The following is a 55,481-nucleotide window of genomic DNA, read 5'->3' on the forward strand; positions in this document are numbered from 1 at the left end:
TCCGGCGATGTCTCGAATCTCTTCGCTGGGGGGCGCTCGGTGTTTGGCGTGGGGGGGGGCGGCGTGTCCCCCCCCACCGCCCCCACCACTGTGGGGGGGGGGGCCCCCCCCCCCCCCCCCCCCCCCCCCACCCCCATTTTGCTGCTACCCGAACCGGTTAGCCGAACTTCTTCCGGTGTGCCAGGATGCTGGCGACATAGTTCTTGGTGTCCGCGTACATGCCGTTGCGCTTCACTCCGGTGGCGCCCTGGTAGTAGTAGGCGATGCCCAGCTCGACCGACGGCGCCGAGCGCTGGTGCGCGCGGATGATCGCGATCCCGGCGGTGACGTTGTCCTGCGGCTTGAGCAGGTCGAGCTTGCGCCCCACCAGCCCCGAGGCCCATTCCCCGGCCGAGGGGATGACCTGCATGACGCCCACGGCGTTCGCTGGGGAGACCGCGTTCATCCGGAAGCCGGACTCCTGGAAGGCATGGGCCTGGGCCAGGGAGGGATCGACGCCCATCTGGCGGGCGGTGCTGGCCACCATGGCCTGCATGGCCGCGGGGGAGGGCAGGTTGCGGGAGAGCAGCTCGCGCTTGTTGTCGTTTGCCGAACCCACCACGTCGCTCTTGTAGGTGCGGCCCAGGAACGTGTTGCCCACCAGCGGCTTCGAGCTGGTCGGGTTCACGTCCGAGGAGGACTTCGGCGCGGAGGTGCCGTTGCCGTTGACCTTCAGCGTCCGCCCGATCTGCAGCACGGTGGAGTAGGTCACCGACGGGTTCAGGCGCAGGATGGTGTTCAGCGGCGTCCCGGTCTTCATCGCAATGTGTCCCAGGGTGTCGCCGGAAACCACGGTGTAGCTGGAGCCGCCGGATGGGGCCTTGGGTGCTGCCGATGCCATGGGGGACGACGGCGCGGACGGTGCGCTCGGGGCGCCGCTGATCTTCAGCTTGTCGCCCGGGCGGATGATGTCGCCGTTGGACAGGTTGTTCAGCTTCATGAAGGCGGAGACCGACATGTTGTGCCGGATGGCGATCATCGAGGGGGAGTCGCCGGACTTCACGGTGTAGGTTCCGGACGCGGAGGCGCTGTTGCCCTTGGGCGCGGACTTGGACGGGGACGATGAGCCCTTGGATCCGAAGTGCAGCACCTGGCCGACGTAGATGGTGTCCCTGACGGGGTTGCCAGCGGCGCTGCGCACCTCGTCCAGGGAAACGCCAAGCTTCTTGGCGATCGCGCCCATGACATCGCCGTTGACGACCTTGTAGGTCTGTGCCGGTTTGGCGGAGGTGCCTGCGTTGTTCGTGGAGGCCTTGGGCGATGCGGCGCGTGCGTCGCTGCCGCCCAGGCGCAGCACGTCTCCGGGCTTGATCAGGTCGGAGGAAAGCTTGTTGATCTTCTTGAGCTCGGAAACCGAGACCCCGGTGCGCACGGAGATGTGCGAGAGCGTGTCGTTCTTCTTGACGGTGACGGTTCCGCTCTTCTTGGCCAGGGGGATCACCGAGCCGGGAACGTGGGAGGCCACCAGGTGGGCGCTGATTCGTGCCTCGGCTGCCTTGACCATGGCGGGGGTGGCGGCCTTGGGCGTCAGGGCATCACGGGTGGGCAGCGGTGCTGCCTCGGCCGGGAGTGCGAGGGAACCAAGGACAACTGCAGGGATTGCGACCGTGGCCACGGCGCTGCCAATGGCTCTGACGCGATTGTTATGTGCAAGGGACATGGAGCGATCCTTTGGGTTGGGGCAAGGACGAATCGTTCGGTCGCAAAAGAACGCACATGGGTTGTGGCCCATGTGCGTGTTGTGACTCATGGTGCAGGTGTGACTAATGTGAATTTACACCACGGATTGGAATTTGTGAAAGATCCCACCAAGAAATCGTTCATATGGCTCCTGAACCATCCAAGGATGTGGCACGCTGGAATGGTGAGCAATCTTGAGAACCTAGTGGCCGACTGGCTGCCCCTGCCCGACCTTGCCGAAGCGCTGGACGTTTCCATCAAAAGGGTCCATAGCCTGATCGACGAACGCGCCATCATTGCCGTGCGCGTGGGCAAGCGAAACATCCGCAGCGTACCCGCCGCCTTCGTGATGGACGGGGGCATTGTGGATAGCCTCAAGGGCACGATCTCGGTGCTCGTTGACTCCGGCTACGAGGACGAGGAGCTGCTGGTGTGGCTCTTCACCCCCGAAGAGTCCCTGAACGGCACGCCCATGGATGCGTTGCGAGCCGGACGCAAGACCGAGATCCGCCGCCGCGCCCAGGCGTTGAGCTGGTAGCAGGCACCGTGTTGCACCTGCCCGGTGCATAGCCCCGAACCCAAGCAAGAAGCGACGGCCCCCATCCGGATGATCCGGGATGGGGGCCGTCGCTTTTCTCGTTCCTGCCTGCTCCTACGAGGTCCGGCGGATTGCCGCCAGGCCCAGGGTGCGCAGCCCGTGCCGTGCCAGCGGGGTGACGGTGAGCCGGTCCAGGGCGGCCAGGCCCTGCTCGGAGAGCTCGGCGATGGAAGCCTCGGTGGCCGCCAGCGCCCCGCACGACTCCAGCAACGCACTCATGCGGGTGACCTCGTCCTCGCGCAGGTCATCGGCACCCAAGCGCGACTGGATGAATTCCTGGTCGGTCGGCGGGGCAAGGGTCAGGGCATGCGCGATGATCTCGGTGCGCTTGCCCTCGCGCAGGTCGTCGCCGGCCGGCTTGCCGGTGATCGCCGGATCGCCAAAGACGCCCAGGACGTCGTCGCGCAGCTGGAAGGCCTCGCCCAGCGGCAGGGCAAACCGGGAATACTGTTCCAGCAGGTCTGAGGAGGCCCCCGCCAGCGCGCCGCCGAGCAGCGTGGGATTTTCCACGGAGTACTTGGCCGACTTGTAGCGCACGATGGTGCGGGCGCGCTTGACCGCCTCGGCCGGCCCGTAGGCCGGCCCTGCGGACTCCTCCAGGACGTCGAGGTACTGTCCGGCCATCACCTGCGCGCGCATGCGGTCAAAGATGGTGCGGGCCTCGGGCACCAGTGGCTGGATGGTGGCGAAGAGCTGCTCGCTCAGCGAAAGGCAAAGGTCCCCGGCGAGGATCGAGGCGGCCTCGCCAAAGCGCGGGGCGTCCCTGTGCCAGCCCGAGGCGCGGTGCAGCGACTCGAAGCGTCGGTGCATGCTGGGCTGGCCTCGTCGGGTGTCGGAGCGGTCGATGAGGTCGTCATGGATCAGGGCGGCGGCCTGGAAGAGCTCCAGTGCGGCTCCGGCCTGCACGATGTCGGTGGTCCGGGCATCGCCGCCGGCCCCCAGGTACCCCCAGAAGGCGAACAGCGGACGCAGGCGTTTGCCGCCGCGTGTCAGCTCGTCGATCGCGGTGACGATTTCCGCCGCCGCCGGGGCGATGTCGGAGATGGCTTCATGTTGTTCTGCAAGGAATTCCGACAGCAAGGTCTCGAGCCGTTCCGAGAAGTCTGCGGAAAGGTCCCGTGCCTTTTCGGGGTCGGAGGTGTCCGCAGCATAAAGTGTCATGAGTCCCATCCATAGGTTGCGCAACGTGGTGTTTCCTTAACTCTAGCCGTGCAGTTGCCGCCAGCTGGATTGTCGGAGTCGTTGGCTAGACTTCAGTGCATGGCCCAAGGCAAGGTGCGCGCGATATTGCATGTCGACATGGATGCCTTTTTCGTGTCCGTCGAGTTGCTCACGCGCCCCGAGCTGGCGGGGAAACAAGTGATCGTGGGTCATCCGGGGGAACGCTCCGTGGTGCTCTCGGCGTCCTATGAATGCAGGGCACTGGGAGTGAAATCGGCCATGCCGATGGCCGTGGCCATGAGGATGGCCCCGCACGCGGTGGTGATTCCGCCGACGCAGGGGCTGTATTCCGCATATTCCGCCAGGATCATGGAAATCTTCCACCAGATCACGCCGCTGGTGGAACAGCTCAGCGTGGACGAGGCATTCCTGGACGTGACCGGAAGCATCCGGCGACTGGGACCTCCAGAGGCGATCGGCGAGATGATTCGCGCACGGCTGCGCACCGAGCTGGGGTTGCCCGCAAGCGTGGGCATTGCCGCCTCGAAGTTCGTGGCCAAGGTTGCCTCCACCCGCGCCAAGCCCGATGGCATGTTGGTGATCCGCCCCGAGCAGACGCTGGCCTACCTGCACACACTGCCGGTGGGTGCGCTGTGGGGAGTGGGGGCCAAAACCGCATTGGTGCTGCGGGAAATGGGGATCACCACGGTGGCCCAGCTGGCCCAAACACCGCAGAACACACTTAGCCGCCGGCTGGGAGCGACCGGAATCCACCTGTACAACCTGGCCTGGGGGCGCGACGACCGGTCCGTGGAGACCGAGCGCGAGGAAAAGAGCATCGGCGCCGAGGAGACATTCGCCATCGACATCTGGGATGACGAAGCATTGCGCCGCGAAATACTCCACCTCGGCCATCGCGTGGCCACGCGGCTGCGCGAGGCCGAAAAGGTGGCGGGCGTCGTGGCCCTGAAGCTGCGCTACAGCGATTTTTCCACGCTCTCGCGCAGCCGGACCCTGCCGTATCCCAGCAACGCGGCCGGCGACCTGGTCGCTGCCGCGGAGGGACTTTTTGAAAAGCTTGGCCAGCGGCCCCAAGCCGTGCGACTTGTGGGTATCCGGGCGGAGAAGCTGGCTGACGCCGGCGGCGGGATGCAATTGAGCATCGATCCGCGAGACGACAACTGGCGGCAAACCGAGGCAACGATGGATTTGATCCGTTCCCGGTTCCCGGCCGGGGCGCTTCGCCCGGCTTCCCTGCTCGAACGTGGGCAAAAAGAGAAAAAACCGGACCAGCCTTCTTGACGCATTCGCCCTGAGTCTGCTGCGAGTTGAATCCTGACTACCTTATTAGCAAGATTCGGGACTATTCTGGAAGTAGAAGTTAGCTAGCCGTATCGGCCGGGAACATTGCCAAGGCGTATTACGTTCAAGTAGGTAAAGGCGAGAGCCGGGACCGTGAAGTGAAGGGGAAGAGACGATGCCACTTTCCGAGCATGAGCAACGTCTTCTGGAGCAGCTGGAAAAGCAGCTACATGAAGACCATCGCTTCGCATCGACGATGAAATCCGCGTCGACGGCGGGGAACTACTCAACGCGCAATCTTGCCTTGGGTGCTTTGATCGGCATCGTTGGGCTTGGGGTGCTGATCTATGGAGTTTCAAGCCAGTTGATCATCGTGGGCGTGCTGGGATTCATCATCATGTTTGGCGGCGTGTACCTGGCCCTTTCGCGCAAGGGCGGCTCCAAGAAGGGCGGCGTGCCCGGTGCGGGCAAGAATCCCCAGAAATCGGGATTCATGAGCGACCTCGAAAACAGGTGGGAACAGCGCAAGCGTGACGAGCACGGTTCCTCGTAAGCCACCTTTGACCGGCGGCCCGGAGACCTGACACTCCGCCTCCGCTTACTCCAGCCAAGGCTCCGCAGCATGTGCGGGGCCTTTGCCTTTTTAAGGACCGCCGCCCTCCGCCTGGAGGCATGCGGCCCCATGCCGTCTGGACGGGCCGCTGGCGCTCGCCACGGTCGGCCGCCGGCAGACAAGGCCAACACCGCAGCTGGCGCGCGACACGGCGACGCGCCGAGTATGCCCAATCGCCGTAAATTTTATTCCGGCGGTGGATCCCGCACGCCCGCGCGCGCTGCCCGAATCCCTCCACTTGCCCCCACCGCAGCGGGCGGCTTCCCTGCCATTTCCTCATCCAGGTTCTAAAGATCCTTGTGAATCAGGGAATTTCCAGAATCCCCAATGTGCGCCCCGCCACATCCCGCTTTCTGGGAGTTTGGTCTGAATCCAAATCCCTCCACTTCGCCCCCACGCCGGAATGCCGCGGAAAATCAACACTTTTCGTTCTCTTTTCATCTCAAAATGCCGAAATGGTCGTTGACAGTGGAGGCTTGTGGAGTAAAGTGGAGCGAAATAGAGGGGAATGGGGCAAGTTGCTTCTTTCAACCGGGAGGCGGTCTGTGTGTTCCTAGGAACTTATACACCGCGCCTGGATGAGAAGGGGCGATTAATCCTCCCGGCGAAATATCGTGACGAATTAGCCAATGGTTTAGTTCTGACTCGTGGCCAGGAGCGCTGCATCTACGTCTTTAGCCAACGTGAATTCGAGAAGCAGCATGAGCAAATGAGGCAAGCTCCGATCTCCTCACGCCAGGCCAGGGACTATGCGCGTGTTTTCCTCTCCGGCGCTTCGGATGAATTACCGGACAAGCAGGGGCGGGTCACCATTCCGTCCATGCTTCGTTCATATGCGGGGCTGGACCGTGAGGTCACAGTGATCGGCGCGGGCAACCGGGTCGAGATTTGGGATTCCACAGCGTGGAATGCCTACCTCGAAGAACAGGAGAATTCGTTCTCCGAAACGGATGACGAAGTACTTCCGGGATTCTAGGCACCACATGGTGACTGGAAACCGGCCAGTGGCTTGGACGAGATCTCCAGCCGCCCGTGCCACGCACATCCTGGCTCCACTTCCCCGGAGCCAGGCTGGGCAGCAGCGGGTCGGAGGGGGATCTGGTCTCAGCCAACAGATGAGGCACAATGCCCACGCGAAAGGGGGAGCGGTGAATATCGACGGCAACGCAGAGCGACCCGCCTCGGAACGCCACGTTCCAGTACTGCTCGATCGATGCGTAGGGCTTTTGGCACCTGGCATCGAAGCCGGAATCGCCGCACGGGGCCGTGCCGTGGTCGTTGACTGCACCCTGGGGATGGGCGGCCACTCGGAAGCCTTGCTCCGGCGCTTCCCGGATGTCCACCTCATCGGTCTTGACCGCGACGAGCAAGCCCTGGCCCTCGCCGGTGCCCGGTTGGAACCCTACGCAAACCGCACGGACCTTGTTCATGCGATCTACGACGAAATCGCCGATGTCGTCGAGGACCTTGGATTCGACGGAATCGACGGGGTGCTCTTCGACCTCGGGGTTTCCTCCCTGCAGCTCGATGAACGCGATCGCGGTTTCGCCTACTCCTATGACGCCCCGCTTGACATGCGCATGGACACCTCGCGCGGACCCACCGCGGCCGACATCGTCAACGAGTACAGCGAAACCGAACTTGTGCGCATCATCCGTGCCTGGGGCGAAGAGAAATTCGCCGGACGCATCGCCTCGGCAATCGTCGAGGCGCGCAAGGCCAAGCCCTTCAGCACCACCGAGGAACTGGTGACGGCCATCCGGTCGGTCGTCCCCGCCGCAGCCGCACGCACCGGCGGCCACCCGGCCAAGCGGACCTTCCAGGCGCTTCGCATCGAAGTGAACGAGGAACTGGACGTGCTTGATCGGGCCATTCCCGCGGCCATGGGCGCCCTGCATGTCGGGGGACGGGTGGTGGTGATGAGCTACCACTCGCTGGAAGACAAGATCACCAAGCGGCACTTCGCCGCCGGATCCAAATCATCGGCCCCGGCGGGTTTTCCCGTGGAGCTTGAAGAACACAAGGCGCAATTCAAGGTCCTCACCCGAGGAACCGAGAAGCCAACCGACCAAGAAATCGCCGAAAACTCACGAGCAGCCTCAGCGAAGCTGCGAGCCGTGGAACGCATCCTGAAGAGGAACTGAGTATGAGCAACCGGACACCGCACCGCGTACGTTCTCGCGTCATCGAGCTACCCGCAACACAGGGTGCCAACGCGCTCAGCCAGGCCCCACAGCCCATACCGGCCTCCCGCCCGGAGGAATCAACCGCCAAGCGCCGCACCACCCTCTCGGTGGTGCCGGCGCTGGGGGCCAAGCGACGGGTTCCATTCATCGTCTCCATCTTCGTCCTGGTCATAGCCTCGGTCGTGGCGGTGCTGCTGATCAACGTGTACATCGCCAACGGCCAGTACACCGCGGTGGACCTGCGCGGACAGGAACGCGCGCTGTCCCAGGAAAACGAGGCCCTGCGCCAGGAAGCGCTGTACCTGGGATCCCCCCAGGTGGTTGCCAAGAAGGCTGCCGACCTGGGCATGGTCAAGCCCGGCGCACCCGCGGCCATCAACCTGGACACCGGCAAGGTGGCCGGGACCGCCACGGCCGCCGAAAAGCCCAGCGCCGAGAACCGGGCCAAGAGCGGGATCCTGAAGGCCCCGGCCAAGCCCGGAACCACGACGGAGGCCAAGGGCAAGACCGCGGCCAAGGACACGGAGACCGACGCCCCGGTGGCCGCCGTGGTGCCGCCGAAGTCCACAGCGGCCCGGACGCCGGTTCCGGCCGACGGCTCGCGCCCCGACTTCTCCCCGGCACAACTCAATGGCGGGACGATCCCCGCACCAAGCCTGAAGACCCCGGGGCAGTAGCACCCCCGGAACCGGGGCCGCACCAGGCCCCCGATACGCACCACCACGCCCACCCGGTATGAGCTGAGGACCGAATGCCACCAAAATCCCCAACCACCGGAACGACCCACCTGCGCCTGCGCATGGTGGTGGCGATCTCCCTGGTGCTGTTGCTGATCACCGGCGGACGGCTGTTCTTCGTCCAGTCGCTCAATGCCAAGGCCGTGGCCGCCGAAGCGGTGGACAATCGAACCCGCTTCCAGGAAACACAACCCAGGCGTGGCCAGATCCTGGATTCCAAGGGCACAATCCTGGCCACCAGCGTCGATCGCTACGACCTGGTCATCGACCAGCGGAAGGTTGATGCCGACAAGCCCATCGTGCGCAAGAAGCTCTCCGGTGGAACCACCCGGGAATCGGTGAGCATCGAGCAGGCCGTGGGCGAGCTTGCACAGCTCATCGACCAGGACATCGACACGGTGCGCACCGCGATCGTGGGCGATCCCGGGGCGAAGAAGAACGCCTACTCCGTTGTGGCCAAGGGAGTGACCCCCGAGGTCCGCAACTCGGTCATGGAACTGCGCATCCCCACGCTGACCGGACAGCTGCGCAGCGAACGCCAGTACCCCAACGGGGTGGTGGCCGGGCCCCTGCTCGGCTTCGTGATGAACACCGACGACCAGCAATCGCTCAAGGGCGCCGAGGGCCTGGAAATGAGCCAGGACAAGCGCCTGACCGGCACCCCCGGAACGCGGACCTACGAGGTCGGAGCCGACGGCGTGCGGATCCCCGTCGCCGAGACCACAGAGGTCCCCGCGGTCGACGGGCAGGACGTGAAACTGACCCTGGACGCGGACATCAACTTCATCGCCCAGGAAGAGGCGTTGAAGAAGCAGAAGCAGTTCAACGCCGAATGGGTCTCGGTGATCGTCGAGGAAGTCAAGACCGGACGGCTGATCGCCATCGGCGACTCCAACCAGCTTGACCCCAACGACCCCAGCGCCACCGAGGCAACGTTCCGCCGCTCGGCCTCCATCACCCAGGCCTTCGAACCGGGATCCACCGGCAAGGTCCCGACCTTCGCCGCGGCCCTCGAGGAGGGCGTGGTCAAGCCCACCGACGCCTTCAAGGTCCCCAACGCGTACACCATCAACAAGGAAACCATCAACGACTCGTTGAAGCACTCCACCTACGACATGACCGTCGCGGGCATCTTCGCCCGCTCCTACAACACCGGCACGGTCATGATCGGCAACAAGATGAGCAACGAGACCCGCTACAAGTACATGAAGAAGTTCGGCCTCGGCAAGGCCATCGACATCGGCCTGTCCGGGGCCAGCCAGGGCATCCTGGCCAAGCCGCAGGACTGGGAGCGGCGCCAGCAGTACGCGACCATGTTCGGCCAGGCCTACACCCAGACCGCGCTGCACACCGCGCAGATCACCCAGGCCATCGCCAACGGCGGGGTGCGCATCGATCCCACGCTGATCGATTCCTACGTCAACCCCGACGGCACCATCGAGAAGCCCGCGGCACCCAAGTCCGAGCGCGTGGTTTCCGCGAAGACCTCCAAGGAGATGCTGCGCTTGATGGAGACTGTGGTCCTGGAGGGAACGGGTACTAAGATGGCTGTGTCCGGTTACCGCGTCGGCGGCAAGTCGGGCACCGGCCAGGCCGCCGGGCCAAACGGCGGCTACGACGGCTACACCAACTCGTTCGCCGGGGTCGCCCCGCTGGACGACCCGCAGATCGCCGTCGTGGTCACCATGTACCGCCCCAAGGGAGACTGGAAGTCCTGGTCCGTGGGCGACACCTTCAGCGAAGTCATGGGCAAGACCCTGAACGCCTACAACGTTCCGCCGAGCAATTCGAAGCCCAACGGGTACGACGTGTTCATCGGATCCGAACAAAAGAAATCCTGGTAATGCCTGAAGCCCTCACACCCCGCGCGGCGGAAGCGCTGCTGCGCCCGCTGAAACAACGGACCACCACCCTGCGAGCCATGCTCGAATACCTGCACGAAACCGGGCGGGGTGCGAACATCATCGGCAACGGCGAGGCGCAGGTCACCGGCATCTGCCTGGACTCCCGCGCCGTGCTGCCCGGGGACCTCTATGTCGCCGCGCCGGGGGCCCGCTTCCACGGCGCGCAATTTGCCGCCGCCGCCGCACAGGCCGGTGCCGCCGCGATCCTCACCGACATCGAGGGCGAGGCCGCCGCCTCGGCGCTGGGCCTGCCGGTGCTGCTGGCCGGCGATGTGCGCGAGGTCGTCGGGGAACTGGCCGCCCTCATCTACGGGACCGACGAGGACTGCCCCGAGCTGTTCGGGCTGACCGGAACCAACGGGAAGACCACCACCAGCTACATGATCCGCTCGGTGCTCGGCGCCCTGGGCCGGGAAACCGGCCTGGTGGGCACCATCGAGATCTCCGCCGGGCAGACCCCGATCCCCAGCATCCTCACCACCCCCGAGGCCCCGCAGCTGCACGGCCTGATGGCCCGCATGCGGGAACTGGGCGTCACCTCCGCCACCATGGAGGTGTCCTCCCACTCCCTGTCCTACCGGCGGGTCGACGGCCTGCGCTTCGCGGTCTCCGGCTTCACCAACCTCACCCAGGACCACCTGGACCTGCACGGCAGCATGCAGGAATACTTTGCGACCAAGGCCGAGCTCTTCGACCTGGAACGCAGCGACCGCGCCGTGATCACCGTCGACGACGACTGGGGACGTGCCATGGCAGCCCAGGCCACGGCCGAGGTCTGGACCCTGGCCACTACCGGCACCGGAACGGACGCTGACTGGGCCGTGGCCAACGTGCTCCCGGCCGGCCTTGGGCACCGCTTCGAGCTGCATGGCCCCGGGGAGCAGGTGCTCACCGCGGTCACCGGCCTGCCGGGGGACTTCAACGTCTCCAACGCCGCCCTGGCCGTGGTGATGGTCCTGGCCTCCGGGGTTGAACCGGGGCGGCTGCAGGCAGCCCTGGATGCCGCCAACCCGCTGACCGTCCAGGTGCCCGGCCGGATGCAGGTCATCGCAGAATCCCCGGCCGCCATCGTCGACTTCGCCCACAACCCCGACGCCCTGGCCCGGGCCCTGGGTTCGGTGCGCTCCGCCGAACCGGGTTCCAGGGTCATCGTGGTCTTCGGGGCCACCGGCGAACGCGACGCGACCAAGCGCCCGGTCATGGGCGCCGTGGCCGCCAGACACGCAGACGTGGTCATTGTCACTGACGACGACCCGCACTCCGAGGACCCCTCCGGGATCCGGGAAGCGGTCGCCGCCGGCGCGCGGGCCGAAATCCTCGCCAAAGGGCTCGGAACCGAGGTCCACGAGATCCACCCGCGGGCGGCCGCAATTGCCGCCGCGGCGGCGATGGCGGGGGAACACGACACCATCCTGGTCGCCGGGCGCGGCCACGAGGTCTTCCAGGAAGTCATGGGCGTGAACCTGGAACTCGACGACCGGCAGGAGCTGCGCCGGGCATTGCTCGCCAACGGCTTCCAGCCCCTGGAACCGGCTTCCGGTTCCATCGATCCCGCGGATGAAGGGTAAAGTCCTAGTTGCCATGATTGATCTTCTTTCCGCCGAAATCGCCGAAATCACCGGCGGGCGACTCACCTCCTCGGCCAGCGCCGACACATCCGTCCTCGGGGTCGACACCGACTCGCGTGCCTGTGAAGCCGGTTGGCTCTTCGTGGCCAAGCCCGGGGAGTCCTCCGACGGACACCACTTCATCGACGCCGCCCTCAGGCAGGGTGCCGTGCTGGCCCTGGCCGAGCGCGAAACTCTGGCGCAGGACGGCACCGTCCATCCGGCGATCATCGTCCCCGACGCCGTCATCGCCATGGGCCAGATCGCCGCGGCCATCGTCGAGCGCCTCAAGGCCTCCAACGGGCTGCGCGTGGTGGGCATCACCGGGTCGGCCGGCAAGACCACCACCAAGGACCTGCTCGCCGCGCTGCTGGGCGAACTCGGCCAGACCGTCGCACCGGTCGGCTCGTACAACGGCGAGGTCGGCGTCCCGCTGACCGTCTTCCGGGCCACCGCGGAGACCAAGTACCTGGTCGTGGAGATGGGTGCCACCGGCATCGGCCACATCACCTACCTCACCGACATGGTCCACCCCGAGGTCGGGGTCGTGCTGGGCGTCGGCTCGGCCCACGCCGGGGAATTCGGCGGCATTGAAAACATCGCCAAGGCCAAGGGTGAAATGGTCGAGGCGCTGCCCGCCACCGGGCTCGCGGCGCTGAACAACGACGACAACCTCGTCGCGGCCATGCACCCCCGCACCGTTGCGCCGGTGCTGCGCTTCGGCGTCCAGCGCACCGCGGGGGACGCCGCCGGCGTCTGGGCCCGCGACCTGGACGTCGACGCCAATGGCCACCCCGTCTTCACGCTCGTGGCGGCCGACGCCACCGAGCACACGGTGACCTCCGGGCTCATCGGGCGCCACCATGTGGCCAACATCCTGGCCGCCGCCGCCGTGGCCGAATACCTGGGCCTGGCACCGGCGAAGATCGCCGCGACCCTGCAGGGCCTGGGCCCGGCCAGCCGCTGGCGCATGGAACGCCTCGAACGGGCCGACGGGGTGAGCATCATCAACGATGCCTACAACGCCAACCCGGATTCGATGCGCGCCGCGCTGCGCACGCTGGCCGAACTCGGCCTGCCCGACGCGCAGGGCAACGCCCGGCGCACCTGGGCGGTGCTGGGCGAAATGCTCGAGCTCGGCGAGGATTCCCGCCACGAACACGACATGCTGGGCCGCATCGCGGTGCGCATGAACATCAAAAAACTGCTCGTCGTGGGGCGCGGGGCCAAGCTGGCCTACAACTCCGCGGTGCTCGAGGGCAGCTGGGGCGACGAGGCGTACTACGCCGAGGACGCCAAGGCCGCCGCCCGCATCCTGAACGAAAACCTGCTCCCGGGGGACATCGTGTTGTTCAAGTCCTCCAACGGTGCCGGCCTGCGGCACCTGGGCGACCAGATTGCCGGAACCAACAACGGCGCACCCGCCGCAAAGGAGGGCACCGCACTGTGATTGCTCTAATCATGGGATCAGGCATCGCCTTGATCTTCACGATGGTCACCATGCCATTGTTCATCCGCATGCTCCGGCGCCGCCAGTACGGGCAGGTGGTCCGCGACGACGGACCCACCTCGCACGCCACCAAGTCCGGCACCCCCACCATGGGCGGGGTCGTGATCATCGCCGCGGTGATCCTGAGCTACTTCGCCACCCACGGCCTGCTGACCCTGATGGGCCGGCCCTCCGCCGGGGTGACCTCCAGCGGGTTGCTGTTGCTGCTGCTCTTCGGCGGGATGGGCGTGGTCGGGTTCCTCGACGACTTCATCAAGATCGCCAAGAAACGTTCGCTGGGCCTGCGCGCCTGGGAAAAGATCGTGCTGCAGGCGGCGGTGGGCATCGGCTTTGCCGTGCTGGCGCTGAACTTCCCCAACGAGAAGGGCCTGACCCCGGCCTCGACCGCGATCTCCTTCCTGCGCGACACCAACATCGATTTGGCCTTCGCCGGCCCGGTCCTGGGCCTGGTGCTCTTCGTGGTCTGGTCCAACCTGATCGTCACCGCCGCCACCAACGGCGTGAACCTCACCGACGGGCTGGACGGGTTGGCCACCGGCGCCTCCATCATGGTCTTCGGCGCGTACACCATCATCGGGATCTGGCAGCAGAACCAGGCCTGTGCCCTGCACGAGGCGGCCAACGTCTGCTACACCGTGCGCGACCCCATGGACCTGGCCCTGCTCGGCGCGATCCTCTGCGGCGCGTTGATCGGGTTCCTCTGGTGGAACGCGAAGCCGGCAAAGATCTTCATGGGCGACACCGGGTCGCTGGCCATCGGCGGCGCCGTGGCCGCCTTCGCCATCCTCTCCCGCACCCAGGTGCTGCTTCTCGTGCTGGCCGGGCTGTTCGTGATGATCACCCTCTCGGTGATCATCCAGGTCGGGTTCTTCAAGCTCTCGGGCGGCAAGCGCGTGTTCAAGATGGCGCCGCTGCAGCACCACTTCGAGCTCTCCGGCTGGGCCGAGGAGAACGTGGTGGTCCGGTTCTGGATCCTCGGCGGGCTGTTCGTGGCCGCCGGGCTGGGCATCTTCTACTCCGAATGGGTCGTTGGACTGTGACACCTGTCAATCTTGGGCACCTGGTCCGCTGGGAATCGGACTGGGCGGGGCTGCGCGTCGTCGTGGCGGGCCTGGGCCTGTCCGGCTTCTCCGCCGCCGACACGCTGATCGAACTCGGCGCCAAGGTCGTGGTCGTCGACGGCGCCGACACCGAGGTGAACCGCTCGCGGGCCGACACGCTGAAGATTGTCGGGGCCACCGACGTGCTGCTGGGCCCCGCGCACGTCGACGCGCTGCCGCCCGTCGACGGCCAGGCGCCGCAATTGCTCATCGCCTCCCCGGGCTGGAACCCGCGCCAACCCATGCTCGCCGCGGCCGCCGAGGCCGGGATCGAGATCTGGGGGGACGTGGAACTGGCCTGGCGCGTGCGCGAGAAGGAGGGCCGCAAGACCGCAGAATGGGTCGTGATCACCGGGACCAACGGCAAGACCACCACGGTGGGGATGGCCGAGTCGATCTTCAGGGCCGCGGGACTGCGCGCGGTTGCCGCCGGCAACGTCGGCACCCCGATCCTGGATGCGATCCGGGATCCGGAGGGCTTCGACGTGATCGCCGTGGAGCTCTCCAGCTTCCAGCTGCACTTCACCCACACCATCTCCCCGCTGGCCTCCGTGGTGCTGAACATCGCCGAGGACCACGTGGACTGGCACGGCGGGTTTGAGAACTACAAGGCCGACAAGGCCAAGATCTACGAGCGGACCCGCGTCGCGGCGATCTTCAACGCCGAGGAGCCCGTCGTGGAGGCCATGGTCGAGAACGCCGACGTCATCGAGGGCTGCCGCGCCATCGGCTTCACCACCGGGGTCCCGGCGGTGAGCATGGTCGGGGTGGTCGAGGACCTGCTGGTGGACCGCGCCTTCCTGGAGGACCGCAGGAACTCGGCGGCCGAACTCATCGCCCTGAAGGACATCGGCGAGGTCGTGCCCCGGCACACCGCCGCCAACGCCGCGGCCGCTGCCGCCCTGGCCCGCGCCTACGGGGTCGAACCCGACGCCGTCGCCAGGGGCCTGGCCGGCTTCGACGCGGGGGACCACCGCATCCAGGCCGTGGCCCGCCGCGACGACGTGTTGTGGATCAACGATTCCAAGGCCACCAACCCGCACGCCGCCAACGCCTCGCTGGGCGCCTTCTCCTCGGTCATCTGGATCGCCGGGGGCCTGTCCAAGGGCGTGGAATACGACGAGTTGGTCTCGGCGCACGCCACCCGGCTCAAGGCGGTGGTGCTGATCGGCACCGACACCGCCGCGCTGCGCGAAGCCCTTGAACGACACGCGCCACTGGTGCCCGTGATTGGGCCCGGCGTGCGCGAAACTGAACGGGAGACCGCGGCCGGAACAACCGGCTCGGCAGCCGGCTGGGCCGTGATGGCCCAGGCCGTCACGGAAGCCGCCGGGATAGCCGAGCCCGGGGACACCGTGCTCATGGCACCGGCAGCAGCCTCAATGGACCAATTCACCTCATACGCACAACGCGGCAATGCCTTCATTGACGCGGTCCGTGCGCTCATGGGGGAGACAAGCAAGTAAGGAGCGACCGTGAGCGGCACTTCCCGGACCCCGCGCGGCAAGGGCGCCAAGGCCGGCACCCCGGGCCCCGCGCGCGGCCGGGGACGCGAGCCCCGCGGGCCCTCCGCCTGGTTCACCCGCCTCGAGGACCCCTCGCTGCGCGGCGCCCAGATCAACTACTACGTGGTGCTGGGGACCACGTTGGCGCTGACCTTCATGGGCCTGATCATGGTGCTTTCCTCCTCCTCGGTGGAGGCCATCGCCCGGAACAAGTCCGCCTTCGGCGACTTCTCCCGGCAGTCGATGTGGGCGATCCTCGGGGTCGCGGCCATGGTCGGGATGCAGATGCTGCCGCTGCGGGCCCTCAAGAAGCTTGCCTGGCCTGCGTTGGGCGGCGCCGCGCTCCTGCTGATGGCCGTGCTGGCCTTCGGCACCGAGATCTACGGCAACAAGAACTGGATCTACATCGGGTCCTTCTCCATCCAGCCCTCGGAGTTCGCCAAGGTGGCCCTGGCCCTGTGGGGCGCCTGGGTGGTCGAACGCAAGGCCAACCTGATGGACCAGTGGAAACACGCCGTCATCCCGCTGCTGGTGCCCTTCGGGCTGCTGGTGGTCGGGCTGGTGCTGCTGGGCCACGACCTGGGCACCGCGCTGATCCTGCTGCTGATCCTGGCCGTGGTGATGTTCGTCGGCGGCGCCAAGGCCAGGCTCTTCGTGCTGGCCGGGCTGCTGGGTGTGGTGGGGATCCTGGTGATGGTGCTGGTGGCGCCCAACCGGATGGGCCGCATCCTGGCGTGGCTGGGCATTGCCTGCGGGGACCTGAACGACTACTGCTACCAGGCCCAGCAGGGGCTGTTCGCCCTGGCCTCCGGCGGCTGGTTCGGCGTGGGCCTGGGCCAGTCGAGGCAGAAGTGGTCGCACATCCCCGAGGCGCAGAACGACTTCATCTTCGCGGTGCTCGGCGAGGAACTGGGCCTGCTGGGCACCATCTTCGTGATCGTGCTCTACGCGATGCTGGCGGTGGCCATGTACCGGATTGCGGTGCGCACCGGGACCATCTTCGGGCGGGTGGCCATCAGCGGCATCATGGCCTGGCTCATCGGGCAGGCGTTCATCAACATCGGGATGGTCACCGGCCTGCTGCCGGTGATCGGAGTCCCGCTTCCCTTCATCTCCTCCGGCGGCTCGGCCCTGCTTGCCGCGTTCCTGGGCGTCGGGGTGGTACTGTCCTTTGCCCGGGAACAACGCGTTCGGCTGCAACCGGCCGGAACCCCGCGCGGGCTCGCGGCCCTGCTGGCCAGGGCGCGGGCCAAACGCTGAAACCACTTGACACACCTTCGAAAGCAGCACACCTTGCCCATGACTGACGCATTTGCCGTGGTGGTCGCCGGCGGCGGCACGGCCGGACACATCACCCCCATGATCGCGATCGCCGACGCCCTGCGCCAGGCGGACCCGGACGCCGCCGTCACCGCGGTGGGAACCGCCGACGGCCTGGAAACCAGGCTGGTCCCCGAGGCCGGCTACGAGCTGCGCACCATCGCCAAGGTGCCCATGCCGCGCCGTCCCTCGGTGGACCTGCTCAAGCTGCCCTTCCGCTTCCTGTCCGCGGTCAAGGCCGCCGGGACGATCCTGGACGACACGCACGCCCGGGCCGTGCTCGGGGTCGGCGGCTACGTGTGCACCCCGGTGTACCTCGCCGCCAGGAAGCGCAAGCTGCCGATCTTCATCCACGAGGCCAACGCCCGGGCCGGGCTGGCCAACAGGGTCGGAGCCCGCTACGCCGCCGGAGTCGGGGCCGCCTTCAGCGGCACCGGGCTGCCCGGGGCCAAGGTGGTGGGCATGCCGATGCGCGGCTTCGTGGCCACCATGGACCGGGCGGCGCAGCGCGATGCGGCCCGCGAGGCCCTGGGCTTCACCGGGGATGCACCGGCCCTGGTGGTCACCGGGGGCTCCTCCGGTGCCGCCTCGATCAACGCCACCATCGCCGCGTCGCTGCCGCTGCTGGCGCGCGCCGGGGTGCAGGTGCTGCACATCACCGGCCGCGGCAAGGCGGTGCTCGATACCGCCGGCAAGCCGTTGGCCGCCGCGGGATACCGGCAGGTCGAGTACGTTGACTCCATGGACCAGGCCTATGCCGCCGCCGACCTGATCGTCGCCCGCTCCGGGGCCGGCACGGTGTGCGAGCTCGCGGTGGCCGGGACCCCCTCGGTGCTGGTCCCGCTGCCCATCGGCAACGGGGAGCAGCGCCTGAACGCCGCCGACCTGGTCGCCGCCGGGGGAGCGCTGCTGGTGGAGGACGCGCAGTTCACCACCTCGTACCTGGCCAACACGCTGCTGCCGCTGCTGGCCGACAAGGAGGCGCTGGCCGCCATGGGGGCTGCCGCCAAGACCCAGGGCAAGACCGATGCCGCCGCGGTCATGGCCGCAATGATCCGCCAGGGCCTGGGCCGCACGACGCCGCCACCAACCACCACGGGAAGCTAAGGGACATGCAGGAACTACACACACTTGAGAACCTGGGCAACGTCCACCTGATGGGCATCGGCGGGGTCGGGGTCTCCGCGGTGGCCCGGCTGATGCTGGCCCGCGGCCTGAACGTCTCGGGATCCGACGCCAAGGAGCTGCCGGTCCTGGACGACCTGCGCGAGGCCGGGGCGCGGATCTGCGTGGGCTACGCCGCCGAGAACCTGGGCGACGCCGACACCGTGGTCATCTCCTCGATCATCAAGCCCGGAAACCCGGAGTACGACGAGGCCGTGGCCCGCGGGCTGCGGATCCTGCACCGCTCCGAGGGGCTGGCGGCCACCATGGAGGGCCACCGGGTCATCACCGTGGCCGGGACCCACGGCAAGACCACCACGACCTCGCTGATCGCCTTCATGCTGCGCGAGGCCGGGATCTCCCCGAGCTTCGCCGTCGGGGCGAACATCGGCTCGCTGGGGTTCAACGCCGAGTACGGGCAGGGGCGGGTGTTCGTGGCCGAGGCCGACGAATCCGACGCCTCGTTCCTGAACTACTCCCCGGACGTTGCGGTGGTCACCAACATCGAGGCCGACCACCTGGACCACTACGGTTCCGTCGAGGCCGTGCACCAGGCTTTCCACGCCTTTGCCTCCCTGCTGCCCGAGGACGGGCTGCTGATCTGCTGCGCCGACGACCCCGGGTCGTTGGCCCTGGCCGAGCGGATGCGCCGCGAGCGCCCGGACTTGCGGGTGCAGACCTACGGCTTCTCCGAGGACGCCGACCGCCGGCTGGCCGATGCGCACCCGCGCGGACAGCGTTTCGCCTGCACCCTGGAATGGGGCGCCGGGGAAACCGCGGAGCTGGAGCTCGCCCTGCCGGGGAACCACAACCTGCTCAACGCCGCAGCGGGCTTCGCCGTCGGCCTGGACTGCGGGCTGGATCCCGAGGTCGCGGTGGCCGGCCTCGGCGCCTTCACCGGGGCGGCGCGCCGCTTCGACTTCCGCGGCGAGGCCGCCGGGGTGCGGGTCTATGACGACTACGCCCACCACCCCACCGAGGTGCTGGCGGCGCTGCGTGCCGCCCGCGCCGTGGCCGGCGACGGGGCGGTCCACGTGCTGTTCCAGCCGCACCTGTTCTCCCGCACCAAGGAATTCCACCGCGAGTTCGCCGCGGCGCTCTCGCTGGCGGATTCGGCGTACGTGCTGGAGATCTATCCGGCGCGCGAAACCCCGATCCCCGGGGTGACCAGCGAATTGGTGACCCGCGAGCTGAACACCGCCGGCGGGCTGGTGTCCATGGGCAAGGCCGCCGGGGTGCTGGCCGCGGCCGCGAAGGCCGGGGACGTCATCATGACCATCGGAGCCGGGGACGTCACCGAGCAGGGCAGCGCCATCCTGGCCGCCCTGGAAGAACGCCCGGGCAGCTGATGCGGGGCAACACCGGGGCGGGGCCGGGGGAATCGAACGTCCTTGACCTGCCGCAGGACCCCGCGGTGCGCGCCAGGAAACGCTGGCTCATCGGCGGCGCGGTGGTCGCCGCGCTGGTCGTGGCACTGGTCCTGGTGCTGACGTTTTCCCCGATCCTGGCGATCAAGTCGATCACGGTCTCGGGCAACGAGCTGGTCAGCGAGAAGAAGATCCAGCAGGCCCTGGAGCCGCTGCACGGGGTCCCGCTCTCGCGGGTCGGGACCGGCACGGTCATGGAGCTGCTGGCGGGGGAGCCGGCGGTGAAGGACGCGATCGTGCAGGCCGAGGCCAACAACACGCTGCAGGTCCAGGTCGTGGAATTCGTTCCGGTGGCGGTGCTGCTGGAGGGCAAGCAGCGTTCCCTGGTGGGCCCCGACGGGCAGCGGTTGGCGAAGCTGGGTGCCAAGGACAAGCCGAAGCTTCCGACCATCCGCTCGTCGAAGGTGACCAAGGATCCCAAGGTGTTTGCGATGCTCACCCGGGTTCTCTCAGAACTACCCGATAAGCTGTTGGCGACGGTGGATCATGCAACGGCCACCAGCAAGGACTTTGTCGAGCTCAAGCTCAACGACGGGACACTGGTGATTTGGGGCAACGACCAGGATTCGGCGCTCAAGACAAAGGTTCTTGAAGCACTTCTGGGGGCACCGAAGGACAAGAAGGCACCGATCAAGGTGTACGACATTTCCAGCCCGCAGCACCCGGTGGCCCGTTAACGGTCCGCCAAAGGCATAATTACAAGAAAAAAGAACGACTTAGGGGCGACACGCTGCCTTGGTCGTTGCATGTACGAACCACGAAACATAGCGTTTTAATAGCGGTTGCTTGACATAACTATAACCTTCGAGTTGAGGGTTAACGTTGGTCCGGTTGAGCTTCCTCGGTCAGCAGCACATCGAACAAGGGAATCAGGACGTGGCAGCTCCACAGAACTACCTCGCCGTCATCAAGGTCGTCGGCATTGGCGGTGGCGGCGTCAACGCCGTCAACCGCATGATCGAAGTTGGCCTGCGAGGCGTCGAATTTATTGCAATCAACACGGATGCGCAGGCATTGCTCATGAGCGATGCCGACGTCAAGCTCGATGTGGGACGCGAACTTACCCGTGGCCTGGGCGCCGGCGCCAACCCCGATGTGGGTCGCCAGGCAGCCGAGGACCACGCGGAGGAAATCGAGGAAGTGCTGCGCGGGGCCGATATGGTCTTCGTCACCGCCGGTGAAGGCGGTGGCACCGGTACCGGTGGCGCGCCGGTCATCGCACGCATTGCCCGCGGTCTGGGCGCACTGACCATTGGCGTGGTCACCCGTCCGTTCACCTTCGAGGGCCGTCGCCGCGCCACCAGCGCCGACAACGGCATCGAGGCGCTGCGCGACGAGGTCGACACCCTCATCGTCATCCCCAACGACCGCCTGCTCTCGATCTCCGACCGCAACGTCTCGGTCCTGGACGCATTCCGCCAGGCCGACCAGGTGCTGCTTTCCGGCGTCCAGGGCATCACCGACCTGATCACCACCCCGGGCCTGATCAACCTCGACTTCGCCGACGTGAAGTCGGTCATGCAGGGAGCCGGCTCGGCATTGATGGGCATCGGTTCGGCACGCGGCGAGGATCGCGCGGTCAAGGCGGCCGAGCTCGCCATCGCCTCCCCGCTGCTCGAGGCCTCCATCGACGGCGCCCACGGCGTCCTGCTGTCCATCCAGGGCGGCTCGGACCTCGGCCTGTTCGAGATCAACGAGGCCGCACGCCTCGTCCAGGAAGTCGCGCACCCGGAAGCCAACATCATCTTCGGCGCCGTCATCGACGATGCCCTGGGCGACGAGGCACGCGTGACGGTGATCGCCGCCGGCTTCGACCAGGTCGACGCCACCAGCGCCCCGCAGACCGTGCAGCCAGCGGTTCGCAACGCCCCTGCGGCCCCGGCAGCGGCACCCGCCGCCCCGATGGCGGCACCGGCGGCGGCGCGCGAGGAAGTTCGCGCGGCGGTTGCCACGGCCGAGCCGGGCTTCGAGGAACTCCCCGCCATCGTTGAGCCGGACCTCTCGGCCACCAACGACGACCTGGATGTCCCCGACTTCCTGAAATAGGCGGGAAAACGCCGGAGAGGGATCCTTCAAGGCCCACCATGTTGCGATACCAATCGACGCTCGCCCCGAGCGTGCACATTGCATTCACTTCCGTGGCCGAAGGAAACCTTGCCGTCCACGTTCCGGACGATCGCGACGCCGTGCTGCTGCGGCGTCGCGATCTGGAACAGGACCTGGGCCTGGGCCCGAAGCGGTTCAGCTACATGAACCAGATCCACTCGGCCACGGTGCTTGAGGTGGCCGAAGGATCCCGGGACACCGGGATTCCCACCTGCGACGCCCTGTTCAGCCCGGACGCCGCGTCGCCGCTAGCCGTGATGGTCGCCGACTGCGTTCCGGTGGTCTTTGTCGGAACCGGGGAGCACGGCGCCCTCAGCGCGGTCGCACACGCCGGACGACGCGGACTGCTCGACGGCATCCTGGGCGCCACGGCCGAACGCCTGCGTGCGGCCGGGGCCCGGCAGCTCGAGGCCTGGATCGGGCCGGCCATCTGTGGAGCCTGCTACGAGGTTCCCGAGGCCATGGCTGCCGAAGCCAGCGGGCAACGCCCCGGGATCGGGTCCAGAACCCGCCAGGGAACCACCGGGCTGGACCTGCCGCACGCGGCGGCAGCCGAACTGCGCGACCTTGGCGTCAGCGTCACCGAATCGGGGATCTGCACCCTGGAGAACGAGGACTACTTTTCCTACCGCAGGGATCCAGGCACCGGCCGGCTGGCCGGATTGGTGTGGGACACGGCCACCCCGGGCTGGCCGGGAACCGGACCGGGCGCCCGGCGCTAGCCCGCGGTCCACCCCGGGCACCACCTTCCGGGGCCCCGGGCACAACCCCCGCGGTGCGACACACCGCGCAAATCGCCCCAATGTCCTCCGGCACCGCCAAATGGTGCTGTAGCGTCTAGTTAGCGGAGAGACTTGCGGTTCGGTAAACCGCCGACCGCGCACGATCAAAAGGAGAAGACCATGGCTGGCGCATTGCGCAAGACAATGATCTACCTGGGACTCGCCGAGGGTGACGAGAACTTCGAGGCCGAGAAGCACGACATTGAAGCGCGTGAAGAAGTGCGTGTTGTCGAGCCGGTCCGCGAAGAGCCGGTTGCCGCACAGCCTGCTCCGGTAGCACCAGTGGCACCCCGCCCTGTCATCGAAAACGAATACCGGGCTCCGGTAACACCCATCAAGCGCGCACCTTCTGCACGGGACGAGGACTCTTCATTGCGTCAGATCACCACCGTTCATCCACGTTCTTACAATGATGCAAAAATCATTGGCGAGAACTTCCGTGATGGCATCCCCGTCATCATGAACGTCACGGACATGGGTGAAGCAGACGCCAAGCGCCTGGTTGATTTCTCCGCGGGGCTGGTCTTTGCCCTGCACGGCAGCATCGAGCGCGTCACCAACAAGGTGTTCCTGCTTTCACCCTCCACGGTCGAGGTCCTGGGTGAGGACAAGAAGCAGTCCGAAGACCAGGCCACGTTTTTCAACCAGAGCTAAGTTCAAGGGTTCGTAGGAATAGTGGAGCTAATTTTCGCACTGTTGTATGTGGTGCTGACGGTGCTGCAAGTCATGTTGCTGTTGCGCATAGTGCTTGACGTCACGGAGTCGTTTGCGCGCTCGTGGCGTCCGCGCGGCATGGCGCTGGTCGCGGTCTCGCTGATCGCCAAGACCACCGACCCGCCGATGCGCTGGTTGCGCTCGCGCATAAAACCGCTGGATCTCGGGGGAATCCGCCTGGATCTGGCGTTCATCATTTTGTTCTTCGCCGTCATCGTGCTCAAGATTATTGTGAACAACCTGGGCATGGCCACGGTGCAGGGATAGGCCTTGAAAGAGGCATGAATTACGGTGCGACAAGGGCCAAGGCAAGAGACTTTTGGAAAGAAAGTGCGTTGCCTTTAGCCTTTACCGGCCCAGTCGTTATAGTGTTGTCACATTAGGCGCAACGACTGCACCGGGTTGCGCACCAATAAACGGTAAGTGTACTCGAGCCGCACTTCAGCGGTTCGAGGAGAGAACCAAGTATCGAGGTGACCAGATGGCTCTCACGCCAGAAGATGTAGTCAACAAGCGATTTCAGCCGACGAAGTTTCGTGAAGGCTACGATCAGGATGAGGTTGACGATTTCCTAGACGAGATCGTTGTCGAGCTACGTCGTCTGACGCAGGAGAATGACGAACTGCGTCGCCGCCTGTCGGAAGCCGGCATCAGCGAAGGCGAACAGTCCGTTCCTGCCCCTGTGGCGGCCGCACCGGCAGCCAAGCCTGCCGAGGCCGACAAGCCCAAGGAAGCCAAGGCTCCCGAGGCCAAGAAGGAAGAGCCCAAGGCAGCCGAAGCGCCCAAGGCAGCCGAGCCGGCCAAGGTTGTTGCAGCAGCCCCGGCCGCAGCTCCCGCCCAGGCTTCCACCGCCGAATCGGCCGCAGGCGTTCTCGCCATGGCCCAGCGCCTGCACGACGAATACGTCTCCGCGGGTGTCGAGCAGCGAGACAAGATCATCGCCGAAGCCCAGGTCGAGGCCAACAGCCTCGTTTCCGAGGCCGAGGAGAAGAGCCGCAAGACCCTCTCCGCACTGGAACAGCAGAAAACTGTCCTGGAGCGCAAGGTCGAGCAGCTGCGTGGTTTCGAACGCGACTACCGTGCACGCCTGAAGACCTACATCGAGGGCCAGCTTCGCGACCTCGAAGCCAAGGGCTCCATGGACACGGCAGACGCCAAGGACAACGGCTAATCTGCTTCACCACTTGCCTCGCATATTGATGGCTTAAGATTGTTGGCGGCCGGGTTACCGGCCGCCAACAATGCGTTAAAGGACATGATGGAAAACAGCTCCGTACCACCGGCACCACAGGGTGCCGCCAAGCCCGCGGCAGGCAGCGCCACCCGGCGCCACCTGGTGCTCGCCACGAGCACCCTGGCCGTCCTGGCGCTGGTCCTCGACCAGTTCACCAAGCGCATCGTTGAAACCAGCATGTACGAGGGCCAGGTGACCGATGTCTTCCCGCCGCTGCTGCGCTGGTACTTCATCAAGAACTCCGGTGCCGCCTTCTCCATGGGCGAGGGCGTCACCTGGATCTTCACCATCATCCAGGCCGCAGTGCTGCTCTATGTCGCGATCTTCCTGGTGCGCAAGGTCCGCGTCTGGTCCTGGGCACTGGCCCTGGGCGGGCTGATGGGCGGGGTTGCGGGAAACCTCACCGACCGGCTGTTCCGTCCGCCGTCCTTCGGGCACGGACACGTGGTCGACTTCATCGCCCTGCCGAACTTTGCCATCTTCAACGTTGCGGACATGTTCATCGTCTGTTCAATGGTCTCCATCTGCCTCCTGCTGTTCACCGGCCGGGAGCTCGACGGCAGCAGGTCCGGCTCCAAGGACAAACCCGGGACCGATACGCAGGAGAAGCCGTGAGCGGCGAACGCACCGAAACACTCCAGGTCTCCGAGGAAGAAGCCGGCACGCGCATCGATGCCTTCCTGGTCCAACGGCTGGGCATCTCCCGTGGCCAGGCGGCGCTGCTGTGCAGCGAAGGCAACGTCACCATGGCCGGAAAGGCCCTGGGGAAGTCCCGCAAGGCCCCCGCGGGGGCAACCATCGAAGTCTTCATCCCGCTTCGTCCGGACCCACTAGAAATCAGGGTAGAACTCGTGGAAGACCTCAAGATCATCGCCGACGACGATGACTACGTCGTCATCGACAAGCCCGTGGGGGTCGCCGCACACCCCTCGCCGGGCTGGGTCGGGCCCACCGTCGTCGGGGCCCTGATGGCCGCGGGCTACCGGATTTCCACCTCCGGCGCCTCCGAACGCCAAGGCATCGTCCACCGCCTGGACGTAGGCACCAGCGGCCTGATGGTCGTCGCCAAGACCGAACGCGCCTACACGGCACTCAAGCGCGCCTTCAAGGAACGCACCCCGAAAAAGATCTACCACGCGGTGGTCCAGGGACTGCCCGACCCGCTCGAGGGCACCATCAACGCCCCGCTGGGACGGCACCCGGGCCACGACTGGAAGTTCGCCGTCGTCGAGGACGGCCGCGACTCGGTGACCCACTACAAGGTCATTGAGGCCTTCGGCCGAGCCTCGCTGGTGGAGGTCAACCTGGAAACCGGGCGCACCCACCAGATCCGCGTGCATTTCTCCGCCCTGCGCCACCCCTGCGCCGGGGACCAGACCTACGGGGCCGACCCGAAGCTGGCCGCCGCCCTGGGCCTGACCCGGCAGTGGCTGCACGCCCAGCGGCTGGGCTTCTTCCACCCGGTGAGCGGCGAATGGGTCGAATACACCAGTGAATACCCGCTGGACCTGAACAACGCCCTGGAAATGCTGCGCGAGGGCAACTTCTAGGACCTCGGCGGCACCCGCGGCACGGCTTCGGGTGCCGCTATTCACATCCGGTTCGATTGGCCGGCATTGCTTGACGCAACGGCCTAGACTGGATCGGTGGCTAGCTCAAATCGCGATGGATTCGTACACCTTCACACACACACCGAATATTCAATGCTTGACGGTGCTGCGCGCCTGACAGAACTCTTTGAAGAGACCAACCGGCTCGGGATGACCGCCCTGGCCACCACCGACCACGGCTATTTGTTCGGTGCCTTCGACTTCTGGTCCAAGGCAACCGCCGCCGGCGTCAAGCCGATCATCGGCATCGAGGCCTACGTCACCCCGGGCACCGCGCGCGACGACAAGACCCGTGTGAAGTGGCGCACCGACGAGTCCCAGCGCCGCGACGACGTCTCCGGCGGTGGCCTCTACACCCACATGACGCTGCTGAGCTACAACAACACCGGCATGAAGAACCTGTTCAAGGCCTCCTCCATCGCCTCGCTCGACTCGGTCTTCGGCAAGTACCCGCGCCTTGACCGCGACCTGCTGAACACTTACCACGAGGGCATCATCGCCACCACCGGCTGCCCGTCCGGAGAGGTGCAGACCAAGCTCCGCCTGGGCCAATACAACGAGGCCAAGGCGGCCGCCGCCGAGTTCCAGGACCTGTTCGGCAAGGAAAACTACTTCTGCGAGTTCATGGACCACGGCCTGGACATCGAGCGCCGGGTCACCAAGGACCTGCTGCGCCTGGCCAAGGAACTGGACATCCCGCGGCTTGCCACCAACGACCTGCACTACACCCACGAGCACGACGCCCCGGCCCACGAGGCCTTGCTGGCCATCAACTCCGGGTCCACGCTGGACGAGCCGACGTACGACCAGGGCGGTTCGCGCTTCGCCTTCTCCGGTTCCGGCTACTACCTCAAGTCCCCGGCCGAAATGCGCCACCTGTTCCGGGAAATGCCCGACGCCTGCGACAACACCCTGCTGATCGCCGAGCGCGCCGAGGTCTCCTTCGACACCAGCGCCAACTACATGCCGCGCTTCCCCTGCCCGCCCGGGGAGGACGAGACCAGCTGGCTGATCAAGGAAGTCGACACCGGACTGCACTACCGCTACCCCAACGGCATCCCTGACGACGTGCGACGCCAGGCGGACTACGAACTCGACGTCATCATCAAGATGGGCTTCCCCGGCTACTTCCTGGTCGTGGCCGACTTCATCAACTGGTCCAAGGACAACGGCATCCGCGTGGGACCCGGGCGCGGCTCCGGCGCCGGGTCCATGGTCGCGTACGCCATGCGCATCACCGACCTGGACCCGCTGCACCACGGGCTGATCTTCGAACGCTTCCTGAACCCCGAGCGCGTCTCCATGCCCGACTTCGACGTCGACTTCGATGATAGGCGCCGCTCGGAAGTGATCAGGTACGTCACCGAGAAGTACGGCGACGAACGCGTGTCCATGATCGTGACCTACGGGTCGATCAAGACCAAGCAGGCGCTGAAGGATTCCTCGCGCGTGCTGGGCTACCCCTTCTCCATGGGCGAGCAGCTGACCAAGGCCCTGCCCCCGGCCGTCATGGCCAAGGACATCCCGCTCAACGACATCGAGGACCCCAAGTCCAAGCGCTACTCCGAGGCCGGGGACTTCCGCCAGTTGGTGGCCACCGACCCGGAAGCCGCGCGCGTCTTCGAGACCGCCAAGGGCCTCGAGGGGCTCAAGCGGCAATGGGGCGTGCACGCCGCCGGGGTCATCATGAGCTCGGATCCGATCATCGACGTCATCCCGATCATGCGCCGCATCCAGGACGGGCAGGTCATCACGCAATTCGACTACCCGACCTGCGAAGGCCTGGGGCTGATCAAGATGGACTTCCTGGGGTTGCGCAACCTCACCATCATTTCCGACGCCCTGGAAAACATGAAGGCGAACCAGGGCGTGGACCTGGACCTGGAGCGCCTGGAACTCGACGACGCCGGAGCCTACGAGCTGATGGCCCGCGGCGACACCCTGGGCGTGTTCCAGCTCGACGGCGGGCCCATGCGTTCGCTGCTCAAGCTCATGCGCCCGGACAACTTCGAAGACATCTCCGCGGTGCTCGCGCTGTACCGCCCGGGCCCGATGGGCGCGAACTCGCACAACAACTATGCGTTGCGCAAGAACAAGCTCCAGGAAGAAACCCCGATCCACCCGACCCTCCTGGAACCGCTGCGGGAGATCCTGGGAACCACCTACGGCCTGATCGTGTACCAGGAGCAGGTCATGTCCATCGCGCAGAAACTGGCCGGCTTCTCGCTGGGCCAGGCAGACATCCTGCGCCGCGCCATGGGCAAGAAGAAGAAATCGGAACTGGACAAGCAGTTTGCCGGCTTCTCCCAGGGCATGATCGACAACGGGTACTCCATGGAGGCCGTCAAGGCCCTGTGGGACATCCTGCTTCCCTTCTCCGACTACGCCTTCAACAAGGCGCACTCGGCCGCCTACGGCGTGATCTCCTACTGGACCGCGTACCTCAAGGCCCATTACCCCTCCGAATACATGGCCGCCCTGCTGACGTCCGTCGCGGACGACAAGGACAAGACGGCCATGTACCTGAACGAGTGCCGGCACATGGGCATCACCGTGCTGGCGCCCGACGTGAACGAATCGGCGTTGAACTTCACCCCGGTCGGCACCGACATCCGCTTCGGCATGGGGGCGATCCGCAACGTCGGCGCCAACGTCGTCAACGCCCTTGTCGAGGCCCGCAATGAAAAGGGCAAGTTCGAGAACTTCGCCGACTTCCTGCAAAAGGTCCCCGCGGTGGTCTGCAACAAGCGCACCATCGAATCGTTGATCAAGGCCGGGGCCTTCGACTCCATGGGCCACGCGCGCCGTGCGCTGGTCGCCATCCACGAAGAGGCCGTGGACTCGGTCATCGCGGTCAAGCGCAACGAGGCCGCCAACCAGTTCGACCTCTTCAGCGCGTTCGACGATCCGACCGCCGCGGCCGGCATGACGGTCTCGGTCCCGGACCTGCCGGACTGGGAAAAGAAGGACAAGCTCGCCTTCGAACGCGACATGCTGGGCCTGTACGTCTCGGACCACCCGCTCAAGGGCCTGGGCGGGCTGTTGGCCCAAAACGCCGACATGTCCGTCACCCAGGTGCTCTCCGACGACGGGCCGCAGGACGGGCACACCGTGACCATCTGCGGGATGATCACCTCGCTGCAGCGCCGCATCGCCAAGAAGTCCGGCAACCCGTACGCGCGCTGCGAGATCGAGGACCTCTCCGGGTCCATGGAAACCATGTTCTTCGGCAACGCCTACGCCCCGATCGCCAACGTGCTGGCCGAGGACCTGATCGTGGTGGTCAAGGGCCGGGTGCAGAAACGCGACGACGGCTCCATCACGCTCAACGCCCAGGAGCTCACGGTCCCGGAAATCAGCGAGGACGGCGAGGGCGGGCCGGTGGTCATTTCCATGGCCAACCACAAGGCCACCGAGGAAGTCATCTCCGCCCTCGGCGACGTGCTGCGCGTGCACCAGGGCACCACCGAGGTGCGCGTGAAGCTGCACAGCACCCGCGGGACCTCGCTGGTGCGCCTGGGCATGGAATACCGGGTCAACCCGAACTCCGCGCTCTTCGGGGACCTGAAGGTGCTGCTGGGCCCCACCTGCCTGGACGGCTAGGGCCCGGGTCCCTGCTGCGCCGCGGCTGCGGCACCGGCGCGGCTACGGCTGCCCGGGCGCCGCGGCGTAGGCGTCGGCCAGCGCTGGATAGAACTCGTCCCATGCCACCTCGTCCGGGTCTTCCCCCAGCGCGTGGGCGATGGCCCTTTGCATGTAGTACTCCCAGCCCGGACCCATGTTCCGCGGGTCGTCCGCATCACCGAGCACCTGGTGGAATTCGAGCTCGCACCCGCCGGCGGCCGGCCTGATCACCAGGCCCATGCCCCAGCCGCCGTACTTGCTGGTCGTGGTGTACTCGAGTTCGTGCGGCGCCCGGCACCGGGTGACATCCAGTTCCTCGGGATCCGATTCCGCCCCGCCCTCGAGCATCGCGAAGGTGCGCGTGCCGGTGGCCTCGTCGGTGCGCAGCACCCCGATCCACCCGGCCAGGGCGGTGGCGTCGGTGAAGGTTTCCCACAGCCGCTGCGGGGACACCGCCACGGAACGGGTGATGACGATCCGGGACTTTCCCTCGTGCAGCTGGGTAGATCCGTGTGCCTCGCGCATGGTGAAGTGTCTCCTTGGCTGTCGATGGTTTGGTCCTGGAAGCAGCCTAGGCCACCGGGCCCGGCGGCGGGGGCGGACAAGGGGCAGGGGGCTGCCGGGTTACGCCTCCGGAGGCCACTGTGGCCTCGGCTGCCGCACCTGGACCCGGCCCGCGATAAACTGGCATGGTGACTTCCAATGTACGCCCCCAGACCTTTTCCGCGCTCCAGGACCTCGACCTGCGAGGTGCCGCCCTGGACCATGCCAGCCTCAAGGCGGTGCTGCCGCGCCCGGAACTGAACTTCGCCACCGCGGCAGAAGCGGTCGAATCGATCATCCGCCGCGTGCGCACCGACGGATTCTCCGCGCTGTCCGAGCTGGCCGAGCAGTTCGACGGCGTGCAGCAGGACCACACCCGGGTCCCGGCAGACGCGATGGAACGGGCCCTGGCGGAGCTTGACCCCGGGGTGCGGGCAGGCCTCGAGGAATCCATCGCCCGGGCCCGCGTCTTTGCCGCCGCCCAGGTGCCCGGCGAGACCCGCGTCGAATACGGCGCCGGTGCCACCGTCACCCAGCGCTGGGTCCCGGTGCGCCGGGTGGGCCTGTACGTCCCGGGCGGGCTGGCCGTGTACCCCAGCTCGGTGATCATGAACGCGGTGCCTGCCCTGGCCGCGGGCGTCGGCTCCCTGGCCATCGCCTCGCCCCCGCAGAAGGAGTTCGGCGGGCTGCCCCACCCCGTGATCCTGGCCGCCGCCCAGCTGCTGGGCGTCGGCGAGGTCCACGCCATCGGCGGGGCCCAGGCCATTGCCGCCTTCGCCTACGGCGTCCCGGCCGGCGCGGGAATGGACCCGGCGCTGGCCATCGAGCCCGTCGACGTGGTCACCGGTCCCGGGAACCTCTTCGTGGCCACCGCCAAGCGCCTGGTCAAGGGCGTGGTCGGCATCGACGCCGAGGCCGGGCCCACCGAGATCGCGATCCTTGCCGACGCCACGGCGAATCCCGCCTTCATCGCCGCCGACATGGTCTCTCAGGCCGAGCACGACCCCAACGCCGCCGCGGTGCTGGTCACCGACTCCCCGGAGCTTGCCGAGGCGGTGCGCGAGGCGCTGGAAAACCAGTGCGCCGCCACGAAGCACTCCGAGCGGGTGCGCATCGCGCTGGGAGGGAACCAGTCGGCGATCATCCTGGTCGACGACGTCGCCGCCGGGATCGCCGTGTGCAACGTGTACGCCGCCGAGCACCTGGAGGTCCACACGGCCGACGCGGCAGCCGACGCCGCGGGGATCACCGCGGCGGGTGCCGTGTTCGTCGGGCCCAACGCCCCGGTGAGCCTGGGGGACTACTGCGCCGGCTCCAACCACGTCCTGCCGACCAGCGGCACCGCGGCCTTCGCCTCGGGGTTGAACGTGAACACCTTCCTGAAGGCCATCCAGGTCATCGACTACGACCGCGCCGCGCTGGCCGCGGTGGCGCCGCACGTGATCGCGCTGGCCAACGCCGAGGACCTGCCGGCCCACGGGGATGCGGTGGCCATCCGCTTCCCGTGAGGCGCCCGGGGCAAGCCGGCCGCCATGGTGCCCGATTGTGAGCACGACCACAACATGTGGTAATCACATTGTTGTGATTAGGCTATATATGGCCCTAAACTGATCCCGGGCACGTATGTGCCCGGCCAAAGACCCGAGGAAGGGGTGCCATGTACTGTCCCTATTGCAGGCACACCGATTCGCGCGTTGTGGACAGCCGGCTGACCGATGACGGCACCGCGATTCGCCGCCGCCGGCAATGCGCCGCCTGCGGACGCAGGTTCAGCACCGCCGAGACCACCAGCCTGAACGTGCTCAAGCGTTCCGGGGTGGCCGAGCCGTTCAGCCGCGCGAAGGTCATCAACGGCGTGCGCAAGGCCTGCCAGGGCCGGCCCGTCACGGACGACGACCTGGCCGTGCTGGCCCAGGAAGTCGAGGAAGCGGTGCGCTCCAGCGGAGCGGCCGAAATCAATGCCCGCGAGGTCGGGCTGGCGATCCTTGCCCCGCTGCAGCGCCTCGACGAGGTGGCCTACCTGCGCTTTGCCAGCGTCTACCAGGACTTCAAGTCGCTCGAGGACTTCGAGCTGGCGATCGCCAAGCTGCGGGCCGAACGCGAGGTCCGGCCCGTGGGGCGCCAGCGCCCGCTGGGCGCCCGCTAGGCCGGAAGGCCCGCAGGGGCCCATGGCATCAACCGCAAACGGCGGGCCGCCCGGCCATTCCCTTCACCGAAACGTGAATGGGGATGGCAGGGGGCCCGCCGTTGTTTTGCGCCCGTAAGGTCTAGGACAGCGCCGACTGCAATGCCGCACCGACGATGCCGGCGTTGTTCTTGGACTTCGCCGTGGTGATCGGGGTGGCGATCGAAAGCTGCGGCAGGTAGTCGTCGGCACGCTTGGAGATCCCGCCGCCGATGATGAACAGGGTGGGGGAGAAGAGGAACTCCACGTGGGAGAAGAACCGCTGCAGGCGCACCGCGTACTCGTCCCAGGACAGGTCGTCGCGCTCGCGGGCCGACGCCGAGGCGCGGGCCTCGGCGATGACCGAGTCGATTTCCAGGTGCCCGAGTTCCAGGTTGGGAACCAGCACGCCGTTGTGGATCAGGGCCGAGCCGATGCCGGTGCCCAGGGTGATGACCAGCACCGTCCCGTCGACACCGACGCCCGCACCGAAATGCACCTCGGCCAGTCCGGCGGCGTCGGCGTCGTTCATGACATGGACCGGGCGCCCCAGCTGCTCGGTGAACAGCGCATCGACGTCCGTGCCGATCCACGACTTGTCCACGTTGGCCGCCGAGCGCGCCACGCCGCGGTGGATGATCGCCGGGAAGGTGACACCCACCGGGGTTCCGGAGCCGGGGGCATCCCCGCGGGCATCGAGCTCGGCAACGATCCTGGCAACGACCTCGGCCACCGCGGCCGGGGTGGCGGGCTGCGGGGTGTCGATGCGGACGCGTTCGCCGATCAGCTTCCCGATCGAGAGGTCGACGATGCCGCCCTTGATGCCGGTGCCACCGATGTCGATGCCGATGGCCAGGGGAGTCGGGGTGGAGGCGCTGTGTGTCATGCGGTGGGGTTTCCTTCTCGAACGGGTTCTTGACGGGGCGGGTGGTGACCTGCGCTAGGGCAGGGTCAGGATTTCGGCGCCGTCCTCGTTGACGAGCAAGGTGTGTTCAAATTGTGCGGTCCGCTTGCGGTCCTTGGTGGTGGCGGTCCAGCCGTCGTCCCACATGTCCCACTCGATGGTGCCGAGGGTGAGCATGGGTTCGATGGTGAACGTCATGCCCTCTTCGATGAGCTGGCTGTAGGCCGGTGCTGCATCGTAGTGCGGGATGATCAAGCCGGTATGGAAGGATTCTGCCACGCCGTGGCCGGTGAAGTCCCGCACCACGCCATAGCCGAAGCGTTTTGCGTAGGCGGAGATGGTGCGGCCGATGACGTTGATCTCCCGGCCCGGCATGACCGACTTGATGGCCCGGCGCAGGGATTCCTCGGTGCGCTCGACCAGCAGCCGGGATTCCTCGTCCACGTCCCCGGCCAGGAACGTGGCGTTGGTGTCGCCGTGGACCCCGCCGATGAACGCGGTGATGTCGATGTTCACGATGTCCCCGTCCTGCACCACGGTGGTGTCCGGGATGCCGTGGCAGATGACCTCGTTGATCGAGGCGCACAGCGACTTGGTGAAGCCGCGGTAGCCCAGGGTCGAGGGGTAGGCCTTGTGGTCCAGCAGGAACTCGTGCCCGATCCTGTCGAGCTCGTCGGTGGTGACCCCCGGGACGATGGCACGGCCGACCTCGGCCAGTGCCTGGGCTGCGATCTTGGAGGCCACGCGCATCTTGGCGATGATCTCGGGGGAGCGGACCTCCGGGGCATCGGACTTGCGCGGTGCGGGGCGCCCGACGTACTCGGGGCGGGGGATCGAGGCGGGGACGGTGCGTTGCGCAGTGGGGGTCCCTGGAACCAGGGAACCAATGGGCGCGGTTGAAGCTAAAGGCATGGTTTCCATTCTAGCGGTGTGACGGGACCCCAAGCCACGGCGCATTCCCGTTTCGCACGGCGCTGCGCCGCCGCCCGGCGGTAGGGTGGTGGCATACCGAGTCACGATGCAGGAACGAAAGGTGGGTCAGTCCCGATGAGTGGAGCATTGCCCGGCGAGGGCGAATTCTGGTTCAACATCACCACCGGCCAGGTGGAGTCCGGTCCGCAGGCGGATTGGTCAAAGCTCCTGGGCCCCTACAAGTCGCGGGCCGAGGCCGAACTTGCCATGAGCAAGGTGCGCGAACGCAACGAACAGTGGGACCAGGCCGACGAGGAAGACGAAGAGTAGGGAAGGGAACGGGCGGGGACCCGCTACTGCCCGAACTCGTGTTCCGGGCCCGGGAAGACGCCGCCGAGGACCTCGTCGTGGTATGCGGCGGCGGCATCTGCCACCACCGAGCGCAGGTCCGCGTACTTCTTCACGAAGCGGGCGGCCTTGCCTGCGCCGAGCCCGAGCATGTCCTGCCACACCAGCACCTGCCCGGTCGTGGCGCCGCCGGCACCGATGCCCACGGTGGGAACGTGCAGGGACGCATCGACGCGGGCCGCGGTTTCGGTGGGAACCATTTCCATCAGCACGGCAAACGCGCCGGCGGCCTCCAGCGCCTGGGCGTCGGCAACCATTGCGTCGGCCGCATCGCCGCGGCCCTGCACCCGGTAGCCGCCCAGGGCATGTTCGGACTGCGGGGTGAAACCGATGTGCGCCATCACCGGCACGCCGGCGGCGACCAGCGCCCGCACGTGCGGGACGAAGTACGCCCCGCCCTCGAGCTTGACCGCATGTACCCCGCCCTCCTTCATCAGCTTCACCGCCGAGGCCACGGCCTGTTCGGGCGACACCTCGTAGGAACCGAACGGAAGGTCGCACACCACCAGGGCGCGCTTGGCCCCGGAAACCACCGACTTGGCGAAGACGACCATGTCGTCAAGGGTGATCGGCAACGTGGAGGAGTATCCCATCACGGTGTTTGCCGCCGAGTCGCCCACCAGCAGCACCTCGATGCCGGCGGAATCGAAGATGGAGGCCATCATGGTGTCGTAGGCGGTGAGCATCGCGAACTTCGCACCCTGGTCCTTGGCCGATTGCAGGTGGTGCAGCCGGATGCGGGCGGTGGATGCGGGACCGGGGGATGCTGGATTTGCTGGTGTGGAAGGATGAGCACTCATGGGCAAGAGACTAATGCACATTCAGGTGAAGCTGTCGTTCGGCGTCATGAACGCAAAAACGTATAAAGTGAGTTAGTGGGGGCGGGAACCGCCGCCAGAGAAGCCGTTGTGGAAGGAACCCGCCGTGGATCGCCAGCAGGAATTCGTCCTAAGAACCATTGAAGAACGAGACGTGCGTTTTGTGCGCCTGTGGTTCACGGACGTGGTTGGTTCCATGAAATCCGTGGCGCTGGCCCCCGCCGAGGTCGAGGGCGCCTTCGAGGAAGGCCTGGGATTCGACGGCTCCTCCATCGAGGGATTGTCGCGCATCTACGAATCGGACATGCTGCTGCAGCCGGACCCCTCCACCTTCCAGATCCTGCCGTGGCGCGGCGAGGTCGAGCCCACCTCGCGGATGTTCTGTGACATCCTGACTCCCGACGGGCTGCCGGCCGCCGCCGACCCGCGCCACGTGCTCAAGCGCCAGCTGGCAGTTGCCTCCGAGATGGGCTTCACCTGCTACACGCACCCGGAAATCGAATTCTATTTGTTACGCTCCTCGGAGCTGGGCCTCGACGGCTACCCGGTGCCGGTTGACCGGGGCGGTTACTTCGACCACGTCACCGGAGGCGTGGCCCAGGACTTCCGCCGCACCGCGGTGACGATGCTCGAGGCCGTGGGGATCTCCGTGGAGTTCAGCCACCACGAAAGCGGTCCGGGCCAGAACGAGATCGACCTGCGCTACGCCGATGCGCTGCAGACCGCCGACAACGTGATGACCTTCCGCACCGTGATCAAGGAGGTCGCGATCCAGCAGGGCATCTATGCCACGTTCATGCCCAAGCCCTTCTCGGACGAACCCGGATCCGGCATGCACACCCACTTCTCCCTCTTCGAGGGCGACACCAATGCGTTCTTCGAGGCCGGGCGGGAATTCCAGCTCTCGGACACGGCCCGCCAGTTCATTGCCGGGATCCTGCACCACGCCCCGGAATTCACGGCCGTGACCAACCAGTTCGTGAACTCCTACAAGCGCCTCTGGGGCGGCGGGGAGGCCCCGAGCCACCGCTCCTGGGGACACAACAACCGCTCCGCGCTGGTCCGCGTCCCGCTGTACAAGCCCGGCAAGGGCCAGAGCGCCCGCGTGGAGTACCGCGGCATCGACTCGGCCACCAACCCCTACCTGGCCTACGCCTGCCTGCTGGGCGCCGGGCTGAAGGGCATCCAGGAAGGCTACGAACTCGAGCCGCAGGCCGAGGAAGACGTCTGGGGCCTGAGCAGCGCCGAACGCCGTGCCTCCGGGCACGACCCGCTGCCCGGTTCCCTGCACGACGCGATCCGCGCCATGGAGGAATCCGAGCTGGTCGCCGACATCCTGGGCGAGCAGGTCTTCACCTCTTTCCTGCGCAACAAGCGCGACGAGTGGGAGGCCTACCGGCAGAACGTCAGCCCGTTCGAGCTGCGCCGCTACCTCGGGATCCTCTAGGCCGGCGGGGGAGCGGATTCCTTGCAGATCTCCACGCGGCAGCTGATTTCCGCCGGGTTCGACGACCTGGAGCGGGCCAAGCGTTTCCTGGATGACAGGGAACTGGCGGGCATCGACCATGCAGCGCTGGTGCGCCACTTGGCATACGCCGCCGACCCGGACCAGGCGCTGCTGTCGCTGATCCGCCTGGTTCCGCATGCCCCCGCGGCGCTGGAACTGGCCGTCGACCCGCGCACCGCGCCGGGGTTGCTGCGCTTGCTGGGCGCCTCCGGGGCCATGGCGAACTTCATGATCCGCGAACCCGGGTGCCTGGAAGTCTTCCGGACCCCGGCCCCCGAACGCATGGCGGGCCGTGACGCGATGGAACTGCGTGCCCAGTTGCTGCGCGCGGTGGGTGCCGATCCGGCCTCAGGGATCCCGCCGGTGGCGGGCGTCTCCGGCGAAGAGGGCTACCGCGTGCTGCGCGTGGCCTACCGCAAGGCGCTGCTGTCCCTGGTCCACCGGGACCTGGGCGCCGCCGATGCGCTCGAGGCGATGCCGGAGGTCGGCCGGGAGCTGGCCGACCTTGCTGCCGCCGCCCTCGAAGGTGCCCTGGCCATCAGCCGGGCCGAGGCTTCCGCACGCTTTTCCGTCGAGGACGTCGCCGACGTGCGACTGGCGGTGATCGGCATGGGCAAGTGCGGCGCCCACGAACTGAACTACGTCTCGGACGTCGATGTCATCTACGTCCACTCGTCCGAGCGCCTCGACGAGGAGCTGGCCCACACCGTGGCCAGGGAACTGGCCTCCGGGATCTCCCGGGCCATCGACGCGTCGGGAACCGAACCGGGACTCTGGGAAGTCGATGCCAACCTGCGCCCCGAGGGCAAGGACGGCGCCCTGAGCCGGACGCTGGAATCCCACGCCGCCTACTATGGGCGCTGGGCCGCGTCCTGGGAGTTCCAGGCGCTGCTCAAGGCCCGGGCGATCGCCGGGGATGCCGAGCTGGGCGCCGCCTACGAGGCCATGGTCGCACCGCTGGTGTGGGGGGCCTCGGAACGCGACGGATTCGTCGAGTCCGTGCAGCGGATGCGCCGGAGGGTCACCGCAAACATCAAGCCGGCCGAACTGGCGCACCAGATCAAGCTGGGCCCCGGCGGGCTGCGCGATGTCGAATTCACCGTCCAGCTGCTCCAACTGGTCCACGGCCGGGTCGACGAGACGCTGCGCGTGCGCTCCACCACCGGGGCCATCGCCGCGCTGTCCCTGGCAGGGTACATCGGGCGCGACGACGCCAAGAAATTCGACAGCTCCTACCGATTCCTGCGCGTGCTCGAGCACCGCATCCAGCTGGTGAACCTGCGCCGGACCCACCTGATGCCGCACAAGGAATCGGGCCAGCGCGTGCTGGCCCGGGCGCTGCGCTCCACCCTGGGCGTCGAGCTGTCCACCGCCGCCGCGCTGCTGGAACGCTGGGGCGAGACCAAGAAGCTGGTGCGGCTTCTGCACGAGCGGATCTTCTACCGCCCGCTGCTGTCCAACGCCGCCAACCTCTCCGCGGACGAGGTGCGGCTCTCGCCGGAGGCCGCGCAATCGCGCCTGCGGGCCCTGGGCTATGTGGACCCGAAGGCCGCCATGCGCCACATCGAGGCGCTCACCGGGGGAGTGCGCCGACGCGCCGCGCTGCAACGGCAGCTGCTGCCGGTGCTGCTGGGCTGGATCGCCGAGGGCGTTGACCCGGATGCCGGGCTGCTGGGCTTCCGGCGGCTGAGCGAGTCCTTGGGGGAATCGCACTGGTACCTGGGCATGCTGCGGGACTCCAACGCGGCGGCCGAGCGGTTGTGCAAGATGCTGTCGAACTCCCGCTTCATCACCGACCTACTGGAGGTTTCCCCGGAATCGGCGGCATGGCTGGGGTCCAGCAAGTCGCTGCAGCCACTGGGGTACGAGGCGCTATGGGGCGAGATCTCCTCAAAGCTCAAGCGGAACCTCGGCCCCGACCAGGCGATCCGGCTGATCCGGGTCATCAGGCGCCGCGAGATCCTGCGCATCGCCCTGGCGGATGGCGCCGCGGTCATCGACCAGGACACCGTGGGACGGGCCCTGGCGGACAACGACAGGGCCGCCGTGCGCGGGGCACTGGAGGTGGCCCAGCGCACCGAATATGCCGCGACCCCGCAGCTGGGCGAGTTCCTGGTGATGGCCATGGGCCGGCAGGGCGGGCATGAGATCGGCTACTGCTCGGACGCGGACGTGATGTTCGTGCAGCGCGCCTTCGACGCGGCCGACCAGCAGGGCGCCCAGGAACAGGCGATGCGCATCGCCACGGCCCTCGGCTCGTTGCTGGGCAGGCCCATGGTGCCGGCCATCCAAGCCGAACCCCGGCTGGAAATCGACGCGGCGCTGCGCCCGGAGGGCAAGAGCGGTCCGCTGGTGCGCTCCCTGGCCTCTTATGAGGAGTACTACCGGCGCTGGTCCCAGATCTGGGAACAGCAGGCGCTGCTGCGGGCCACGCCCATGGCGGGGTCAGAGGAATTGGCAGCCGACTTCATGGCCATGATCGATCCGCTGCGCTACGAACAGGTCATGGGCGAGGAACAAATCCGCGAGATCCGCCGGATCAAGGCGCGCGTGGAGGCCGAACGGCTGCCCCGCGGCGCGGAGCCCGAGCGGCACCTGAAGCTGGGCCGCGGCTCCCTCAGCGACGTCGAATGGCTGGTCCAGCTGATGCAGCTGAGCCACGCCAAGGACCATCCGGCACTGCGAACCACCTCCACGCGCCCTGCACTGGCAGCCATCGCCAAGGCAGGGATCATCCCGGCCGAGGACGTGGCGCTGCTGGACCATGCATGGTCCCTGGCGACCAAGATCAGGAGCGCCGGGTTGATTTGCACCGGGCGGGTCAGCGATGTCCTGCCCAATTCCTGGCGTGACATGGAAGCGGTGGCCCGCTGGTGCGGCTATGCACCGGGGGAGGCCTCGGTGATGGAGGATGATTACCTCAAGGCCACCCGGCGGGCACGGCAGGTCTTCGAGCGCTACTTCTATGGGTTTGAGGACTGAATCGCCTGAAGCGAACGTAAGGTGGGTTGGGCCAGGTTTTTGTGGTTGTCATTGAAAGGGCAGGGAAAGAACCATGCACGTTACCAGCGCCGAACTTGATCAACTTGTCACGAAGGAATGGGACAAGGCAACGGCTTCCAACAATGGCCGCAGTGCCATCGCGGTGCTCAAGGATGGGCGCCTGCGCCACACCTTGGTCACGCTGCTGGCCGGGTCCACGCTGAACGACCATGAAAAGCCCGAGGCGGCGACCCTGCAGGTGTTGCGAGGATCCATCGTGGTCAATTGGGAAGGCGAGTCCAAGACGATCGAGCACGGGGGGCTGTTCGTGCTGCCCGATGCCGTGCACAACGTTGTGGCAAACGAGGACTGTGCCTTCCTGCTCACCTCGTTGGCGGGTTGACCTCGGACCGTCGCCTGCCCAGGTCCTGTGTCAATAAACCTTGACGAGCCGACAGCGTCAAGATAGGTTGACGTTGGAAGGCGGGTGTTCAATGACCAAGACAAAGCTTGAGCAGGGCGAAGGCGGAACGATTGACGCCTTGCGCGCGGTGGCCGACCTTCAACGGGACGCCAGGCGCCAGGAATCCGTGCTGGTGCGCCGCGCGCGTGCCGAGGGCTTCTCCTGGGAGGCCATCGCGCTTGTTCTGGGCGTGAGCCGCCAGGCCGTGCACCAGCGTTACGGGAAGAAGTCCTAGCCGATTCCCTACCCATCGCAGAAAGCAAAAAAGTCCGCGCGGGGCCGGAGCTTCACTCTGAAGCAACGGCGTCCACGCGGACTTTTAAGTCGGTGCCGAGGAATCCCGGCACCCTATCTAGCAGCCGTAGTACAGCTCGAACTGGCAAAGGGTAATTGGTAGGGGTTGGATACCGCCGAATTCCGCGTGATTCCGGGCTTTTCGTGGTTGGGCAGGAATGGCGAAAAATGACCGTTTGTAGACCTCTTGCGGACTTCTTGCGGACTGGTGACCTCTTCCCGCCCCGAGAGTATCCAACAGGGAATGGTTCCCGGTCCTTAAGCTCGTGCCCACACTTTCGACTCCTTGCAACAGGGAATCATGGTTCCGCGTTGCCGCTGGCATGATGTGATCATGGGATTCTTTCAAAAACTATTCGGTGGCCGGTCAAGTCGTGATGCTGTTTCTACGGATTCGCATAAGCCTCCGATTGAAAAGCCGGCTCCCGTGATGGTCAACGACATTCCCGCACCACAGGCGAATGTTGGTGTACGCGAACGTTACCGCGATTTGTCGCCAGGCGAAGCTCGCCGGCTTGAACGCCAGGCGCAGATCTATGATCGGGAACGAGAGCGGGCGGCCGCCGCCGGTAAGTCCGTGAAACAGCTACGTGCTGGCCTGCTCGGCACAGAAGACACCAAAGTCGCGCTGGCCGCACTGAAGGCCGCCGGCGAGCCCATGCCAAAATTTCGACTGCGGGGATGCGGCAAGGGGTTAGCTATCGCACTTCCTGACGGCCGCGTTATTGACCCGACAAGCATCTATCTCCGACCCTGGGACGTGTACGGCGCAAAGATCATGGGGACGGGCTATTACAAGGCAGGTAGCGCGCAACGTTCAGACGGGCAACAGCTCAGCTTGAAGCGAGAGCCTAAGAACGAGCACGACCCCAACGCTGTGGCGGTCATGACGCGCTCAGGTTCCGCCAAGATCGGTTATGTGCGCAAAGGCCAGGCCAAGTGGGTGGCTAAAGCAATGGACGCCGACGTGGAGCTGGTCGCCCATACAGTCATGGGCGGTTCACAGGTGTTAATCACCACGCCCGCAACATGGGCCGCGATCAACGGTCGGTAGAAGGTTCCCATGCCTTAGCAGGACAAAGGCTCCCGGACTCTCGGCGGACTTCCCCGAATCGCACACGCTCGCGAGGTTTCCCGTAACCCTCGCGAAAGTCCTAGATCACAGCACGACGACAAAAGGCCCCCCAGGAGCTCATGTGAGCTACTGGGGGGCTTCGTCTTGCAGTCAATAACAGGGTTGGAAGGCGACAGAATCCTAATCTGAATAGCCACCTGCGTTTTACTCGACTGCTGGCGCTGGCAGGTCATCGCAAACAACCCGTTCGCTCGCTGCCATCGTCCGGCACTTACCTTGTTGCAGCCCGCCGGTGACGTTGACGCCAAATCTAAGGGTCAGATCGTGTGGGCGACTTCGCTCCACGGTCGGTCGGGGATTCGGCCTTCCCACCACGGCAGCGAGGCAACGCCGTCCGGCAGATTCTCAGTTGCCCAAGCGGTGCGGGCGGTATTCCATGCCTTCCACTGGTGGTATCCGCAGTCACCCTGCCAGTCTTCAAGCGCAAATTCGAGCACCCAAACCGGAATTTCTGAACCGTCCAGGATGGAAACGAGCGGCTTTACCTTGCGGCGGGCCACTAGACGGCCCTCAATCCGCGGACGCCAACGCGTCGCTGAGGCAACCGCCCGGCCTCTTCGTCTTCTTCGAGGGGCAGGCGCAGCGAGGCAACCAGCTTGGCCAGGGTAATTGCCTGCTGGCGCGACTCCACAAGGGCCGGGTGAGCCTTCACGCCCTGCGGCGTGGTCACCGTGACACCCTCGGCACGGACGATGCTTTCCAGTGCGTCCAGCGCGTCAACAGCGCGGACAACCTGGAGCAACAGGGTCAGTTCGTGCGGGCCCAAATCGTACTCTTCAACGACGCTTTTCCACATCTTTTTGCCTCCCGCGTTCAGGTTCGGAGGCATTCTAGGGGTCTTGCCGGTAGTCATTCTGGTGTCCTTTCATTGGAAACACGGGGATAAGGCCGTAAAAATAGGTCGATTCATCCAGGTCTTCTGGAGACGGAGAGCTAGGCCAGGGGGGAGACTGCAGGGCGGTGGACGAGCCCCTCCCCCCTGGGGTCTGTCTGGCGGTGCGGTTGGCTGGCCCGCGGTGTGGTTTTGGGCGGCTTGCGGGTGTTGCCGTGGGCGCCGGTTCGGCCGCTGGTGTGGGAGTCCGTTAGACGGGCTCCTGTGGTGTTGGTGGTGGTGCTTGGTGTGGCCCAACGTTGTCCGTGTTGGGCCACACTGGATGGCAAGCGCCAGGGTTTGCCATGGCTGTTGCTATCCGTTTGCTATTGCTTTGCCATGGCTTGCCGCTTGGCTAGGTCGGCCGGCTACTGTCCGGCGTTTTCTGCTGCCTGCTGCTGGGCGCGTGCTTCTGCCTGTCGCTGCTGCTCTCGGGTCTGGCTCAATGCGACGGCGCGGGCGCGCACATCGTCGTAGTCGGTGGCCAGGTCTACCGTGATGCCGTTACACAAGGCGTCCCAGACTCCCTTTTTGCGGCCGGTGGTGGTGAGCTCTCCAAGGTCTGCGCCTAGTCGGTCGGCTTCTTCGGCGGTGGCTCGCAGGTAGTGCAAGATGCCGGTTCTTACTCCCGGCTGGCCCGCAAGGTGGAACATCAGCGTGCTCCAGTTCTGCACGATTAGATCCGTTGTGTAGAGCGCGGCCTGTGCGTGGATGCGCACAATGGCGTTCTTGTCGCCGGGGCTGGCAAAGTTGCGATCCCACAGCGGTTCGTCTCCCAGCACCTTGTGGGCGTCGCGCAGCACTTCGGCGGCGGCGTCGAACTTCTCTTTCATCTCGGCAATCAGCGTTTCCCGCTGCGCCTTGATGTGGGCGATGTGGCGCAACGATTCGCTGTAGGCGTGCTTGGTCTGCATGTAGTGGGTGTAGTTGGCGATGTTGTGCCGGGTGACGGCCCGCTGCACGTCTGGATCTTCGGCTGGGTCGTTGCCGGCTTCCAGGCTTTCGAGGATGACCGCGGCCACATCATCGCTGGTGATGCGCTCGGGGATGACCAGGGGCCGGGGCTCGTAGGGCTTGTAGCCTTCAAGGCCTGTGGCGTTGATGGCGTGCTCTGCGGTCTTGGCGAACGTTGCGTTGTTGGCGGTAGACATGTTGGTGTTGCCTTTCGGGTATGAAAAAAGCCGTCACGGGGTTGTGACGGCTTGGGGTTCGGAGTGTTGGTTAGCTGCGCAGGTGCGGGGCCGACATGAGGTTGAGCATGGCGCGCAAGTCGCGGGGCATCCCGGCCGCTGGCGGGGGCGTGGTGCCCTGGCCGTCGATGACCGGGGCGCCAATGTCGCCCATCCATGCGCTGAGTGCTTGGGCGTGCTGGGTGAGTTCTTCGGGCGTGTTCCCGACCAGGGCGGCGGCGGGCACGTTGTGGGCGGCGGCGATGCGTTCCACAACGGTTGCCTTGGCCTGCTGCTGTGCGGTGTCGGCCTCCCATTGCCGGAAGGGGTCTATCTGGGCTGCGGGTGCCGGCGGGTCGGTGGGCTCGGCCGGCGGGGTTGCGGCCGGCTCGGCTTCGAGGGGTGCGCCGGTAAACAGTGCTCGGCTCAGTGCGGCCCAGGGGTTCGGGTCGTTGGTGGTCATCGTGGCATCAGTCCTTTGATGGTTTGGGCGTGTGCGGTCAGTTCGGCTTCATCGGCGCCGCGCAGCACGCCGGCGGGCACTCCGGCAGCGGTGGCTACCTTGTGGATCAGTGCGGCGCGTGCCTGGTTGGAATCAAGCGCGGCGAGCTTGGCGGCGAGTTCGTGCTCTTGGGCTTCGAGTTCGGCAAATTTGCCGTTCAGGGCTTCGAGTTCGTCGCGGGTGTCCTTGGCCTTGGTTTCCCATTCGCGGGCTGCTTTTTTCCAGTCGTGTTCATCAGGCATTGGTGGTTTCTTCCTCTGCTTCGAGCCAGTGGAGCCACCGGCGAAAATGGGCGATGGTCTTGTGTTCGTAGGTGACTCTTAGGCCGGTGCTGTCGGTGTGCACGTCTTCGGCGGTGCCGGGGACGGTAAACGTCCCTTCGGCGGTGATTACTTGGATCATGGCTTGCTTCCTGATTCGGTGGGGGTGGTGCTGCGGCTGGTGTGGAGCGGCGCGGCGATCGCTGGCGTTGGCTCTGCTTCTGGCTCAGCTTCTATTGCGTCGATGATGCGGTTTGCAAAGCGGACGGCGTGGCCCTCGGTGACTGTGGCAAGGAACGGCCCAAAGCGTAGTTGCACGCCGCGCCCTCGGTTGTTGTCTAAGTTGACCGGTCGGGCCCGTAGGCGCTTTCCGATTGCGTAGTCCGGTTCGCCTTTTGGTCGGGTCTTGGGGTTGTTCATTTGGTGCCTTCCTGGCAGTCGTGGTGATTCAGCATGGGGGCTCGTCGGGAAGAACGATGTAGTAGCCGGAGTTCTCGTTCCCGTCCGAACAGTGGGAGACTCGGTGCCCGATGGGCGTTCCCTCGGGGTCAGCCAGGGGCCAGCCGTGGGTGTGAGTCTTGGGGCAGTGCGGACACTTGATTTCGACCGTCCGCACACCGCCCGGCTTGTGGATATGAACGGCGGTGACGGTGGCGTTGGGAATGCTTGGCGTGGGTCGGAACCCTTGGCGGTGGATCATGGTGGAACCTCTCTGTGCTTGTGTAGGCGTACGTAAGATACGTACTAACGTAAGAAGGGCTTGCATCCCTTTGTTTGCGCGGTTTCTTCGTGCGTTTCGGGCTACGCACTCGGTTACGCACAAAGCGCGTGGGCACTAAGTGCGTAACCGAATGCGTAGCCGTTTACGCGCTAAAGTTCCCTGTGTTTATGCGGCAACGGAGGGCTTTCCACGTAAATACGTATCTTGCGTACCCCGCGCATGTTCGCGGGCGTAGAAGACCACCTTGGATCGGCCGTCCGTCTTGACCTCTTGCTGAACAATTGATCCCTGCTGCATGAGGGCCGCAAGGTCGGCGGTGATAAGTGCGGACTTCCGATTTTTCTTGTAGAGGTCTGCATATATCTCGGCTCGGCTCTTGCCCTGGGTGCCGCCCGCCCGGATGAACTGCGCCAACTTGCCATGCTCGGTAGATCCCTTATCAACATGCGATTCGAAGATGTACCTTGCACTGTCCACGCTGTACTGTTCAAATGCCGCCGCGGCCCTCAAATCATCGAGGCTGACAACGTTTCTTTGATCCAGCAATGCGTAGACCATGGCAATTCGCAGCGTGTACGGCGCACGTCGGCTTGTGGCCTTCGTGAGCAGCGTGTCTGGGCGTTCCGCGGTCAACTTGTAGTAGAGCGGTTCCCAGTAGCTCTCCGCCTCTGGCGACAACTTGATGCGGCCTGCCTTGCGGGCCATTGCGACGGATTCAGCGAAGTATTCCGCCGTCCCCTTGATGACCTCCTGTGGGGCGTTGCCGCCGTTTGGGAGACGCTTGGAGCGCCGCGAACACACGAACAGGAATCTGTTCAAGGTGCCGCCGTCCACGTCGCTACCGCTGACAACCTTTTGCAGCTCGCCAGGGCTGATATGCCCCACGATGACGATGTGTGGTGCCGTTGCCGTCATGCTGCGCCGGTTCATCACGGATAAGTCCCGGCCGTCCCACGCTAGGCGGAGAGTCGGGCCCAGCGTCGATCCTTCCCGGTTTGATCGTTTGAAGACCTGGGCTATTTCGTCCTCCATCACGAAGAGGCGCTTGTCCAGAACGCCGGGCTCAAAGTGCTTTTCGTCGGCAGGGTCTCCACTGTCATCCTTCACGGATTCAATGAGACCTTCACCGGACGATAGGCCGGTCTTATGTGCTGGGGGATTCAGCACACTTCCCAGGTACTCTCGGACTACGCGCCATATGACGCTATGGGAAGTGCCTTTAGCTCCAACGGAGGTTGTGCCAACGATCATGGGCCACAACCTCGCATGGTGCGGTGAGTTCGCAATGAGCATGTGCGCCGATTCTTGTTCCGCCCCGACTGCCCATCCGAACGATGCCAGCAGGTCTGCCAGCAACGCGGCGGGATCGGCTTCGGTGGTCGGCTCCAAGCTGCGCACAATTTCACCCGCCGCGCCGTGAAATGCTTCCTCTCTCAAAGTTGGCCATTCACGGTCAACCTGGATCGGTTCGGCCTCGGCTTCATGGGCGCGAACCTGCTCCAACTCCCACTGAAGGGGGTTTTCCGTCATTCGGAGATCTCCTCAAGTTTTCGCGACGCCGTTTCTCTCGGTGCGCTTGTATGTCGATGAAGTCAGCCGTTGACTTCACGAGGGCTTTGTTCACTCCGTAGTTGAGTTCCATAGCCCGGATGATCCGGGCCAGGTGGTCATGGTCGATGCTGCGGGCCAGACCTGTTTCGTAGCCCATTCGGAACAGCTCCCACGCGGTTCTGTCGGTGCGTATGAGCTGTTCGAGGTAAGCGGATTCTGGGTCTGGCCCAGTGGCTAGGGGTTGCTGGGTCAACGGCTGCGCGCTCCTGTCAGAACGGGCCAGTGAATACGCTTGGGAGCGCGCAAACAATGAGTGCTACAAAGACGCAGGTACACCAGAAGACGCCGCGGGCGGTGAGCTGGATTGCGCGCTTCACTTGGTGGCCCGGGTGACGATTCCCCACGCCTCAACCATTGCGGCCGGGGACAGGCCGGTATCAATGGCGGCGCGGCACAACTGGGTCACAGTGGTTGCCTGGGTGGCCAGCTCGGGAGTCTCCCGCAGGTATTCGACCGCCGTCACGCGTGCGGCCTCGTAGGACGCATCACGGCGGCGCTGTAGCTCCGCTTCAAGCTCGGTATCGGTGAATGCCTCGATAGCGGCGGGCGCGGTGAACGGCTCAAGGTCGGTCACGGGGAGAATGCCCGCGGGGTTCTTGCCGCCGGTGGTGTCCCACTCGACTACGGCGGAAACGCCGTTGGTGCTGATGAGGGTTCCGCGCTCGTCCGTGGCGGCGTGGATGACCGTATCGCCGGGGGTGAAGGTATGGTTAGACATATCAATTCCTTTTCTGAGGGTTTGGTTAGGCGGCTTCGGAATACTGTTTGGCGACGGTTCCGGGGCCGTTTTTCTGTTGCAGGACGTTTCGGACCGCCGTTTCGGCTGTCGGGTCCGAATGCCCAAATAGGTGATGCAGCTCGGAAATACCTATGAGCTGTTGCCGCTTGTGCCACTTGAGTGCAAGACGCTGGGCTTTGCCCTTGCTAATCTCGTGCCCGTTGGCCTCGGCGTAATCACGGATCAGCTTTTCGTTGGCTGTCTGGGTGGGGATATTTTCCGGCATGGAAAAGTTTCCTTGTCTCTTCGTCCGTGGCGAACCTCGGAGCGGATGCGGTGCGTTGATCTTAGGAAGCGGCTTTGTCGAACGCTTCGTTGATCCAGGCGTCTACGTCTGCCCGGCGATACATGACGCGCCCGCCGATCTTTGCCGACTTCGGCCCGGTTTCCTTGTGGCGGTAGTACCGCAGCGTGTTCTCCGGGATGCGGGTCATCTCCGCAACCTCGGCCATGGTCATCAGCTGGTGTGTCTCGGTGTTCACGGCTTCCCCTCTTTCATGGTGTGTTTGAGCCTTACAAGATGTAACCATAGATCATGAATTAACGCTGAGTCAACACGACACGTGTTGAGTCCTTACAACACGTGTGAAAGTATTAGGGCATGAAGATACCCACAGATGAAAATTTCGGGGCCATGGTGCGGGAGTACCGCGAGCTTAGAAAATGGTCGATGACCGAGTTTGCAAGCAAATTGCGGGACGCGGGACTCGCAAACTTCCATCCGACAACGATTAGCCGAATGGAGCGAGGCGAGCGCCCCGCAAAAATCGGCGAAGCGGCCGTAATCGCCCAAGTCCTCGGAACCCAATTAGACAACTTGGTTGATACTCCACTAGAGGCTTATTTTGAACTTGAGTTTGAGGGAAAGCAGCTGGAAATGGTCGCCAAGTGGGCGGCTTGGTGGGCCATGAGGGCCGAAGATGACAAGGCAGACATTCTGCGCCTCGCGTCCGATTTGGAGCAGTTGGCCGATGAGGGCAAAGTTCCCGGTGATGAACTCGAAGCGAGCGTGGCATACATTGCGAAATGGCGGGCCCTGGTCGCACAGGATCGCGTGAAATTCTGGCTTGACCATATCCGCGGGCTAAGTGAGGATGAGCGCGAGGAATTTAAGAGAGAGCACGTGAGATAACCGTGGCGTCGATCAAGAAACGACCTAACGGGACGTGGCGGGCGCGCTATCGTGATGAAGCTAACAAGGAACATGCGCGGCACTTCAAGCGGAAGATCGACGCGCAAAACTGGCTAGATGAAGTCACCGCGGCTATTGTAACAGGAACTTACGTTGATCCAAAGAGCGCAAAAACTACCGTCTCGTAATGGTCGCAATCGTGGCTGAAAGGCTACGCGAACAATCGGCCCTCAAGTCTGCGCCAAGCCAAGACGCATATGAAGCGGATCTGTGCGGCGTTCGGTGATCGTCCGCTGAAAGATGTGCGGCCCTCGGAGGTTCGGTCATGGACGGCATCACTAAAGGCTGAGGGGCTGGCAGATTCGACGATCTACGCGCTACATGCCAGGCTTGGGCACCTGTTCTCGGATGCAGTGCATGACGGGATCATTCCCAAGTCCCCGGTGAGCCGTAGAACGTCGCCGCCGGCAGGAAAGCAGCGGGCGTATGTCGCCACGACTGAACAGGTCTGGGCGCTGCATGAGGCCATGCCGGACGGAATGCGCAACGTCGTCTTGCTGGGCGCGTTTGTCGGCCTGCGGGTCGCTGAAATAGCGGCGCTGCGGGTGGGAGACGTGGATTCGCTGCGCGGGTTCGTGAACCCGGCGATCCAGTACCCAAGTGAACCGCTGAAAACGGAAGTGTCTAAGACGCCGGTTCCGATACCGCGGGATCTCGCTTTTGAGCTGAACAAGAATCCGGCGAAGTGGGGGAGTGCAACGTTCGTGACAAGTGAGTTCGGTCGATCGGTCGCACCGTACACCATCGAAGCCCGGTTCAGGACGGCCAGGGCGACCGTGGAGGGCCTGCCGGAAGATTTCCGTATCCACGACCTGAGGCACTACTACGCGTCGCTCCTGATCGCGTCAGGGCTCGATGTGAAGGTTGTCCAGGCGAGGCTACGTCACGCGTCGGCAAAGACAACCTTGGACGTTTACGGGCACTTGTGGCCAGATACAGATGAGTCCGCACGTACCGCCGTGAATAACGTTCTGGCGGCTCGTGCGGACTCTCTGCGGACTAAAGGCGATTTAGCCCCTAGATTTGGCTAGCAGCCGTAGTACAGCTCGAACTCGTACGGGTTCGGGCGCAGCGACAGCGGCTTGATTTCGTATTCGCGCTTGTATTCGATCCAGGTGCGGATCAGGTCCTCGGTGAACACGTCGCCCTCGAGCAGGAAGTCGAAGTCGTTCTCCAGGGCCTCAAGGGCCTCGTCCAGCGAGGCCGGGGCCTTCTGGATGTCCTTGGCTTCCTCGGCGGGCAGCTCGTAGAGGTCCTTGTCGATCGGGTCCGCGGGCTCGATGCGGTTCTTGATGCCGTCCAGGCCGGCCATCAGCTGCGCGGCGAAGGCCAGGTACGGGTTGCACGCGGCATCCGGTGCGCGGAACTCGATGCGCTTGGCCTTCGGGTTCGAGCCGGTGACCGGGATGCGGATGCCTGCGGAGCGGTTGCCCTGCGAGTACACCATGTTGACCGGGGCCTCGTAGCCCTTGACCAGGCGGCGGTAGGAGTTCACGGTCGGGTTGGTGAAGGCGAGCACGGCGGAGGCGTGCTTCAACAGGCCGCCGATGTACCAGCGGGCGGTGTCGGACAGGCCGGCGTAGCCCTTCTCGTCGTAGAACAGCGGGACGCCGTTGGACCACAGCGACTGGTGGCAGTGCATGCCCGAGCCGTTGTCACCGAAGATCGGCTTGGGCATGAAGGTTGCGGACTTGCCCCAGGCATCGGCCACGTTCTTGACGATGTACTTGAACTTCAGGATGTCATCGGCCGAGTGGGTCAGCGTGTTGAACTTGTAGTTGATCTCCGCCTGGCCGGCTGCGCCGACCTCGTGGTGGGAGCGCTCGACCTCAAGGCCGGCAGCTTCAAGTTCCAGGCAGATGGCATCGCGCAGGTCGGCCTGCTTGTCGGTCGGGGAAACCGGGAAGTAACCGCCCTTGAAGGGGGTCTTGTAGCCCTGGTTGCCGCCCTCTTCCTTCTTGCCGGTGTTCCACGGGGCCTCGACGGAGTCGACCTTGTAGAAGGAGCCCTGCGGCTTGGACTCGTACTGCACGTTGTCGAAGATGAAGAACTCGGCCTCGGGTGCAAAGAAGGCGGTGTCGGCGATGCCGGTCGAGGAGAGGTAGGACTCGGCGCGCTCGGCCACGCCGCGCGGATCGCGGTGGTACGGCTCGCCGGTGCGCGGGTTCACGATGGAGAAGTTGAACGCGAGGGTCTTCTCGAGGCGGAACGGATCGATGTAGCCGGAAGTGACATCGGGGATCAGCTGCATGTCGGAGTCGGAGATGCCGGCGAAACCGCGGATCGAGGACGCATCGAACAGCTGTCCGTTGATGAAGAAATCCGCGTCGACGGTGCGTGCCGGGACGTTGAAGTGCTGCTGGATGCCGGGAAGGTCGGTGAAGCGGATGTCAACGAACTTGACGTCTTCTTCGGCAATGTATGCGATGACTTCTTCGGGACTCTTGAACATGGTCAGGGACTCCTGTGTGGGGTTTCTGCTGTGACGACTAGCGTGCCGTGCCGTGAAACGTTTACCAACGTTTTCTTCCTGTGTTATCAACACTAGCCCCCGGCGATTACTCTCCTGTGTCTCGATTGTTTCCGTTACGTTACACGGACGCGGAATCCAGCCAATCATGCGTTAGCTAAATCACATCACCTGTCCCGAGTGTGACGGAGGGTGCTTGGCCGGGTGCGAAAGGCTGGCTTTGGGCGCGGACGCCCGGTGTTTGCCCCGGTAGGCTGGGGGTGTGGAAAGAAAAGATTTTGGCTCGTGGCTCGAGGGCCCGCCGCAGCTAAGCAACCAGGAATGGCCCGGCAAGCGGTTGGGGCGCCCCGAAAAGGGACCCGGATCGGTCGCACGCATCGGCCGGCGTGTCGCGGCGTTGTTGTTGGACTGGGGGATCGCGATGCTCATCTCGTTCTTCTTCTTCAAGTCCGACCCGACCGCCAACCTGATCATCTTCGCGGCCACCCAGATGCTGTTTGTCGGCGTGACCGGGCACTCCATCGGGCACCGTGTCTTTGGCATGCAGGTCCAGGGGTTGGATGGCAGTGCGGTGAAGCCGCTGACCGGCATCGTCCGGACCTTGCTGATCTGCCTGGTGGTTCCGGTTCTGTTCAGCGACTCCGACCAGCGTGGCTACCACGACCGATTGGGCAAGACGATCCTGGTGCGCATCTAGCACTTCGGCCAGGTGCCGAGCCCGGGCCGCGGGCCCGGTGCACCGCACGCAGCTACCGGATTAAGCAAGCAAGGTGGGTGTTGGAACCAACTGGTTCCAACACCCACCTTGCTAGTTAAGGAGTGCTTTGCCTGGTGTTAGCGCATCTGCTTGCGGTTGGGCCGTGCCCGGTTCGGGTCGATGCCCTTCGGGATCGGCAGCTTGGCGCTGCCCAGGGTGCTCAGGCGCTTGTCGACGGCCCCGATCTCCAGCTTGGTGATCGACTTCGGAAGCTTCTTCATCTTCTTGCCGACTTCGGCAAGCGGGGTCTGGCCTTCGTCGTTTCCGGCGTTGATCACGTGGATCGGGACGTTCGGAAGCACGCGGCCCATGCGCTTGCGCTCTGCGTCAACCAGCGTGCGAACACGGGCGTTGGGGCCCTCGGTGACCAGCACGACGCCTGCGCGGCCAATGCCCAGGAACACCAGGTCCTTGGTGCGCGGGTTCACCGCCACCGGCTCGTCCTTCAGGATCCAGCCGCGGCGCAACACGCTCATGGCCGCGCCGGCAGCGCCGGGACGACCCTCGAGCTGCTTGAAGGCGGCCTTCTCGGCTCGACGCGAAAGGATCATGGTCGCAGCCAACAGGGCCAGCGGAAGCGCGATCAGCACCGCCGTGATCCAGTTGTTGATCAGCAGGCCAATGATCAGGCCCACAACAAGGATGCCAAGGGCAGCCAGAAGCATCAGCCAGACGACCATCGGGTCGTTCTTGCGGGTCATCTGGAAGACCTGGCCCAGCTGTTTCAGCCGGCCCGGTTCCTTGTTGGCCTTTTCGGCCTTCGGCTTGCGCGAGAACAGTCCGCGCTTAGGACTTGCAGCCTCGGACGAGGCATTATCGGTGTTTTTGGCCATAGTGATTCAATTCTACGCGATCGGGCACCGGCTAGGAGCCGACCAGCGAGGAAGCTTCCTGGCGGGTGTCGCCGGAGCTGGCGATGTGTTCCAGCGCCTCCGGGATCGGGAGCCCCTTCCTGCGCATGGCCCCCGCCCACAACCGGCCTGCGCGATACGAGGACCGCACCAGCGGGCCGCTCATGACGCCGAGGATGCCCAGCTCTTCGGCCTCCTGCTGCAGCTCCACGAATTCCTGCGGCTTGACCCAGCGCTCGACCGGGTGGTGGCGCTCGGTGGGGCGCAGGTACTGGGTGATGGTCAACAGGTCGCAGCCCGCCGAGACCAGGTCCTTGATGGCCTCGGAGATCTCCTCGCGGGTCTCGCCCATGCCCAGGATCAGGTTCGACTTGGTGATCATGCCGTTGGCGCGGCCCTGCGTAATGACATCCAGGGAACGGTCGTAGCGGAACGCCGGGCGGATGGACTTGAACAGGCGGGGAACCGTCTCGAGGTTGTGTGCATACACCTCGGGGGCGGACGCCGCGATCTCGTCCAGGTATTCGGGCTTGCCTGAGAAGTCGGGGATCAGCAGCTCCACGCCGGTGCCCGGGTTCAGCTGGTGGATGCGGCGCACGGTCTCGGCGTAGAGCCAAGTGCCCTCGTCCGCGAGGTCGTCGCGGGCCACGCCGGTGACGGTGGCGTAGCGCAGGCCCATCTTCTTCACGCTCATGGCAACCTTGAACGGTTCGGCGCGGTCGATGGCCTGGGGCTTGCCGGTGTCGATCTGGCAGAAATCGCAGCGGCGGGTGCATTCGGAGCCGCCGATGAGGAAGGTTGCTTCCTTGTCTTCCCAGCATTCAAAGATGTTCGGGCAGCCTGCCTCTTCGCAGACGGTGTTCAGGCCCTCGGACTTGACCAGCTTCTTCAACCCCACGTACTCGGGGCCGATGTTGATCTTTGCCTTGATCCACTCGGGCTTGCGCTCGACGGGCGTTTCGGAATTTCGCTGCTCGATGCGCAGCAGGCGGCGACCTTCGGGGGCGGCACTCATGGTCGGGCTCCTTCGGGGGTAGTGGCGGTCAACGACACAATCGGGCTGAGCAAGGTTTCAAGTTCTTGCTCGACCCGGTCGAGGACGTCGGCTGGAGTGACGGTGGTTCCAGTTTCTTCGCTGATGCTTGTGACACCGGCGTCGGTGATACCGCAGGGGATGATTTGTGAATAGGGTGCGAGGTCGTTGGAGCAGTTCAACGCGAATCCGTGCATGGTCACGCCATGGTCGACGCGGATTCCGATCGCGGCGAGCTTGCGGTCCTGGCCGCCGTTGGTTCCGGCAACCCAAACGCCGCTGCGACCCTTGATGCGCACGGCGTCGATGCCGTAACCCAACGCTACATTGATCAGGGCTTCTTCGAGGGTCGTGACGTACTCGCGGATTCCCTTCATATCGCGCAAGCGCACGATCGGGTAGCCGACCAACTGCCCCGGGCCGTGCCAGGTGAGCTTGCCGCCGCGATCGACATCGATCACGGGGGTTCCGTCGACCGGCAGGTCTTCCGGCTCGGTACGGCGTCCGGCCGTGTAAACGGCGGCATGTTCCAGGAGAAATACAACGGGGCCCGCCACGCCTTCGGTCACGTCATGGTGAACGCGGCGCTGCATGTCCCACGCGATGCGGTAATCGACCAGCTCGGGGGCATGGCCAATTCGCTCGAATTTGATGGTCATGGCGATAACAGTACGCCGTTCACCGGGAGGCCCCCGAATCGGCTAACCGTTTGTTTCTTGTGGATAACTTATGCACGGATTTTCTCTCCGGCGTAGAAATGAATCATGGAATTCAATGAAGAGCCGTTGGCTTTCCCGCAGATTGAGGGGTACAGCACGCTTCGCCACCTGGACGAGGGCTCGGGCAGCAGCGTATGGCTTGTTGAAGACGACGCGACACATGACGAACTGGCCGTGAAGATCCTCGGCAAGGATGCTCCCGAGAATGCCGCCGCAACCGAAGCGCTGGACCTGGACCACGAGTTCCTCGTGGAAGCGCTCGGGATCCTCCAGACATCCCAGGGCCCCGGGATCCTGATGGAGTATTGCCCGGCCGGTTCCGCGGCCCAGGTCGTGGCGGTGCGTGGCCCGCTGAGCGTGGGGGAGACCATCACCGTGGTCGCCCCGATAGCCGGGGCGTTGGCGTACCTGCATGCGCAGGGCCTGACCCACGGGGACCTGTCGCCGCGCAACATCCTGTTCACGGCCGAGGGCAAGCCAAAGCTGGGGGACTT

Annotated in this window: 56 protein-coding genes (1 of these 56 running past the window's edge); 35 read left to right on the forward strand and 21 right to left on the reverse strand. The window is 65.4% G+C overall.

The features are described 5' to 3' along the window. Positions 1–157 precede the first annotated feature (157 nt). Positions 158–1,699: a LysM peptidoglycan-binding domain-containing protein gene (locus J2T21_RS11055; protein WP_307581407.1), complete on the reverse strand. Its 1,542-nt coding sequence runs from the start codon at positions 1,697–1,699 to the stop codon at positions 158–160. A gap of 201 nt (positions 1,700–1,900) precedes the next feature. On the opposite strand from J2T21_RS11055, the gene J2T21_RS11060 reads away from it, so the two are divergent. Next, positions 1,901–2,257 (forward strand): Rv2175c family DNA-binding protein, encoded by a 357-nt coding sequence (locus J2T21_RS11060; protein ID WP_307581409.1) that lies wholly within the window; start codon positions 1,901–1,903, stop codon positions 2,255–2,257. A gap of 114 nt (positions 2,258–2,371) precedes the next feature. On the opposite strand, the gene J2T21_RS11065 is transcribed toward J2T21_RS11060, so the two are convergent. Continuing rightward, positions 2,372–3,478 (reverse strand): polyprenyl synthetase family protein, encoded by a 1,107-nt coding sequence (locus J2T21_RS11065; RefSeq protein WP_307581412.1) that lies wholly within the window; start codon positions 3,476–3,478, stop codon positions 2,372–2,374. Positions 3,479–3,577: 99 nt separating this feature from the next. Here J2T21_RS11065 and dinB point away from each other — a divergent pair, with 99 nt between their 5' ends. The 22 genes from dinB (at position 3,578) to dnaE (ending at position 29,902) form a co-directional block, all read left to right on the forward strand. Next, positions 3,578–4,780: a DNA polymerase IV gene (gene dinB / locus J2T21_RS11070; protein ID WP_307581414.1), complete on the forward strand. Its 1,203-nt coding sequence runs from the start codon at positions 3,578–3,580 to the stop codon at positions 4,778–4,780. A 175-nt stretch (positions 4,781–4,955) separates the two neighbouring features. After that, the gene (locus tag J2T21_RS11075) at positions 4,956–5,333 is read left to right on the forward strand and encodes a DUF3040 domain-containing protein (protein ID WP_307581416.1); all 378 of its coding nucleotides are present in this window, start codon (positions 4,956–4,958) and stop codon (positions 5,331–5,333) included. Between the two features lie 607 nt (positions 5,334–5,940). Then, positions 5,941–6,369 carry a division/cell wall cluster transcriptional repressor MraZ gene (mraZ, locus tag J2T21_RS11080; RefSeq protein WP_307581607.1) on the forward strand — a complete coding sequence of 143 codons (429 nt, stop codon included), beginning with the start codon at positions 5,941–5,943 and terminating at the stop codon, positions 6,367–6,369. A gap of 139 nt (positions 6,370–6,508) precedes the next feature. Continuing rightward, positions 6,509–7,537: a 16S rRNA (cytosine(1402)-N(4))-methyltransferase RsmH gene (rsmH, locus tag J2T21_RS11085; RefSeq protein ID WP_307581418.1), complete on the forward strand. Its 1,029-nt coding sequence runs from the start codon at positions 6,509–6,511 to the stop codon at positions 7,535–7,537. Positions 7,538–7,539: 2 nt separating this feature from the next. Further along, complete coding sequence (locus tag J2T21_RS11090; protein WP_307581420.1) at positions 7,540–8,256, forward strand: hypothetical protein; 717 nt, start codon at positions 7,540–7,542, stop codon at positions 8,254–8,256. A gap of 74 nt (positions 8,257–8,330) precedes the next feature. Next, on the forward strand, positions 8,331–10,160 hold the full coding sequence (locus J2T21_RS11095; RefSeq protein WP_307581422.1) for a peptidoglycan D,D-transpeptidase FtsI family protein: 1,830 nt from the start codon (positions 8,331–8,333) through the stop codon (positions 10,158–10,160). Beyond that, positions 10,160–11,788 (forward strand): UDP-N-acetylmuramoyl-L-alanyl-D-glutamate--2,6-diaminopimelate ligase, encoded by a 1,629-nt coding sequence (locus tag J2T21_RS11100; RefSeq protein WP_307581424.1) that lies wholly within the window; start codon positions 10,160–10,162, stop codon positions 11,786–11,788. The genes J2T21_RS11095 and J2T21_RS11100 overlap by 1 nt, the downstream gene beginning before the upstream one ends. A gap of 13 nt (positions 11,789–11,801) precedes the next feature. After that, on the forward strand, positions 11,802–13,277 hold the full coding sequence (locus J2T21_RS11105) for a UDP-N-acetylmuramoyl-tripeptide--D-alanyl-D-alanine ligase (protein WP_307581426.1): 1,476 nt from the start codon (positions 11,802–11,804) through the stop codon (positions 13,275–13,277). Beyond that, entirely contained in the window at positions 13,274–14,377 is a 1,104-nt protein-coding gene (mraY, locus tag J2T21_RS11110; protein ID WP_307581428.1) for a phospho-N-acetylmuramoyl-pentapeptide-transferase, read from the forward strand. Before J2T21_RS11105 ends, mraY begins: the two co-directional genes overlap by 4 nt. Further along, positions 14,359–15,903, forward strand: a complete 1,545-nt coding sequence (gene murD / locus J2T21_RS11115) for a UDP-N-acetylmuramoyl-L-alanine--D-glutamate ligase (protein WP_307581430.1) — start codon at positions 14,359–14,361, stop codon at positions 15,901–15,903. Before mraY ends, murD begins: the two co-directional genes overlap by 19 nt. Positions 15,904–15,912: 9 nt before the next feature. Then, positions 15,913–17,202: a putative lipid II flippase FtsW gene (gene ftsW, locus J2T21_RS11120; protein ID WP_307581433.1), complete on the forward strand. Its 1,290-nt coding sequence runs from the start codon at positions 15,913–15,915 to the stop codon at positions 17,200–17,202. A 39-nt stretch (positions 17,203–17,241) separates the two neighbouring features. Beyond that, positions 17,242–18,369: an undecaprenyldiphospho-muramoylpentapeptide beta-N-acetylglucosaminyltransferase gene (gene murG / locus J2T21_RS11125; protein ID WP_307581435.1), complete on the forward strand. Its 1,128-nt coding sequence runs from the start codon at positions 17,242–17,244 to the stop codon at positions 18,367–18,369. 5 nt (positions 18,370–18,374) lie between these two features. Continuing rightward, positions 18,375–19,775: a UDP-N-acetylmuramate--L-alanine ligase gene (gene murC / locus J2T21_RS11130; protein ID WP_307581437.1), complete on the forward strand. Its 1,401-nt coding sequence runs from the start codon at positions 18,375–18,377 to the stop codon at positions 19,773–19,775. Next, positions 19,775–20,530: a cell division protein FtsQ/DivIB gene (locus J2T21_RS11135; RefSeq protein ID WP_307581439.1), complete on the forward strand. Its 756-nt coding sequence runs from the start codon at positions 19,775–19,777 to the stop codon at positions 20,528–20,530. Before murC ends, J2T21_RS11135 begins: the two co-directional genes overlap by 1 nt. Positions 20,531–20,729: 199 nt before the next feature. Further along, a complete protein-coding gene (gene ftsZ, locus J2T21_RS11140; RefSeq protein WP_071213504.1) occupies positions 20,730–21,899 on the forward strand; it encodes a cell division protein FtsZ in 1,170 nt (389 codons plus the stop codon). Between the two features lie 38 nt (positions 21,900–21,937). Then, positions 21,938–22,681: a polyphenol oxidase family protein gene (locus J2T21_RS11145; protein WP_307581443.1), complete on the forward strand. Its 744-nt coding sequence runs from the start codon at positions 21,938–21,940 to the stop codon at positions 22,679–22,681. A 180-nt stretch (positions 22,682–22,861) separates the two neighbouring features. After that, complete coding sequence (locus J2T21_RS11150) at positions 22,862–23,395, forward strand: cell division protein SepF (protein WP_071213502.1); 534 nt, start codon at positions 22,862–22,864, stop codon at positions 23,393–23,395. A gap of 21 nt (positions 23,396–23,416) precedes the next feature. Further along, positions 23,417–23,722 (forward strand): YggT family protein, encoded by a 306-nt coding sequence (locus J2T21_RS11155; protein ID WP_071213501.1) that lies wholly within the window; start codon positions 23,417–23,419, stop codon positions 23,720–23,722. A gap of 214 nt (positions 23,723–23,936) precedes the next feature. Further along, entirely contained in the window at positions 23,937–24,626 is a 690-nt protein-coding gene (locus J2T21_RS11160; RefSeq protein WP_307581446.1) for a DivIVA domain-containing protein, read from the forward strand. An 87-nt stretch (positions 24,627–24,713) separates the two neighbouring features. Next, a complete protein-coding gene (lspA, locus tag J2T21_RS11165) occupies positions 24,714–25,304 on the forward strand; it encodes a signal peptidase II (protein WP_307581608.1) in 591 nt (196 codons plus the stop codon). Beyond that, complete coding sequence (locus J2T21_RS11170) at positions 25,301–26,239, forward strand: RluA family pseudouridine synthase (RefSeq protein ID WP_307581448.1); 939 nt, start codon at positions 25,301–25,303, stop codon at positions 26,237–26,239. The genes lspA and J2T21_RS11170 overlap by 4 nt, the downstream gene beginning before the upstream one ends. Before the next feature lie 96 nt (positions 26,240–26,335). Then, positions 26,336–29,902 carry a DNA polymerase III subunit alpha gene (dnaE, locus tag J2T21_RS11175; RefSeq protein ID WP_307581450.1) on the forward strand — a complete coding sequence of 1,189 codons (3,567 nt, stop codon included), beginning with the start codon at positions 26,336–26,338 and terminating at the stop codon, positions 29,900–29,902. Between the two features lie 42 nt (positions 29,903–29,944). Here the strand turns inward: dnaE and J2T21_RS11180 are convergent, their stop codons facing one another. Beyond that, a complete protein-coding gene (locus J2T21_RS11180; RefSeq protein WP_307581452.1) occupies positions 29,945–30,448 on the reverse strand; it encodes an SRPBCC domain-containing protein in 504 nt (167 codons plus the stop codon). A 164-nt stretch (positions 30,449–30,612) separates the two neighbouring features. On the opposite strand from J2T21_RS11180, the gene hisD reads away from it, so the two are divergent. Continuing rightward, entirely contained in the window at positions 30,613–31,974 is a 1,362-nt protein-coding gene (gene hisD, locus J2T21_RS11185; protein ID WP_373457925.1) for a histidinol dehydrogenase, read from the forward strand. A 149-nt stretch (positions 31,975–32,123) separates the two neighbouring features. Next, positions 32,124–32,612, forward strand: a complete 489-nt coding sequence (gene nrdR, locus J2T21_RS11190) for a transcriptional regulator NrdR (protein WP_307581454.1) — start codon at positions 32,124–32,126, stop codon at positions 32,610–32,612. Positions 32,613–32,733: 121 nt separating this feature from the next. Here the strand turns inward: nrdR and ppgK are convergent, their stop codons facing one another. Together ppgK and map are read right to left on the reverse strand one after the other, a co-directional pair. After that, positions 32,734–33,516, reverse strand: a complete 783-nt coding sequence (ppgK, locus tag J2T21_RS11195) for a polyphosphate--glucose phosphotransferase (protein ID WP_307581455.1) — start codon at positions 33,514–33,516, stop codon at positions 32,734–32,736. Between the two features lie 54 nt (positions 33,517–33,570). Then, on the reverse strand, positions 33,571–34,446 hold the full coding sequence (gene map / locus J2T21_RS11200) for a type I methionyl aminopeptidase (RefSeq protein ID WP_307581456.1): 876 nt from the start codon (positions 34,444–34,446) through the stop codon (positions 33,571–33,573). Positions 34,447–34,581: 135 nt separating this feature from the next. Here map and J2T21_RS11205 point away from each other — a divergent pair, with 135 nt between their 5' ends. Then, positions 34,582–34,776, forward strand: a complete 195-nt coding sequence (locus J2T21_RS11205; RefSeq protein ID WP_307581457.1) for an SPOR domain-containing protein — start codon at positions 34,582–34,584, stop codon at positions 34,774–34,776. A 23-nt stretch (positions 34,777–34,799) separates the two neighbouring features. Here the strand turns inward: J2T21_RS11205 and panB are convergent, their stop codons facing one another. Next, positions 34,800–35,654, reverse strand: a complete 855-nt coding sequence (gene panB / locus J2T21_RS11210) for a 3-methyl-2-oxobutanoate hydroxymethyltransferase (protein ID WP_307581458.1) — start codon at positions 35,652–35,654, stop codon at positions 34,800–34,802. A 124-nt stretch (positions 35,655–35,778) separates the two neighbouring features. On the opposite strand from panB, the gene glnA (J2T21_RS11215) reads away from it, so the two are divergent. From glnA (J2T21_RS11215) to J2T21_RS11235, 5 genes are all read left to right on the forward strand, one after another. Next, on the forward strand, positions 35,779–37,119 hold the full coding sequence (gene glnA / locus J2T21_RS11215; RefSeq protein WP_307581459.1) for a type I glutamate--ammonia ligase: 1,341 nt from the start codon (positions 35,779–35,781) through the stop codon (positions 37,117–37,119). A gap of 21 nt (positions 37,120–37,140) precedes the next feature. After that, on the forward strand, positions 37,141–40,161 hold the full coding sequence (locus J2T21_RS11220; RefSeq protein WP_307581460.1) for a bifunctional [glutamine synthetase] adenylyltransferase/[glutamine synthetase]-adenylyl-L-tyrosine phosphorylase: 3,021 nt from the start codon (positions 37,141–37,143) through the stop codon (positions 40,159–40,161). Between the two features lie 73 nt (positions 40,162–40,234). Then, complete coding sequence (locus J2T21_RS11225) at positions 40,235–40,564, forward strand: cupin (RefSeq protein ID WP_307581461.1); 330 nt, start codon at positions 40,235–40,237, stop codon at positions 40,562–40,564. A gap of 91 nt (positions 40,565–40,655) precedes the next feature. Next, entirely contained in the window at positions 40,656–40,859 is a 204-nt protein-coding gene (locus J2T21_RS11230) for an AsnC family protein (RefSeq protein WP_307581462.1), read from the forward strand. Positions 40,860–41,252: 393 nt separating this feature from the next. Continuing rightward, positions 41,253–41,972, forward strand: coding sequence for an HIRAN domain-containing protein (locus J2T21_RS11235; protein WP_307581463.1), 720 nt, complete (start codon positions 41,253–41,255; stop codon positions 41,970–41,972). A 338-nt stretch (positions 41,973–42,310) separates the two neighbouring features. Here J2T21_RS11235 and J2T21_RS11240 read toward each other — a convergent pair whose 3' ends face one another. From J2T21_RS11240 to J2T21_RS11290, 11 genes are all read right to left on the reverse strand, one after another. Continuing rightward, complete coding sequence (locus J2T21_RS11240; protein WP_307581464.1) at positions 42,311–42,553, reverse strand: hypothetical protein; 243 nt, start codon at positions 42,551–42,553, stop codon at positions 42,311–42,313. After that, positions 42,553–42,906, reverse strand: coding sequence for a terminase (locus tag J2T21_RS11245; protein WP_307581465.1), 354 nt, complete (start codon positions 42,904–42,906; stop codon positions 42,553–42,555). Before J2T21_RS11245 ends, J2T21_RS11240 begins: the two co-directional genes overlap by 1 nt. A gap of 386 nt (positions 42,907–43,292) precedes the next feature. Continuing rightward, positions 43,293–44,075, reverse strand: a complete 783-nt coding sequence (locus J2T21_RS11250) for a hypothetical protein (RefSeq protein ID WP_307581466.1) — start codon at positions 44,073–44,075, stop codon at positions 43,293–43,295. Between the two features lie 70 nt (positions 44,076–44,145). Then, the gene (locus tag J2T21_RS11255) at positions 44,146–44,556 is read right to left on the reverse strand and encodes a hypothetical protein (protein ID WP_307581467.1); all 411 of its coding nucleotides are present in this window, start codon (positions 44,554–44,556) and stop codon (positions 44,146–44,148) included. Next, positions 44,553–44,837: a hypothetical protein gene (locus J2T21_RS11260; protein ID WP_307581468.1), complete on the reverse strand. Its 285-nt coding sequence runs from the start codon at positions 44,835–44,837 to the stop codon at positions 44,553–44,555. The genes J2T21_RS11255 and J2T21_RS11260 overlap by 4 nt, the downstream gene beginning before the upstream one ends. Continuing rightward, positions 44,830–44,997: a hypothetical protein gene (locus J2T21_RS11265; RefSeq protein WP_307581469.1), complete on the reverse strand. Its 168-nt coding sequence runs from the start codon at positions 44,995–44,997 to the stop codon at positions 44,830–44,832. The genes J2T21_RS11260 and J2T21_RS11265 overlap by 8 nt, the downstream gene beginning before the upstream one ends. Further along, the gene (locus tag J2T21_RS11270) at positions 44,994–45,275 is read right to left on the reverse strand and encodes a hypothetical protein (protein ID WP_307581470.1); all 282 of its coding nucleotides are present in this window, start codon (positions 45,273–45,275) and stop codon (positions 44,994–44,996) included. The genes J2T21_RS11265 and J2T21_RS11270 overlap by 4 nt, the downstream gene beginning before the upstream one ends. Before the next feature lie 466 nt (positions 45,276–45,741). After that, positions 45,742–47,106 (reverse strand): DUF3987 domain-containing protein, encoded by a 1,365-nt coding sequence (locus tag J2T21_RS11275; RefSeq protein WP_307581471.1) that lies wholly within the window; start codon positions 47,104–47,106, stop codon positions 45,742–45,744. 394 nt (positions 47,107–47,500) lie between these two features. Beyond that, on the reverse strand, positions 47,501–47,905 hold the full coding sequence (locus J2T21_RS11280; RefSeq protein WP_307581472.1) for a hypothetical protein: 405 nt from the start codon (positions 47,903–47,905) through the stop codon (positions 47,501–47,503). Positions 47,906–47,930: 25 nt separating this feature from the next. Then, complete coding sequence (locus J2T21_RS11285; RefSeq protein ID WP_307581473.1) at positions 47,931–48,191, reverse strand: hypothetical protein; 261 nt, start codon at positions 48,189–48,191, stop codon at positions 47,931–47,933. 61 nt (positions 48,192–48,252) lie between these two features. Then, positions 48,253–48,447: a helix-turn-helix transcriptional regulator gene (locus J2T21_RS11290; RefSeq protein WP_307581474.1), complete on the reverse strand. Its 195-nt coding sequence runs from the start codon at positions 48,445–48,447 to the stop codon at positions 48,253–48,255. Between the two features lie 119 nt (positions 48,448–48,566). Between J2T21_RS11290 and J2T21_RS11295 the strand changes: the two genes are divergently transcribed. Both J2T21_RS11295 and J2T21_RS11300 read left to right on the forward strand, forming a co-directional pair. Then, on the forward strand, positions 48,567–49,097 hold the full coding sequence (locus tag J2T21_RS11295) for a helix-turn-helix domain-containing protein (RefSeq protein WP_307581475.1): 531 nt from the start codon (positions 48,567–48,569) through the stop codon (positions 49,095–49,097). A gap of 257 nt (positions 49,098–49,354) precedes the next feature. Then, on the forward strand, positions 49,355–50,188 hold the full coding sequence (locus tag J2T21_RS11300) for a tyrosine-type recombinase/integrase (protein ID WP_307581476.1): 834 nt from the start codon (positions 49,355–49,357) through the stop codon (positions 50,186–50,188). Here the strand turns inward: J2T21_RS11300 and glnA (J2T21_RS11305) are convergent. Beyond that, positions 50,185–51,609, reverse strand: coding sequence for a type I glutamate--ammonia ligase (glnA, locus tag J2T21_RS11305; RefSeq protein ID WP_307581477.1), 1,425 nt, complete (start codon positions 51,607–51,609; stop codon positions 50,185–50,187). The two genes, J2T21_RS11300 and glnA (J2T21_RS11305), sit on opposite strands and share 4 nt — an antisense overlap. Positions 51,610–51,889: 280 nt before the next feature. On the opposite strand from glnA (J2T21_RS11305), the gene J2T21_RS11310 reads away from it, so the two are divergent. Then, complete coding sequence (locus J2T21_RS11310; protein ID WP_071213486.1) at positions 51,890–52,324, forward strand: RDD family protein; 435 nt, start codon at positions 51,890–51,892, stop codon at positions 52,322–52,324. 137 nt (positions 52,325–52,461) lie between these two features. Here the strand turns inward: J2T21_RS11310 and J2T21_RS11315 are convergent, their stop codons facing one another. Genes J2T21_RS11315 through lipB form a run of 3 tightly spaced genes read right to left on the reverse strand, consistent with a single transcriptional unit; the run spans position 52,462 to position 54,927 of the window. Next, entirely contained in the window at positions 52,462–53,217 is a 756-nt protein-coding gene (locus tag J2T21_RS11315; RefSeq protein ID WP_307581478.1) for a DUF4191 domain-containing protein, read from the reverse strand. A gap of 31 nt (positions 53,218–53,248) precedes the next feature. Then, positions 53,249–54,250: a lipoyl synthase gene (lipA, locus tag J2T21_RS11320; protein ID WP_307581479.1), complete on the reverse strand. Its 1,002-nt coding sequence runs from the start codon at positions 54,248–54,250 to the stop codon at positions 53,249–53,251. Continuing rightward, a complete protein-coding gene (gene lipB, locus J2T21_RS11325; protein WP_307581480.1) occupies positions 54,247–54,927 on the reverse strand; it encodes a lipoyl(octanoyl) transferase LipB in 681 nt (226 codons plus the stop codon). The genes lipA and lipB overlap by 4 nt, the downstream gene beginning before the upstream one ends. A 105-nt stretch (positions 54,928–55,032) precedes the next feature. Here lipB and J2T21_RS11330 point away from each other — a divergent pair, with 105 nt between their 5' ends. After that, positions 55,033–55,481 carry the start of a serine/threonine protein kinase gene (locus J2T21_RS11330; protein ID WP_307581481.1) on the forward strand. It continues 1,165 nt past the right edge of the window, so 449 of the gene's 1,614 nt are visible here — the first part of the coding sequence; the start codon lies at positions 55,033–55,035; its stop codon lies off the right edge, out of view.

The sequence above is a fragment of the Paeniglutamicibacter psychrophenolicus genome, from assembly GCF_030812255.1.
Taxonomy (GTDB): Bacteria; Actinomycetota; Actinomycetes; order Actinomycetales; family Micrococcaceae; genus Paeniglutamicibacter; species Paeniglutamicibacter psychrophenolicus_A.

What these genes read in the sequence shown, in the direction of transcription:
- lipA (WP_307581479.1), bottom strand. Translation starts at nt 54,250, where the DNA reads ATGAGTGCCGCCCCCGAAGGTCGCCGCCTGCTGCGCATCGAGCAGCGA.
- J2T21_RS11225 (WP_307581461.1), top strand. Translation starts at nt 40,235, where the DNA reads ATGCACGTTACCAGCGCCGAACTTGATCAACTTGTCACGAAGGAATGG.
- J2T21_RS11270 (WP_307581470.1), bottom strand. Translation starts at nt 45,275, where the DNA reads ATGAACAACCCCAAGACCCGACCAAAAGGCGAACCGGACTACGCAATC.
- panB (WP_307581458.1), bottom strand. Translation starts at nt 35,654, where the DNA reads ATGAGTGCTCATCCTTCCACACCAGCAAATCCAGCATCCCCCGGTCCC.
- dinB (WP_307581414.1), top strand. Translation starts at nt 3,578, where the DNA reads ATGGCCCAAGGCAAGGTGCGCGCGATATTGCATGTCGACATGGATGCC.
- J2T21_RS11285 (WP_307581473.1), bottom strand. Translation starts at nt 48,191, where the DNA reads ATGCCGGAAAATATCCCCACCCAGACAGCCAACGAAAAGCTGATCCGT.
- J2T21_RS11075 (WP_307581416.1), top strand. Translation starts at nt 4,956, where the DNA reads ATGCCACTTTCCGAGCATGAGCAACGTCTTCTGGAGCAGCTGGAAAAG.
- J2T21_RS11295 (WP_307581475.1), top strand. Translation starts at nt 48,567, where the DNA reads ATGAAGATACCCACAGATGAAAATTTCGGGGCCATGGTGCGGGAGTAC.
- J2T21_RS11150 (WP_071213502.1), top strand. Translation starts at nt 22,862, where the DNA reads ATGGCTGGCGCATTGCGCAAGACAATGATCTACCTGGGACTCGCCGAG.
- J2T21_RS11250 (WP_307581466.1), bottom strand. Translation starts at nt 44,075, where the DNA reads ATGTCTACCGCCAACAACGCAACGTTCGCCAAGACCGCAGAGCACGCC.
- lspA (WP_307581608.1), top strand. Translation starts at nt 24,714, where the DNA reads ATGGAAAACAGCTCCGTACCACCGGCACCACAGGGTGCCGCCAAGCCC.
- J2T21_RS11135 (WP_307581439.1), top strand. Translation starts at nt 19,775, where the DNA reads ATGCGGGGCAACACCGGGGCGGGGCCGGGGGAATCGAACGTCCTTGAC.
- J2T21_RS11255 (WP_307581467.1), bottom strand. Translation starts at nt 44,556, where the DNA reads ATGACCACCAACGACCCGAACCCCTGGGCCGCACTGAGCCGAGCACTG.
- J2T21_RS11205 (WP_307581457.1), top strand. Translation starts at nt 34,582, where the DNA reads ATGAGTGGAGCATTGCCCGGCGAGGGCGAATTCTGGTTCAACATCACC.
- J2T21_RS11100 (WP_307581424.1), top strand. Translation starts at nt 10,160, where the DNA reads ATGCCTGAAGCCCTCACACCCCGCGCGGCGGAAGCGCTGCTGCGCCCG.
- hisD (WP_373457925.1), top strand. Translation starts at nt 30,613, where the DNA reads ATGGTGACTTCCAATGTACGCCCCCAGACCTTTTCCGCGCTCCAGGAC.
- rsmH (WP_307581418.1), top strand. Translation starts at nt 6,509, where the DNA reads ATGAGGCACAATGCCCACGCGAAAGGGGGAGCGGTGAATATCGACGGC.
- J2T21_RS11055 (WP_307581407.1), bottom strand. Translation starts at nt 1,699, where the DNA reads ATGTCCCTTGCACATAACAATCGCGTCAGAGCCATTGGCAGCGCCGTG.
- murD (WP_307581430.1), top strand. Translation starts at nt 14,359, where the DNA reads ATGGGTCGTTGGACTGTGACACCTGTCAATCTTGGGCACCTGGTCCGC.
- J2T21_RS11180 (WP_307581452.1), bottom strand. Translation starts at nt 30,448, where the DNA reads ATGCGCGAGGCACACGGATCTACCCAGCTGCACGAGGGAAAGTCCCGG.
- J2T21_RS11280 (WP_307581472.1), bottom strand. Translation starts at nt 47,905, where the DNA reads ATGTCTAACCATACCTTCACCCCCGGCGATACGGTCATCCACGCCGCC.
- murG (WP_307581435.1), top strand. Translation starts at nt 17,242, where the DNA reads ATGACTGACGCATTTGCCGTGGTGGTCGCCGGCGGCGGCACGGCCGGA.
- J2T21_RS11265 (WP_307581469.1), bottom strand. Translation starts at nt 44,997, where the DNA reads ATGATCCAAGTAATCACCGCCGAAGGGACGTTTACCGTCCCCGGCACC.
- J2T21_RS11300 (WP_307581476.1), top strand. Translation starts at nt 49,355, where the DNA reads ATGAAGCGGATCTGTGCGGCGTTCGGTGATCGTCCGCTGAAAGATGTG.
- J2T21_RS11145 (WP_307581443.1), top strand. Translation starts at nt 21,938, where the DNA reads ATGTTGCGATACCAATCGACGCTCGCCCCGAGCGTGCACATTGCATTC.
- nrdR (WP_307581454.1), top strand. Translation starts at nt 32,124, where the DNA reads ATGTACTGTCCCTATTGCAGGCACACCGATTCGCGCGTTGTGGACAGC.
- J2T21_RS11235 (WP_307581463.1), top strand. Translation starts at nt 41,253, where the DNA reads ATGGGATTCTTTCAAAAACTATTCGGTGGCCGGTCAAGTCGTGATGCT.
- J2T21_RS11275 (WP_307581471.1), bottom strand. Translation starts at nt 47,106, where the DNA reads ATGACGGAAAACCCCCTTCAGTGGGAGTTGGAGCAGGTTCGCGCCCAT.
- J2T21_RS11090 (WP_307581420.1), top strand. Translation starts at nt 7,540, where the DNA reads ATGAGCAACCGGACACCGCACCGCGTACGTTCTCGCGTCATCGAGCTA.
- J2T21_RS11230 (WP_307581462.1), top strand. Translation starts at nt 40,656, where the DNA reads ATGACCAAGACAAAGCTTGAGCAGGGCGAAGGCGGAACGATTGACGCC.
- J2T21_RS11315 (WP_307581478.1), bottom strand. Translation starts at nt 53,217, where the DNA reads ATGGCCAAAAACACCGATAATGCCTCGTCCGAGGCTGCAAGTCCTAAG.
- J2T21_RS11105 (WP_307581426.1), top strand. Translation starts at nt 11,802, where the DNA reads ATGATTGATCTTCTTTCCGCCGAAATCGCCGAAATCACCGGCGGGCGA.
- J2T21_RS11065 (WP_307581412.1), bottom strand. Translation starts at nt 3,478, where the DNA reads ATGACACTTTATGCTGCGGACACCTCCGACCCCGAAAAGGCACGGGAC.
- J2T21_RS11095 (WP_307581422.1), top strand. Translation starts at nt 8,331, where the DNA reads ATGCCACCAAAATCCCCAACCACCGGAACGACCCACCTGCGCCTGCGC.
- J2T21_RS11160 (WP_307581446.1), top strand. Translation starts at nt 23,937, where the DNA reads ATGGCTCTCACGCCAGAAGATGTAGTCAACAAGCGATTTCAGCCGACG.
- J2T21_RS11260 (WP_307581468.1), bottom strand. Translation starts at nt 44,837, where the DNA reads ATGCCTGATGAACACGACTGGAAAAAAGCAGCCCGCGAATGGGAAACC.
- lipB (WP_307581480.1), bottom strand. Translation starts at nt 54,927, where the DNA reads ATGACCATCAAATTCGAGCGAATTGGCCATGCCCCCGAGCTGGTCGAT.
- J2T21_RS11245 (WP_307581465.1), bottom strand. Translation starts at nt 42,906, where the DNA reads ATGACTACCGGCAAGACCCCTAGAATGCCTCCGAACCTGAACGCGGGA.
- ppgK (WP_307581455.1), bottom strand. Translation starts at nt 33,516, where the DNA reads ATGACACACAGCGCCTCCACCCCGACTCCCCTGGCCATCGGCATCGAC.
- J2T21_RS11060 (WP_307581409.1), top strand. Translation starts at nt 1,901, where the DNA reads ATGGTGAGCAATCTTGAGAACCTAGTGGCCGACTGGCTGCCCCTGCCC.
- map (WP_307581456.1), bottom strand. Translation starts at nt 34,446, where the DNA reads ATGCCTTTAGCTTCAACCGCGCCCATTGGTTCCCTGGTTCCAGGGACC.
- glnA (WP_307581477.1), bottom strand. Translation starts at nt 51,609, where the DNA reads ATGTTCAAGAGTCCCGAAGAAGTCATCGCATACATTGCCGAAGAAGAC.
- murC (WP_307581437.1), top strand. Translation starts at nt 18,375, where the DNA reads ATGCAGGAACTACACACACTTGAGAACCTGGGCAACGTCCACCTGATG.